We start from the raw sequence: 57,671 nt of genomic DNA, 5'->3' as shown, positions 1-57,671 counted from the left end.
GTTGTTGAAGGTGACGAGCAGGAAGCCTCGGCTCTTGCTGACCTGTACATCTTCGGCACCATCGAACGCCTTCACCGCATGGTAGTTGATGAAGTCGTAGACGAGGTTCGCTCGGGTGCGGTTGCTGATCATGACGCCGAGCTCGCTGTCGTGCTTCAGCAGAGCCAGCCACTGACGCCATCCAAGGTTGATGCTCCCGCCGATCTTTTGCAGATGCGGCGTCAAGATCAACTCTGCCTCTAAGGCGCTGAGGGGTTCGGTCACGGGATGATCCTGGCGGACTTAACTATCTGCTGTCAATTATTCGGCAAACTATTCCTGAGAGGTGTCCGGGCCTCCCATGAGCTCAGAGCATCGCGTTCAGCCCGTGCCGCGGCCAAGATCTCGGCAGCAGCGCGGATGGCCTCCTCGCGCGTCGTCATTTCGCGCCCCCTGCCAATCGTGCCGACTCGGCACGTCGTGCCCGGACGCGTGCCATCGCTGGTGCCAGGATCGGGCGCAGTTCGGCGGTCACTTCAGGCGACGGGGGCGGCGCAGCAGCCACGCGGCGGTGGATTGCCGCGACTGTCTCCGCGCCGAGGATCTTGAGGCGCTCCTCCTGTGTCATTCGGACTCCCAGATCGCGAGTGATTGCCTGCAGGTGAACGACTTTGCCGGGCTGAGGTCACACGATAGGCCGCAGGTGGGAGGCGCCACTATGGTGACCGCCGCGGTGTCGACCGGCGTAGGAGCGGAACGGCGCCCTTGGCGGCAAAGCCGTCGACAAAGACCGCTTTCCTACGCCGAAATAGTCTGACGGTGTCCGGCTGCCCGCCCCATCTGATCCCTCCGCATGGCGGTCAGGGAGAGGTCGGCGAGCCGGGGAAGGAAGCTCACGTCGAGCTGGTCGACTGGATGAAGGAGGCCACGCTCGCAGGTCTCGCTGGTCCAAATCGTGCAGTTGGCGCGTGGGTAGGCCAGGTTGATGCCGATCTCGCCCTTCGGGATGGTGCCGTTGAAGGGTGTCGGGATTCCCTCGGTGTTCCAGAAGGCCCAGGCCTCCAGGGCCTTGGCCTGTTCGAAGGCGAGGTAGAGCTGCGGGTAGCGGTCGATGGCCCGAAGCTCGCGGAAGACGAGCTGTCCCAGCAAGCCTGGCGCTGTTTCGGCGAGAGCGTCGAAGTCCGAGTGGCGGAAAGTGAAGGACGCCGCGTCCTGGTCCGGGGCGAGCCCCAGGGCGGCGAACAGGTGCGACAGGCGGCTCCTGACGTACCGAGTGACGGCGGTGATCAGGCCAGTCTCGATCTGGCCAAGGAGCTCAAGGAGTCGGTCGTGTCCTGGATTGAAGCGGGACAGGTCGAAGAGCTTGTCCATGCCCTGGACGGCGGAGAAGGCGAGCTGCTTGTAGAGGCGGTTGTTCATCTCGCCGACCTGCGCGTACGCCTTGGTCTCGTGGTTGGTGGAGTGGAGCATCAGGTACTCGGAGAGCACCTCGAAGTAGAGGTAGCCGAGGAACGGGAAGGCCGGCACGGAGGCGGCGAGCTGGTCGAGGAAGTCGGCGTCGGGCGTTGGTGTTCCGGTGGCGTTGGCGAGGGCGGTGTCGAGGAAGGGCGCCGCGCCCTGGATGCGCTGCATGACAGTTTGGCGGAGCTGGGTGTCCTCGTGTTCGGTGAGGAAGCTGCGGTGGGTGAGGTAGGTCCGCAGGTGGATGGCGCCGAGGCGGAGGTAGTCGATGCCCTTGGGCGGGACCGGGGCGTCGGGGGTGATCTCGAAGACGAGGGTGCGGGTGTGCTTCTTGGTCTCCAGAAGGTAGGAGCCGAGGTTGTGGGGGCGTAGGCCGGCGGGCTCCGGGGTGAGGGGCGCGCAGTAAAGGGCGGCGACGAGGCAGCCGGTGGAGGCGTAGAGGTGGCCGCTGGCGCGGATGGCGTCGAGGGCGACGGTGGTGTGCATCAGGTGGATGGGGCGGCCGGAGGCGAGCGTCTCGGTCATGGCGTTGCCGCGCAGGAGCCAGCCGTTGGGGGTCTCGTGTTCGAGATGGGATCGCCAGTCGGCTTCGGTCTCGGTGAGGCCGGCGGGTCCGGGGCGGGTGGGGGTGGTGGTGTGGTCGGTGTGGGCGTTGTCCCACTCGGCATGCATGAGGTGGCCTCCTACTACGCGGGGTCGAGGATCTGGCGGGCGTGGATGAGCGCGCTGTAGTTGCTGGCGCCGTCGAGGCTGGCCTGTTCACTGCGGACGACCAGGTCGTGGGCGACGGTATGGAGCCAGGCGGGCGGCACGAGCCGCAGGTGGGACGGGTCGGGCCACCAGCGGGCGAGGGGGAGCCGGTAGCGGTCCAGGCAGTCGGCGGCCTTGAGCAGGTCGATCAGGTGTGGTGCTCGCTGGTAGAGCTGGTTCTGCTGCGGGGTGAAGCGCTCGTACGGCACGTCGTGGAGGCTGATGGCGGTAGCGGCCTGCACGAGGACGTCCTGCGGCAGCTCCCGGCCGACCAGGCTGGTGACGGCGGCGTGATTGCGGGTGAACCAGGCCGCTGCCCGCCGACCGTGACCGGGGTCGTCCCGGTCGTTGTGGCGCTGGCAGTCGTGGACGGCTGCGGCGGCGCACAGCGCGGCTCTGTGGTCGCGGTCGAGTCCGTACTCCTGGGCGAGGATCGAGGAGAACAGCGAGACGCGGGCGTTGTGCCGGACGCCGTGGATCGAGTCGGCGCACCGGAGCTCCGCGAACCAGGTGGCGTCCGGTACCAGCATGAGCGGCGGGTGTGGCAGGGTGGGCGGCGCGGCGGAGACCTCGGGCCGCATCCCGGCGATCCAGTTCAGTGTGGACTGATCCATGACCTGGTGGTCCGGAAGCATCCGGTTCTCGGCGAATTCTCTGAGCGACGCGACGCCCGAGCGGTGCGTTCGTGAGGTCATGTCTGCTTCCTCGAAGGGATGGGTTCGGTGGGCGTCAAGCTGGGCGTGGCGGTCCTGACTATGGGCACGCGGCCGAAGGAACTGGCCGAGCTGCTGGCCTCGGTGGAGATGCAGACCGTCCCGGCCGCGAGGGTCGTGGTGGTTGCCCAGGGTTGCCCCCTGCCGGAGCTACCGGCGTGGGTGGAGGGCGTCGAGCTGGCCGAGAACCTCGGGGTGACCGGCGGCCGGAACGTGGCGCTGGAGCACCTGCGTGACGTGGACGTGGTGATCGACCTGGACGACGACGGCCTGCTGATCGCCGACGACGTGTTCGCGAGGATCGAGGCCCTCTACGAGGCCGACCCCCGGCTGGGCATCGTCTCCTTCCGGATCGCCGACGAGACTGGGCTGACCCAGCGCCGCCACGTCCCTCGGCTGCGGGCCGGCGATCCGATGCGCGGCGGCGAGGTGACCAGCTTCCTCGGAGGCGGCCACGGGCTGTCGACGAAGATGCTGCAGCAGGTCGGAGACTGGCCGGACGCGTTCTTCTTCGCGCACGAGGAGACCGACATGGCCTGGCGGGCACTCGACGACGGCTGGAGGGTGCTGTACGCCCCGGAGCTGCTGCTGCAGCACCCGCGGACGAGCCCGACCCGGCACTCGTTCTTCTACCGGGTGAACGCCCGCAACCGCGTGTACCTCGCGCGTCGGCACCTGCCCGCTGTGCTGGTGCCGGTCTACCTCGGGGTGTGGGTGGCGCTCACCATCGCCTGCACCAGGAACGTCGCTGGGTTGAAGGCGTGGTTCTCGGGCTTCGCCGAGGGCTGGCGCACACCGTGCGGTCGGCGCAAGCCGATGCGCTGGCGCACGGTGTGGACCATGACCCGGCTCGGCCGGCCCCCGATCATCTAGGCCGCAGCGGCTCGGGGCATCCATTCCGGGATCGCACTGGGGTTCGCCCGCAGCCAGGCCACGTACCGGGCGACGCCCTCCTCGATGCCGGTGGTCGGCCGCCAGCCCAGCAGCTCCTCCATCCGCTCGACGGACGCGTACCCGCCTTCGGGGTCACCGGGCGGCATCGGCGTCTCGACGAGCTGCGTGTCGGGGTAGTGGGCACGGACCAGTTCGGCGACCTGCCGGATCGACGTGCCGGTGCCCGTACCGATGTTGACCGTCTCGTTGTGCGCGCGGGGAGCTACCAGCGCGTACAGGGTGCCGGTGGCGATGTCGTCCACGTGGACCAGGTCGCGGATCTGCTGGCCGCCGCCGTTGAGGTGCAGCGGCAGCCCGAGCGCAGCCCGCATGGCGAACCAGGCGACCACCCACGAGTGGCTGTTCTCCTTGACGACCTGCGGCTCGCCGTAGACGGAGAAGTACCGCACTACGGCGTACGAGGTGCCAGCGCCGCCGAGCACGGCGGCGGTCTGGTACTCGCCCCAGACCTTGCTGTTCCCGTACACCGAGACCGGGGAGACGGCCGTGCCTTCGGTGAACTGCGCGGGCACGTAGTTGTGCACGGGCTCCGGCGAGGTGCCGTTGCCGTAGACGCTGGCGGAGGAGACGAACACCATCCGCTGCACCTGGTCCGACGCGGCCACGGCGTCGAGCACGCGCTGGGTGCCGATGATGTTGGTGTCGATGGCATCGAGCGGGCGGCGCGTGCAGGCGGCGACGTCGGCCAGGGCAGCAGCGTGGATCACGTAGTCGCAGCCGGAGATCGCCTCGCTCATCAGCTCCGGGTCGGCGATGTCGCCGACGATGAAGTCCGGCTCGGTGGTGTTGATGCCGAACCGGTCGCGGTAGACCTCCGGCGGGTAAGCGTCGAGCCTGCACACCGAGATGGGGCGGGCGCCGAGTCGGCGGAGCTGGGAAGTGATGCGGCTGCCGATGAGGCCGCCCGCTCCGGTGACCAGCACGGTCTTTCCTGAAAGCTGTTCGAGGGACAAGGAAGCTCCTCTGCTCGGTGGTTGATCAGCCCTCGCGATGCTGCGGGCACTTGCAGATGGGCCAGGTCGCGGATGCGTGGTAGGCCGCCACGTCGGGCTCCGAGTCGACGAGGACGACTCCGGAGTCGTCGTAACGGGTGCCGTCGGCCGCGACCCTGAAAGTCCGGATGTACAAGCCCTGGCGCCGTTCGGCGGGGAGCTTGAAGTCCGGGGAGTTCTCGTTCTTCACGCCGCCGACTCCCGGTACTGCTTGCGACGACGTCGTCCAAGAGCGAGCTGACGCAAGACCTGGGCGCGCCTTCGGGCACGTTCCCGGTCCGGAACGAAGACCGCAGTCCGGTCGCCGGCCTGGATGCAGAGGGCCACGGTGTTCACGTCGTACCCCCGGACCTGATGCTCCTGGTCACGTCGCAGGGCCACGGGCTCGCGCACCGTACGCACTGCCCCTTCTCGCTGCGGTGCTCGTCCAGCAGCATCCGGTTGTTGGTGGCCGTGGTGCTCTCGGCCGTCGAGCTCGTAGACCGGCGCGGGGTCGACGGGTTGGGGTCCACCAGCGTGGAGGGGCCATTGCGGCTCCATGGGTGCTGTGTGCGGTCGGCAGTCGTCATCAGCCTCTCCGGGTTCGCGAACTGGCGCGGCTGCCCGTCGGCGTCGATGGACGCAACGACGGAGCTGCCGCAGACGGCCGCGCCGCGGGCTCCCTGCCGGTGTCGGCTGCACCCTGCGGAGCGGCATGTCAGTTAGTGAACCGCCCAACCGTTACCAGGAGTACGGTGTTGGACACGCAATGCGTTTAAGCGGTTTAACGGCCAGTCAGGTAGGTGGGCGTTGGCGTCGGCAAGGGAACCGAACGAGAAGCTACGGGCGGTCATCAACGAGACGAAGCTCTCGGGTGATGCGATCGCGCGCCTAGTCAAGCGGGTTGCGGCCGAGCACGACGAGTTCCCGGAGACCAACAAGTCGAGCATCACGCACTGGAAGAACGGGGGCCAGCCGTCCGGGAACGTCGGGCTGTTCCTGGCCGAGGCGTTAGGCCGTGCGCTGGGCGGCCGGGTCGTGACCCTGGAAGAGATCGGCCTGATCGCCCCCTTACCTCAAGTTCCCGACTGGGACGCCGATACGCTGAGCGCGCTGGCCGAACTCGGGAGAACCGACGTGGACGTGGAACGCAGGCGGGCGCTGGGGGTGGCGGTCTACTCGGTGGCCGCCCTCTCGCTACCCGGCGAGGACTGGTGGAGCCGCATGTCCGAGCGGGGCAGCGCGCGCAGCTCGGCCGCAACGCGACGGGTCGGCCCCGGAGACCTCGCCGCCGTCCGGGACATGACCACTCTGTTCTCCCAGGTGGACCAACGGCGTGGCGGTGCCCACGCCTGGACGTCCGTGGTGCAGTACCTGACCACCGACGTCACCGCCTACCTGTGCGGCAAGTTCACCGACGAGCGCGTTCGCCGCGACCTCTTCTCCTCAGCCAGCGAACTCGCCTACCTGGCAGGCTGGATGGCGTTCGACAGCGGTCGACACGCGACCGCGGAGCGGTACTTCACCGAGGCCGTGAAACTGGCGGCCGAGGCCGACGATGCACCCATGGCCGGCCATGTGCTGCGGGCGATGGCGCACCAGGCGATCGACCTCGGGCACCACCAGCAAGCGCTGGCCTTGACCGCCGCGTCCGTCGACGGCGACCGGTACGAGCTCGCCTCCCCACGTGAGCGTGCCCTCCTGGGCGTCGTCCACGCCCGGAGCCTGGCCGCTGCCGGGCGCAAGAACTCCGCCGCCAAGGCGTTGCTGCGGGCCGAGGACGATCTGTCCGCCGCCAGCGATGGCATCGAGGAGCCGGACCGGGTGTTCTTCTTCGGCGAGGCCAGCCTGGCTCACAAGACCGCGTGTGCCCTGCGCGACATAGGAGACCTCGACGGCTCCGTCCGCGAGTTCCACCACAGCGTCCGCACCCGCAAGACGGCGAAGTTCACCCGCACCCACGCGGTGACGCTGGGATATCTCGGCTCTGTGTACGCGCAGATGAACAACATCGACCGGGCTTGTGCCACTTGGTCGCAGGCACTCGATGCCATGGAGGCGTACGGTCCGGCCGCACCCGGCAGGCCGCTGCCGACATGCGCGCCCTGCTGTCCCCTTACCGGCGGCGCGGCGCTTCGTCGGTCAGCGAGATCGACGCGCGCGCCGCCGCGTACCTGTCCGAAACAGCCTGATGAGGAGTCACTGATGGCAGACCGTGAGACGTTCGAGGTCGAGGCCCTCGGCCATGTGGTCGGCGGCCGGATCGAACCCACTGACGACTTCTGGGGTGGCACCCGGGCGATCATCCGGCTCGACGGGTCCCTCTTCACGCCCGACGCGACCAAGGGCCTGGAAGACTTCTCGCACCTGGAGGTCGCCTTCCGGTTCCACCTCACCGACCCGACCGATCTGAACCTCGGAGCCCGCCGGCCCCGGGACAACCCGGACTGGCCGGAGGTCGGCATCTTCGGGCACCGCAACATGCGACGCCTGAACTGGCTCGGGGTGTCGCGCTGCCGACTGATCAAGGTCGACGGTCTGGACCTCCACGTCGAAGACCTCGACGCGGTGGACGGTACCCCGGTCCTGGACGTGAAGCCGTGGTTCGCCGAGATGGGGCCGCGCGGAGAGCACCGCCAGGCCGACTGGACCACCATCATGCTCCGCGACTACTTCGCGCCAGCAGTGAGCGACTGACCTGGGGCGAGGTTCACCAAAGCTGCAGGCCGCCACTGCTCAGTGGCGGCCTGCAGCTTTGAGCCGGTCAGGTTGGTAACGAGCACGTATTCCACGGATGCCGCATTCGGGCGGATGGGGCCGTCACGTGGGCGGGCGCCGTGGCTTGATGCCGCTGACCGCCGTTCCGTGTTGACGGCTGGCACGCGTACGGCACCGGGCAGGTGCGCTTCGGCTGGTGGCGGGCCGTCCGCAATTGAGCTTCCCCTGAGCTGAAGTTAGCGATTGCTGACAACTTGTCAGCAGCATGCCGAGCACAGGCCTGCCCGTCCCCCTGACCACCCACGTCGAAGGTGCCCCTCCGCATGCTCATGCGCACCCTCCGGCTGTCCGCGCTCGCCGCATCCGTGGTGCTCGCGCTCAGCGCCTGTGACCCGTCGACGCCGACTGCCCAATCGGCCGGCCCCGCCTCCGCGTCTGTCTTTGCCGTGCCCAGCCCGACCGGCGAGGTCCTGCCCGAGGCCGCAACCGGTAGCCAGAAGGTCACCCTGGTCGCCCCGTCCACAGCGCCGTCGGCCGCGGCGGCCGCTTCTGGCACAGCGAAGGCGTCTGCTGCTGCGTCCCCGTCCACGGTGCCGTCGGCTGCTCCGGCTGCACCGGCTGCTTTGGGCACGGCGAAGGCGTCCGCCGCTTCGTCCCCGTCCCCGTCCGGGACACCCGCCGTGGTGGCGGGTGCTCCCGACCTCAAGCTGGACGCCTACGACAAGGGGACCGGCAAGGCCGTTCTCGCTGTGGCCGACACCGGCAAGGGCACCCCGAGCCCTGCCGCCACGGCGGCGGCCACCGCCGCCGTCCAGGTGGGGCAGGTGATCGACAGCCCTCCGTCGGCCGTCGCGCCGCACGGCGCGCTGCTGGCGATCACCGACGTCAAGCCGGCGGGTGACGGGAAGCTCGCGGTCAGCACCTGGACATCGCTCCGGTCGAACTGCTCTTCCCCCCAGCCCTCGGCGGCTGGATCGACTACCTGCCCGAGATGAGCAGCGACCGCTGGTCGGCCCTCGCCCACTTCACAGGAGAGGCCCGCCACTCGCTCGGGATGTACCGGCTCCGCCTCTACCGGGAGCACGCCCGGATCTGGCAGGAGCTCCAGGAGGAACATCACGACGCGGTCCAGTTGGAGTTCAAGTTGTTCCGGGAGGAATGGCCTCCCGGCTCACAGGAGAAACTCGACGCTTTCATCGCCGCCGTCCGCGAGCGGCTTCAACCCGTCAGGGCACAACTGCGCGAGATCGGCATGGAGGTTCCACACCTCGCCCGGAGTCTCGGCTTTCTCGACGCCGAACTTCCCCCACTGAAGACCGATACCGATCTGGAGGATGAATGAAGGGTTCCACCTACCACCGCTGCTATTGCCGCGACGCCGAGACCGGCAAGCCGCTCGGCAAGGCATGCCCGAAGGCGGGCAGCCGCAAGCACGGCTCCTACTCCATACGCCAGGAGCTGCCCAACGCCGAGGACGGCACCCGCCGTTCGTTCAACCGCGCCGGCTACGAGACGCTCAAGGAGGCGCAGACCGACCTCGACCACGTCCGGGGCCTGCTCGCCCTCGGCAAGGAGGACCCCGACGACCTGCTCCTCGTCGCCGATCTGCTGGTGAAGGTCGCCGACGAGAAGGCGCAGCTGCCCAACATCGAGGAGACCCCCCGCCGTCTGAAGACCGGTCAGAGCCTCTCCACCCGGGTCACCGTGGGCGAGTGGCTCGACACGTGGCTTGGCGGCAAGAAGATCCGCAAGTCCGGGATCACCCGCTACGAATCCGACGTACGGATTCACCTCAAGCCCAGGATCGGGCACGTCCGCGTCGACCGGCTGCGGGTGAGCACGCTCGCCGAGATGTTCACGGCCATCGCCGACGCGAACGAGGAGATCCTGGAGAACAACGCCCTGCGGCACGCGCTGAAGGCCGAGCTCGCCACGGTTCCGATCAAGGGCGTGGAGAACCGTGCCCACCGCAAGGCCCTGCGGGCCGAGCTCGCCGAGATGCCGCCGTTCCGGCGCACAACCGGCGCGGCCACCCGCCAGCGCATCCGCGCCACGCTCCGGACCGCCCTGAACGCCGCCATCCCCGAGGGCCTGATCACCTTCAACCCGGCCGCCCACGTCGAACTCGACCCGGCGACCAAGCCGAAGGGGCTGGTCTGGACGCCCGAGCGGGTCGCCCAGTGGCAAGAAACCGGCGTGAAGCCCTCCCCCGTGATGGTCTGGACGCCGCAGCAGACCGGCGCGTTCCTCGACTCAGTGGCCGACGACCGGCTGTACGCGATGTGGCACGTGATCGCCCTGCGCGGGCTTCGCCGGGGCGAGGCGTGCGGGCAGCCGTGGTCCCAGACCAATCTCGACAACAGCTCGTTGACCGTGACAGCCCAGCTCGTGCAGGACGGCTGGGAGGTCGAGGAGTCCGACCCCAAGACCGACGGGAGCTTCCGGACGGTAGCGCTGGACGACGACACGGTGGCCGTCCTACGGCGCCACCGCGAGCAGCAGCAGAAGGAGCGCGCCGACTGGGGGCCGGCCTGGAAGGACACCGGCCGGGTCTTCACCAACGAGGACGGCTCCTGGCTCCACCCGGGCAAGGTCACCGACATGTTCGAGCGCCTCGTGGCCGCATCCGGCCTGCCACCGATCCGGCTGCATGACCTCCGCCACGGCGCGGCGACGCTCGCGCTCGCGGGCGGGGTCGACATGAAGGTGGTGTCCGAGATGCTCGGCCACTCCTCCATCAAGATCACCTCGGACACCTACACCAGCGTCCTGCCCGAGATCGCCAAGGGCGCGGCCGAGGCCGCCGCGAAGCTCGTCCCCCTCCAGCGGAAGACCGAAGCCGAGGCTCACGCCAAGGCCGCGGCCGAAGCGGAGAAGGCCAAGCGGAAGGCGGCGAAGAAGGCGAAGTCGAAGGCCAAGAAAGCCAAGGGCTAACCCAAGATCAACACCCGCGCTCACGCATCGCTCACGCAAGCGATCTTGTAGCGCGTCGCTGACGCCTGCTCATACGTCAAGGAATGGCAAAAGGCCCAGGTCATGGGCTATATGACCTGGGCCTTTACTGAGCCGCCTGCGGGATTCGAACCCGCGACCTACGCATTACGAGTGCGTTGCTCTGGCCAACTGAGCTAAGGCGGCACCGCTGCCATGTGTCGTGGCAACGCGGGTCAGTCTACACAGGTTCGCAGGTGATCCGTAGCCGAGGGGGGTCGGGGGCCGCGGGGGTGGGGGCCATGGCTTCAGTCGATCATCGGTACGACGTTACGATGAGCGGCCCCTCTTGCCCGCCCTCTTCCCGCACCTCCGGAGCGCATCGTGCTCGGCGTCAATGACCTGGCGACTTACATCCTCGGCGCCCTCGTCATCATCCTGTTGCCCGGCCCCAACTCGCTGTACGTGCTGTCGGTCGCGGCCCGGAAGGGCATCCGGACCGGGTACCGGGCCGCGGCGGGGGTGTTCGTCGGCGACTTCACGCTGATCAGCCTGACCTCGCTGGGCGCCGCGTCGCTGTTGAAGGCCAACCCGGCGGTGTTCGCGGTGGTGAAGTTCGGCGGCGCCGCGTACCTGCTGTGGATCGGCTTCGGGATGCTGCGGGCGGCCCGCCAGCTGTGGCAGGAGCGCCGGGCGGAGGCCGATCCGGCGGCCGAGGCGGCGCCGGAGGCGGTCGAGCGGCCGTTCCGCCGGGCGCTGGTGATCAGCCTGCTGAACCCGAAGGCGATCCTGTTCCTGCTGTCGTTCTTCACGCAGTTCGTCGACCCGTCCTACGGGGAGCCCGTGCTGTCGTTCGGGCTGCTCGGCGGCATCCTGCAGACCTTCAGCCTGCTCTACCTCTCCCTGCTGATCTTCGCCGGCACCACGCTGGCCACCGCCTTCCGCCGTCGCAAGCGCCTCTCCGCGACCCTCACCAGCGGTGTCGCCGTCCTGTTCGCGGGCTTCGCCGCGAAGCTGGCCGTCTCCTCGGCGTGACGGCCCGCGGCGCGGTCAGCGGCCGCAGCGCCTGCCCTGCTCCGGGGCCTCACCGGTCAGCAGGAAGTGGTTGACCGCGCCGTCCACGCAGGCGTTGTGCCGCCCGTACGCGGTGTGGCCGTCCCCGTCGTAGGTGAGCAGCCGGCCGGACTCCAGCTGTCCGGCGAGGGAGCGGGCCCAGTCGTAGGGGGTGGCCGGGTCGCGGGTGGTGCCGATGACGACGATCGGGGCGGCGCCGGCGGCCCGGATGGTGTGCGCCGCGCCGGTCGCCGGGACGGGCCAGTAGGCGCAGGTCAGCGCCATCCAGGCCATGTCGCGGCCGAAGTGCGGTGAGACCTTTTCGAAGTCCGGCAGCGCCCGCCGGACGTCCTCCGGCGAGCGGAACGGGGCGGGCAGGTCCAGGCAGTTGACCGCCGTGTTGGCGAACATCAGGTTGGGGTAGGAGCCGTCCGCCTCGCGCCCGTAGTAGGCGTCGGAGAGCTTCAGCAGCCCGGTGCCGTCGCCGGCCCGGGCGTCCGCGAGCGCGCTGCGCAGCTGGGGCCAGAGGAAGTCGGCGTACATGGCCTGGATGACACCGGTGGTGGCCTGGGAGCCGGTGAGCCGGCGCCCGTGGTCGGTGGTCGGCAGCGGCGCGGCGTGGACGGCCGTGAGCAGCGCGGTGAGTTGCTCGCCGATCTGCTGACCGGTGCGTCCGAGCGGGCAGTCCGCGCGCTCGGCGCAGTCCTCGGCGAAGGCGGCCCAGGCGGTCTCGAAGCCGCCGGCCTGGGTGCGGTTGCCGGCCACCGAGTCGAGCGCCGGGTCCATCGCGCCGTCCAGCACCACCCGGCCGACCCGACTCGGGAAGAGTCCGGCGTAGGTGGCGCCGAGGAAGGTGCCGTAGGACTTGCCGACGAAGTTCAGCCGCTCGTCGCCGAGGAGCGCGCGCAGCACGTCCATGTCGCGGGCGGCTTCGACGGTGCTGAGGTGGCCGAGCGCGGCCCCCGCCTGTCGCCGGCAGCCCTCGGCGAACTCCTGGTCGGCGGCGACCAGCGCGTCGACCGCCCGCTGGTCGCGGGGTTCGAGGTCGACGGCCGTGAAGGCGTCCATCCGCTCGCCGCTCAGGCAGCTGACGGGGTTGCTGCGGCCCACCCCGCGCGGGTCGAGGCCGACCAGGTCGTAGCGGGCCCGCACCGAGCCGTCATACGTCCGGGCGACGGCTTCCAGGTACTCGATCGCCGAGCCGCCGGGCCCGCCCGGGTTGAGCAGCAGCGAGCCCAGCCGCGGGCCGGTGCCCGAGGCGGCGCCGGGACCGGAGCTCGGACCGGCGCCCGGGGTGGTCGCCGGGCCGGAGCCATCGGACACGGCCGCCAGCCGGGCCGCCGAGAGGGTGAGGTCGCCGTCCGCCGGACGGCCGTAGTCCGTCGGCACCCGGAAGGTGGTGCACTCGAACCCGCCGTCGCAGGGCTGCCAGACCGGCCGCTGCGCGTAGTACGGCGCGAGCGCGTCCGGGACGGCGGCAGGCAGCGGCTCCAGCGGGGTGGCGGCGGCTACGGCGGCCGCGCCCGCCGCGGTCGGAGGGCCCGACGCCCCCACGGTGCCCGGGTCGCCCGCCGTCCCCGCGCCGCCGCACCCGCCCGCCGGGACCGTCAGCAGCCCGACCACCAGCGCCGCGGCCGCCGACCGCACCCGCTGCCCGAAGGCCGTCATCCGCTGCCCTTCGTCATCCGATCACTCACCGGCAGGCAGCGTAGCGCCCGCTCCCCCGCCGCTCAGGAGGCCTTCGCCAGCGCCTCGGCCAGGAACTGCGCCGCCTGCCGGACCAGCCGTAGCCGCTCCCGGTCGGGGGTGTAGTCCTGCACGTTGTCCGAGATCCGCACCTCCGCCTTGGCCGCCGCGCCGGGGCCCGCCTTGAGCGCCGCCTGGAGCTTGCGGGCCGCGTCCAGCCCCGGGGCGTCCGCCTTGGCGGCGGCCAGCAGCAGTTTGGCCGCGCTGCCCGCCGGGGCCTCGGCGCCGGTCTGGGTGAGCGCGGCGGCGTCGTACCGGCCGGAGACCGCGGCGGCGGCGCCGTACAGGTCCGGCCGGGCCAGCCCGGCCGCGGCCGCGCACGGTGCGCCGCCCTCCACGCCGAGGGTGCCCCAGGAGGCGGGGCCGGGCGGCAGGGTGCGGAAGGAATTCGAGACGGTGGTGCGCAGCGTCGTGTCGTCGGAGACGGCGGCCGGGGCGGCGGCGACCAGCTCGCAGGGGTGCGCGGTGCCGTTGGGCGCCTCGGGGGCGACCAGGATGAACGGGCGGGCGCGGCCGGCCTGCAGGGCCGCGCCGATGCCCTCGAAGACGTCCGGGACCTCGGCGTCGGCGGTCTTGCTCGGGGTGGCGGCGTGCATCACGACGACGGGGAAGCGCGCGTTCGGTTCCTTGGCGTACTGCGGAGGCAGCCAGACCCGGATGTTGCGCGGCTTGCCGTCGGGGCCGAGCACGGCGGACTGCAGCAGTTCGCCGCCGGCGGGGTGTCCGACGCTGTCGAAGCGGCTGGCCACGGCGGCCGTCGTGGCGGCGGCCGGGGCGGCAGCGGCGGGAGCGGAGCCGGCCGACTCGGCCGGGGGCGTGGGCGGCGCCGCCTGCTGCCGGACCGCCGGACCGGCGCCGGGGTCCGTCCACGCCCCGAGCCCGGCGGTGTCCGCGGCCGACTGGGCCCGGTCCGCGCCCTGCCCGCCCCGGCCGAGGCCGCCGAAGGCCCCGAGCGCGGTGAGCACCGTCAAGGCGGTGACGCACACCCCGCAGACCATCGCCCCCGCCGCCCGCAGCAGCATCGGCCACCGGTCGCCCGCCAGCTCGTAGGTCTCGGCGGCACGCAGGTCCCGCCAGCGCTGGAGCGCGCCGCGCGCCAGCCAGATCCCGCCGACAGCGGCGGCCAGCAGGGGAATGACGAGAAGCGGACGAACCACGGAACGCACCACCTCACAGGAAGGTCGGCGCCGGACCGGACCCGGTGCCGTACGGGAGGCGACCGCTCCGGCGGCGGGCCCCCGACGCGGGGGTCCGGGGTGGGCCGGGGCACAGTCGGCCCCCAGCGTGCACAACGGGCGCACCGTCACACGCGGGTGTGCCCGGCGCGTATCGTCCGTTCACTCGAAGGTGGGACGCCAGACGGACGCCAGGAGGCCTACCGAGGACCGTACGGGGCCGGACGGACGCCGAGGCCTACGGGGGACCGTACGGCGGGCCGGACGAGGCAGGACGAGGCCTCAGCCCGCCCGCAACGCCACCGTCATCGCCTCGACCGCCAGCAGCGGGTCCACGTTGCGGTCCAGCGCCGTACGGCAGGCCAGCACCGCCTCGATCCGGCGCAGCGTGCCCTCCGCCGGACCGGCCTGGGCGACCCGGTTCAGCGCCTGCCGCTGGTCCTCGTTGGCGAGCGCGCCGGTGGAGCCGAGCTGGATCGCCAGCACGTCCCGGTAGAAACCGAGCAGGTCGAGCAGCGCGACACCGAGGGTCTCCCGACGGGTGCGGGTGGCGCGGCTCTTCTGCCGCTTCTCCAGCTCCTTGACCGCCCCGGCCATGCCGCGCGGCGCCTTGCTGCCCTCGGCGGCGCCGTAGGCCGCCTTCAGGTCGTCGGTCTCCTTGGCGTCCTGGGTCTCGGCGAGCGCCTCGGCGTCGGCCTTGGCGGTGTCGACCAGTCGCTGCGCGGCGGCCAGGCAGCCGCCGATGTCCGAGACCTCCAGCGGGATCCGCAGCACCTCGGCTCGGCGGGTGCGGGCCTGCTCGTCCACGGCGAGGCGGCGCGCGCGCTCGATGTCGCCCTGTCCGGCGAGCGCGGCGATCCTGGCGGCCTCCGGCTCCACCCCGTCGCGGCGGACCAGCATGTCGGCGACGGCCTCGGCGGAGGGCGTGCGCAGCACGAGCAGGCGGCAGCGCGAGCGGATGGTCGGCAGAACGTCCTGGACGGACGGGGCGCAGAGCAGCCAGACGGTGCGCGGGGACGGCTCCTCCACACCCTTGAGCAGCGCGTTCGCGGCGGCCTCGGTGAGCCGGTGCGCGGCGTCCACCAGGATCACCGACCAGCGGCCGCCGGTCGGGTAGCTGGAGGCGCGCAGCACCAGCTCGCGCATGTCACCGACGCCGATGGACAGGCCGTCGGTCCGCACGTACTTGACGTCGGCGTGGCTGCCCGCGAGCACGGTGTGGCAGCCGTCGCAGAACCCACAGCCCGGCGTGCCGCCGAGCGCGAGGTCGGGGCTGCTGCACTGCAGGGCGGCGGCGAAGGCCCGCGCGGCGGTGACCTGCCCGGCACCGGGCGGGCCGGTGAACAGCCAGGCGTGCGTCATCAGGGAGGCGTTGCCCCCCTGCGCCAGGGCGGCGCCGCGGCCCGCCTCGACCGCCGCTCCGGCCGCCCGGGCCGCGGCGGTCAGCTGCTCGACCACCCGCTGCTGGCCCACCAGGTCGTCCCAGACGGCCACTGCTGCTCCCAAGCTCCGTACGGCAACGCTCTCCGCGCCGATTCCCCGCCGTCGAGCATACGTCTCCGCCCCGACAGCCACTGCTCCGTCCGGGCCACCCCGGGCACGGGACGGAGCGGCACCAGGTGCGGGAACCGCGTCCGGGCGCGGCGGACGGCGAACAACGGCGGACGGCGGCGAGCGGCAGACGCCAGCGGGCGGCGCCGCCGGGAGCAACCGCCCCGGTGACGCCGCCCGCGCGGTCCTGGTGGGACCGGCTCAGCTCCGACGGCCCCAGCGCCTGGCCTTGCCCTTGCCCTTGCCGTCGTCCTCGCCCGGCCCGCCGTCGCGCGGATCGTGCTGCTCCTGGTCGCCGACCTGCTCCCAGCGCGCCCACTCGTCGCGCGACCCGAGCAGGGTGTCGGTCAGGCTCGGCAGATCGTCCATCGGGGTCTCCTCGGCCCACTCCGGCCGGGACCGCTCCGCCGTGGGCTGCTCGTCGGGCTGCTCGGCCGGCTGACCGCCAGCCTGCCCGGCGACGTGACCGGCAGCGGGTCGCCCCGCACCCGGCCGACCGACGACGGGCCGGACGGCGCCCGCCTGCCGCCCGTCGACCACCGGCAGCTCCCGCGTGCTGTCCACCGGCTCACCAGGCCGCCGGCCCGGGTCGATCCGGGGCAGCACCGCCGTCTCGTCCGCCGCCGGAACCCTGGGCAGCACGGCGGTCTCGTCGACGGCCGGAACCGTCGGCAGCACCGCCGTGTCGTCCGCGGCCGGCACCTTCGGCAGCTTGGCGGTCGCATCGGCCGCGCCCGTATCACCCGCGCTGCCCACGCTGCCCACATCGGCCGACTCCGCAGCACCGGCCGCCTGCCGGTCCCGCAACGACAGCTCCCGCGTCGCCTCGTCGCCGAGCCCGCCCGAGGCCGACCCACCCGAAGCCGAAGCTCCCGAGGCCGAAGCACCCGAAGCCCCCCGCGGCGTCTCCGGCACCGCCCGCAGCTCCGTCGTCGCCGCGTCCCCGGTCTCCGGCCGACCCTCCGGCCGCCCCTCGGCCCGGTCGGCCCGGCCGGCCGCCGTCTCCGCCGCAGCGGCGGCCGCCGCGAGCGCCGCGGCCTGCGCCAGCCGGGCCTCCTCGGCCCGCTGCAGCGCCTCCTCCGCCCGGCGCCGCTGCTCCTCGCGGGCGAGCTCCCGCTGCCGCTGGAGCTCCGCCCGGGCGGCCTCCTCGTCGGCGATCCGCTTGCGCTCGGCGGCCTCCGCGGCGAGCCGGGCCTCCTCCGCCGCCCGCCGGCGGGCCTCCTCCTCGGCGCGGCGCTTCGCTTCCTCCTCCGCCCGGCGGCGGGCCTCCTCCTCGGCCTTGCGCCGGGCCTCGGCGGCGGCCCGCTCGGCCTCCTCCTTGGCCAGCCGCTCCTGCTCGGCCTGCTCGGCCCGCAGCTGAGCCAGCACCTCCTGGCGCTTGCGCTCGGCGGCCTCCTCCTCGGCCTTCTTCCGGGCCTCCTCGGCGGCGCGGCGCTCGGCCTCCTCCTTCGCCAGCCGCTCCTGCTCGGCGCGGGCGGCCTTCTCCTGCTCGGAGAGCGGCAGCTCCCGGTCGAGCCGGTGCCGGATGGCGGTGGTGACGAAGCCGGGAGCCTGGCTGCCGTCCACGACCAGGTAACGCGCCGGGTCGGCGGCCGCGAGGGCGAGGAAGCCGGCCCGGACCCGCTGGTGAAACTCGGTGGGCTCGGACTCCAGCCGGTCCAGCGCCTCGGTGAAGCGCTCGCGGGCCTTGGTCGGGTCGACGTCCAGCACCACGGTCAGGTCGGGCAGCAGCCCGCCGGTCGCCCAGCGCGAGATCCGGGAGACCTCGGTGGCGGCCAGGTCGCGCCCGGCGCCCTGGTAGGCGATCGAGGAGTCCATGTACCGGTCGGTGATCACCACGGCGCCGCGGGCGAGGGCCGGCCGGATGACGTTCTCGACGTGCTCGGCCCGGTCGGCCGCGTAGATCAGCGCCTCGGCGCGGTGCGAGAGACCGGTGTTGCCGACGTCCAGGACCAGGCCGCGCAGCCGCTGCCCGACCGGGCTGCCGCCGGGCTCGCGGGTGAGCACGACCTCATGCCCCTTGCCGCGGATCCACTCGGCGAGCGCCTGGGCCTGGGTGGACTTGCCGGCGCCGTCGCCACCCTCCAGGGCGATGAAGAACCCGGTGCCCGTGCCCCGGTGCGGCACCGGGCCGCTGCCGCCGCGTACCGCGTCCACCAGGTCCCGGGCGAACGGCGCGGTGCCGCGCCGGTCGTCGGTGCGCAGCAGCACGACGGCGGCGAGCACGAGGGTGAGCAGGCCCGCGGTGGCGACGGCGAGGGCCGCGCCGCCGTGGATGAAGGTGAAGGAGCCGGGTTCGACGGAGCCGTACTCGACGTCCCCGTACGCGGCGGCGATCAGCGGGACGGCGACCAGCGCGGCGGTGACCACGGCCCGCAGCACCGCGTACAGGTGCTCGGTGACCTTCGGCAGCCGGGCCTCCTCGACCTCCTGGGCGAGCAGGGTGCGCCCGGCGGAGATCACGATCCCGGCGGCCAGGCCGGCCAGCACGGTGAGCAGCAGGACAAGCACGAAGTCCAGCACCAGCCCGGCCAGGATCAGCGCGACGCCCTCGGTGAGCAGCGCGAGTGCGAGGAGCCGGCGGCGGGAGAGCGAGGGCAGGGTGGCCCGGGTGAGCCGGGCGCCCAGCGCGGGGGCGCCGGCCGCGGCGAGCACGATCAGGCCGTAGCCGATCGGCCCGGCCCGGTGCTCGGCGGCGGTGAGCAGCGCCAGCGCGGCGACGCCCGCCATGGCGGCGAAGGCGGCCGCGACGGAGAAGGTGAAGTACGGGGCACTGCCGGTGCGGCCCTTGCTGAGGGCAGGGCCGGGGGTCGCGTCCGTCGGGGCGCGCAGACCGGTCAGCGGCGAGTGCGGGGCGACGGTCACCGGGCCGCCGGGCAGCTGCTGGAGGTGGTCGCGGACGGCCGCAGCGGCGAACAGGCCGGCCGCGCCGAGCGCCGCGAAGGTCAGCTGGTGGGCGCGCAGCCAGTCCGAGCCGAGCGCCGCGCCGATGTTGTTGACCAGGGTGAAGCCGACCAGTCCGACGGCCGCCAGCGGCACCGTGACCCAGCCGGTGAAGCGGTCGACGCTCCGGACGGTGTCCAGGTTGGCGGCGGCGGGCCGCTGCTCCGCGGCGGGCGCGTAGGGGTTGGCCGGCGGCAGCAGGCCGGGCACGGCGGCGGCCTTGGCGATCCCCCGGACCCGCTCGGCCGCGCCGGTGAGGAACACGGTGGCGAGCAGCGCGTAGGTCGCGGCGCCAGACGGCTCCGGCCCGGAGCTCAGCCAGACCGTCCACCAGGGCGCCAGGCCGATCAGCAGGGCGCACAGCGCGTCGGCGCCGAGCAGCGTCCAGCGCCGGTCGAGCTTCCTGGCGACCAGCTGGTGCACCGGCTCCAGCAGCGCCACGCCGACCAGGCCGGTGGCCGCCACCCGCACGGCGAGGACGGCGGCGGTGGCGAAGGCGAGGCTGCGCGGCAGCTCGCCGAGCTGCCCGCCCTCGGCGGCCGCGATCACGGTGAGCGCGAGCAGCACCAGCAGCCCGAGCCGGTCGGCGGTGCCGCCGATCAGCTGGGTGGTCCACAGGCGCCGGTAGGGCCGGGTCCGCAGCAGTGCCCTGGCGCGGTCCACAGGGGATCCGGCGGGCACGACCTCGGGCAGGTCGGCCACGGTGGCTCTGGCGGCCGGGGCGGCGCTGGGGGTGGGCTGCTCCTCGCTCGTCATACGGTCAGCGTAGCGGGCTGGGCTTTGCCCGATTGAGATGAACGGGGTTCCGGTTCCCGGTCATCACCGGCTTGTGACGATCCCCGCACAGACCGCGGGCCCGCGCCCCGGGTGGGGACGCGGGCCCGTTCGGGCTCCGGCAGGGTGGTCTGTCTCGTCGGCCGTCCGCGGACTGCCGGGGGGATCAGCCCTCGTCGGTCGTGGCGGCCTTGCTCGCCGTGGTCTTCTTCGCGGCCGTTTTCTTCGCCGTCGCCGTCTTGGTGGTGGTCGCCTTCGCGGCCGTCTTCTTGGCGGCGGTCTTGGTCGCGGTCGTCTTGGTGGCGGTGGTGGTCTTCTTGGCCGCCGTCTTCTTCGCCGGGGCCTTCTTCGCCGTCTTCTTCACCGGTCCGCGGGCCCGCTTCTCGGCGAGCAGCTCGTAGCCGCGCTCCGGCGTGATGGTCTCGACGTCGTCGTCCTTGCGCAGCGTGGCGTTGGTCTCGCCGTCGGTCACGTACGGGCCGAAGCGGCCGTCCTTGACCACCACCGGGCGCTCGCTGACCGGGTCGGTGCCCAGCTCCTTGAGCGGCGGGGCGGCGGCGGCCCGACCGCGCTGCTTGGGCTGGGCGTAGATCGCCAGCGCCTCCTCGAGGGTGATCGTGAAGAGCTGGTCCTCGCTGGTGAGCGAGCGCGAGTCGGTGCCGCGCTTGAGGTACGGGCCGTAGCGGCCGTTCTGCGCGGTGATCTCCGCGCCCTCGGGGTCGGTGCCGACCACGCGCGGCAGCGAGAGCAGCCGCAGCGCGTCCTCCAGGGTGACGGTGTCCAGTGACATCGACTTGAACAGCGAGGCGGTGCGCGGCTTGACGGCGTTCTTGCCGGTCTTGGGCGTGCCCTCGGGCAGGATCTCGGTGACGTACGGGCCGTAGCGGCCGTCCTTGGCGACCAGCATGTTGCCGCTGACCGGGTCCGGGCCGAGCTCGAAGTCGCCGCTGGGCTTGGCGAGCAGTTCCTCGGCCAGCTCGACCGTCAGCTCGTCCGGCGGCAGGTCGTCCGGGATGTCGGCGCGCTGGCCGGGCTCGCCCTCCACGGCGGAGGCGCGCTCGACGTACGGGCCGTAGCGGCCGACCCGCAGGGTGATGTCGTCGCTGATCCTGAACGAGCTGATCTCCCGGGCGTCGATCGCACCGAGGTCGGTGACCAGTTCCTTCAGGCCGCCCAGGTGGTCGCCGTCGCCGTTGCCGGCCTCGGCGGCGACGCCCGCGGCGTGGCCGTCGCCCTCACCGAAGTAGAAGCGCTTCAGCCACGGCACGGACTGCGCCTCACCGGCGGCGATCCGGTCGAGGTCGTCCTCCATCTTGGCGGTGAAGTCGTAGTCGACGAGCCGGCCGAAGTGCTTCTCCAGCAGGTTGACCACGGCGAAGGAGAGGAAGGACGGGACGAGCGCGGTGCCCTTCTTGAACACGTACCGGCGCTGGATGATCGTGTCGATGATCGACGCGTAGGTGGAGGGGCGGCCGATCTCCCGGTCCTCCAGCTCCTTGACCAGCGAGGCCTCGGTGTAGCGGGCCGGCGGCTTGGTGGCGTGGCCCTCCGGGGTGATCCGCTCGGCGGCCAGCGGGTCGCCCTGGGCGACCTGCGGCAGCCGGCGCTCGCGGTCGTCGAGCTCGGCGTTCGGGTCGTCGGCGCCCTCGACGTAGGCCTTGAGGAAGCCGTGGAAGGTGATGATCTTGCCGGAGGCGGAGAACTCGACGTCCCGGCCGTCGGCGGAGGCGCCGCCCACCCGGACGGTGACGGACTGGCCGACGGCGTCCTTCATCTGGGAGGCGACGGTGCGCATCCAGATCAGCTCGTACAGCCTGAAGTCGTCACCGGTCAGGCCGGTCTCGGCGGGCGTGCGGAAGCGGTCGCCGGACGGGCGGACGGCCTCGTGCGCCTCCTGGGCGTTCTTGACCTTGCTGGCGTAGGTGCGCGGGGCGTCCGGCAGGTAGTCCGCACCGTAGAGCTGGGTGACCTGCGCCCGGGCCGCGGTGATCGCGGTCTCCGACAGCGTGGTGGAGTCGGTGCGCATATAGGTGATGAAGCCGTTCTCGTACAGCTTCTGGGCCACCTGCATGGTCCGCTTCGCGCCGAAGCCCAGCTTGCGGCTGGCCTCCTGCTGGAGCGTGGTGGTGCGGAACGGCGCGTACGGCGAGCGGCGGTACGGCTTGGACTCGACGCTGCGGACGCTGAAGGCGGTCTGCGCCAGGGCGGCGGCCAGCTGGCGGGCGGCCTGCTCGTCCAGGTGCAGGGTGTTGGTGCTGCCGGCCTTCAGCCGGCCGTCCGAACCGAAGTCGCGGCCGCTGGCGATCCGCTTGCCGTCCACCGAGGCCAGCCGGGCGCCGAAGGTCTCCGGGTTGGCGGCGTCCGCCGGGGTGCGGCCGGTGCCGAAGGTGCCGACCAGGTCCCAGTACGAGGCGGTGCGGAAGGCCATCCGCTCGCGCTCGCGCTCGACCACCAGACGGGTCGCGACGGACTGCACCCGGCCCGCCGACAGCTTCGGCATGACCTTCTTCCACAGCACCGGCGAGACCTCGAAGCCGTACAGGCGGTCGAGGATGCGGCGGGTCTCCTGGGCGTCGACCAGGCGCTGGTTGAGCTCGCGCGGATTGGCCACGGCCTCCTGGATCGCCGACTTGGTGATCTCGTGGAACACCATCCGGTGCACCGGCACCTTGGGCTTGAGCACCTGCTGGAGGTGCCACGCGATGGCCTCGCCCTCGCGGTCCTCATCGGTGGCGAGGAAGAGCTCGTCGGACTCCGCGAGCAACGACTTCAACTTGTTGACCTGGGACTTCTTGTCCGCGTTGACCACGTAGATGGGCGCGAAGTCGTGGTCGACGTCCACCCCGAGGCGGCGCACCTCGCCGGTGTACTTGTCCGGTACCTCGGCTGCGGTGCTGGGCAGGTCGCGGATGTGCCCGACGCTCGCCTCGACGATGTAGCCGGGGCCAAGGTAGCCCTTGATCGTCTTCGCCTTGGCCGGCGACTCGACAATGACGAGTCGCTGTCCGTGCGCGGTCTCGCTGCTCGGGGACACCTTCGCTCTTCTCTCCCGGTCCTTATGTGGCTGGTCGGCGCTGGCAGCACGGGCTGCGCTCCGCCCGACCCCTCCACCGTCCCGGGCTGCCGCTGAACGACACCCCACCAGCGGAGTGTGACCGTACCCCGGCCACCCTTGTCAAACGGACGGTTCCCGCGTTTTCACTTGCCGGGCTCACCGACGCCACTCGAACGGTAACCCGATGACGGAGGTTCGCGCCCCGTGGAGGGCGGCTTCGGCAGGTTCCGGAGGATGGAATGACGGATTTCAAGATCTGTCAACGAGAAATCGCCGTGCTTCCGGGCGGAGCCCTCCGGAGCACTCCGGCGCGCGCCGGAACGCTTGGGCCGTCCGGGCGCCGTCGGCGCGGAGGCCGGACCGCCCCGAGGCCTCCGTACTGCGATGCCCGGCCGCCCCCGAGCCGTCGCGTGCCGTTCCGACCTCAGCGGCCGACCGCGACCAGCAGCGCGGCGCCCGCCGCCAGACAGCACGCCCCCAGGGCGCTCCACAGCAGGTCGGCGGCCGCCGCCCGGCCGATCTCCCCCGCCGCCAGCACCGCCCGGCAGGGGCGGTCCGGGTCGTAGCAGACCCGTACCGAGGCGCCCGGAGCGAAGCGCACCGGACGGCGCAGCGGGGTGTGGCCCCGGGGACGGGTGAGCACCAGCTCCCCGATCCGGCCCCCGCCGGGCCCGCCCGCCGGGGGCAGCACGGAGAAGGAGAGCAGCGGAGCGCTGTCGAGCTGACCGTGCGCGTCGCTCTCGGCGACGACGGTGGCGACGGCCGGTACACCCCGCCGACGCACCCGGTGGCGAAGGCGCACTTCCGCGGCGCACCAGAGCAGCAGCACGCCACCGAAGAGGGCGAGCACCAGCCCGGCCACCGTCGCCGTCGTCGTCTCCACCCCTGGCCCCCGGCTCCCCGACGTCATCCACAGCCTGTGGATGGAGAGCCTCACAGCGCCGGACCAACGCGGCACGGCCGCCCGGGGGCGGCCGCCCGAACCGGAGGGGACGGGCGGGTGAACCAGGGATCGTCCGCGAAGCGTTCTACCGGACGGGCGGACGGACGCCGTGACGGACACCGGGCGGACGCCGGGCCAGCGCCGGGCGGACGCCGGGCCGACGCGTGCGGCGGGTCACCGGAAGGGATCGGGTGGGGCGGGTCACCGGACGGGATCGATGAACCCCTGCTCGGTCAGCAGCCGCAGCGACTCCGGCACCCGATCCCGCAGCACCACCCGGTCCTCGCCCAGCAGCTGCGCGATGGCGTCCACGATCTCCCCCGCCGTCAGCGACCCGTCGCAGACCCCGACGAACCCCGCACCCACGGTGTCCACCTTGGTGGCGCGCCGCATGCCCCGGTTGTGACGCAGGATCACGTGCTCCGGGTCCTCCGCCCCCGGCGCACCGACCTGTTCCTGGACCACCTCGTCGGCCAGCACGTAGCGGGCCGCGAGCAGGCCCGCGTCGTCGTGCGAGCGCAGGAAGTCCTGCCGGTCGAACCACTCCTCGATGTGCGGGCCGAGCGGCTGCTCCACCGGGTGCGGCCACTCCTCCACCCGCACGGTCGGACGCTCTGCGCCGCCCGCCCGCAGGGTGATCCAGCCCATGCCGATGCCCTCGACCCGGCCGGCCTCGAAGGCGTCCAGCCACTCGCCGTACCGGGCCTGGTAGTCGCCGCCGGCGCCGCGGTGGTCGCCCCCGTCGCGCAACCACAACTCGGCGTACTGGGCCACGTCCTGGACCTCGCGCTGGACGATCCAGGCGTCCAGCCCGGTGCCCGCGACCCAGCCGGCCAGCCGCTCGTGCCAGTCCTCGCCCTTGACGTGCTGCCAGTTGGCGAGCAACTGGCAGTAGCCGCCCGGCTCCAGGTGCTCGGCCGCCGAGCGCACCAGGTTGCGGCACAGGTCGTCCCCGGCCATGCCGCCGTCGCGGTAGGTGAACCGGCCGGCCGGCGAGATGACGAACGGCGGGTTGGAGACGATCAGGTCGAACCTCCGCTTCCCGACCGGCTCGAAGAGGCTGCCGGCGGCCACCTCGGTGTTGTCGAAACCGGACAGCGCCAGGGTCAGCTCGGTGAACCGCAGCGCCCTCGGGTTGAGGTCGGTGGCGACGACCCGCTGGGCGTGCCGGGCCGCGTGCAGCGCCTGCACGCCCGAGCCCGAACCGAGGTCCAGCGCGGCCCGGACGGGGCGGCGAACCGTGATGTTGGCCAGTGTCGTGGACGCCCCGCCGACGCCCAGCACCAGGTCCTTGCGGGCCACCCCGTGCGCCGTCCCCCCGGAGCCGATGCCGCCCGCGCCACCCACCGCGCAGCCCAGGTCGGAGACCACCCAGGCATCCGAACTCGGCAGACCGGCCACCTCATTGGCGTACGGCCGGACGTCCACGGTGGCGCGCACCAGGTCCCCGTCGGAGCGCAGCCAGCCGTCCGCCAGGCAGTCCTCCACCGGCAGGGCGGCCGCCGCCGCCCGGTACGGCACCGGCTGCTGCAGCAGGAACAGCCGTACCAGGGTCTCCAGCGGGCTGCCGCCCTGCGTCGCACGCAGGGCGGGGACGGCCTCGCTACGGGCCAGCGCGGCGTATCCGGTGGGGCCCAACAGGTCCAGGCACCCGTCGGCGGTGAACGATGCGGCCAGCAGCGCCTCGCGCAGCTTGGCCAGACGGGTCGGGTCGAGAACGGGGCTACTGATCACCCCGCCATTGTCCCCCGGCCCGGCCGGCCGCCGCCCCGCAGCCCGGCCGTCGACGGACGGGACCGGAGCGGGGGTGGCCCGGGCCCAGGCGCTCCGCTGTGGAGGCGACCGGCGGCAGCCTGACGCGCCCGTCAGCCCCTGATCTCGGCGCTCCGCCGGACCACACCAGAAGCATGCAGCCCGATCCGCGCCCCGGCCCCCTGCCGAGCGCCCCGCGTCACGAACCGGAACGTCGGCCCAGGCCTTTCCGTCTCTCGGTTTCCGTTTCCGTTTCCGTTCCGGTCGCTTGCGCCCTCCGGGCCGCCCTCGATCAGCTCGCGCTGGGGGCGGGAGTGGACGGGCTGGACGCCGGGGTGGTGGTGCCGGCGCTCGCCGAGGGAGCGGCCGCCGGGTTCGCGCTGTCCGTCGCGCCGGGCGTGGGGGCCGCGCCGGGAGCGCTGGACGCGCTGGGGGCGCCGGAAGCGGGGGAGGCACCAGCACTCGGGGTCCCGCTCGTGCCCCCGGCTGCCGGGGAGCCGCCGGCGTTGCCACTCGCCCCCGCACCCGGAGTCACCTGGCTGGGCTTGCAACCCTCCTGCTTGGCCATCGCGGCGCCGAGTTCTCCGTGCTGCAGCTTGCTCTGCGCCTGGGTGGACAGCGACGCCAGCCGCTGCACCTGATCGGCGACGCTGCGCAGCCCGTCGGCGAACTTCGCCTGGTCGTTGTTGGGCAGCGCGTCCAGCTTCTTCTGGACGTCCTGGTAACCGTCGGCCGCCTTCTTCAGCTCGTCGACGGTGTCCTTCTGGAGGGTGGCGCCGTCGTCCACCTTGGGCGCGCCGGCCGCGTCGACGGCGGTGGCGATGTCCTGGTTGGTCTTGGCCAGCTTCCCGATGTCCGTCGAGAGTCGCTTCTGCAGGTCGGCCGGGGCCTCGCCGGTCTTCACTTGGCCAGTGTCCGCGAGCGCGGTCTGGGCCTGGGCGATCGGGTCCTTCGCCGCGCCGCAGACGTTCGACGCCCAGGACTCCAGCTGCTTGCTGTTGCCGTCGCCGCCACAGCCGACGGCGCCGAACGCGAGCAGCACGCCGAGGGCGGGTACGGCCAGCAGTCGCTTGTTCACCGGGAGAAGCCTTTCGGTTCGGTCGTCTTCGGTCGTCGAACCTACACGTGCGCCGTCCGGGTGCCGGTTCCCGGCCGCTCAGCCCCGGGCTGCCCCCGCCACCTGCGCTCCCGCTGTCCGAACTCCCGCCCCCGGCCGCCGCTCAGGCCCGTTCCACCCGGATCGGATCGCCCGGACGGACGGTGCGCAGCACCTGGGAGTCCCCGTCCAGTGCGCCGAGGACATTGCAGGGGCTGGCCAGTCGGCACTCACCGTCATGCGAGATCGGAGTCGGCCCGTACGGCAGCGCGAGGCTGTCGCCGTCGGTCCAGAACGCGACCGTGCCCGGCGCGACGACCTGCTGGGCACTGTCCTCGCGCGGCACGCTGACGGGCGTGCCGAAGTAGACCTCCTCGCCCCAGGTGTTCGCCGTCGAGGCGATCGGCAGCTCGGTCCAGAGCGCCTCGGTGGTCGGTGTGGCCCGCAACGTGGCAGTGGCCTGGCCGGCGGGCCACAGGATGCGAATCCGCATGTGCTTCCTCTTCCGCGACGAGTCCGATCGAGGATCGGACCCGGTCGTGCCGGAAGCAGCGAACCGCCGGTTTCAACACCTTGTCAACGGGATCTCAGAAATCGGGATCCTGGCAGTCGAAACGACGCACGGGCGGCGGCTCGACGATCAGACCGCCACGGAGGCGACCGGCACCGGCCAGCTCATCCGGATCACGCCACCATCGGTGCCGTTGGTGACCTCAAGGTCCTCGACCAGGCCGGTGATCACGGCCAGGCCCAGGGTGTCCTCGTCCGGGTCGCCGCCCTCGGCGCTACCGGAAACCGGGACGGCGGCGGGGCCGGCCTCGTCCTCGACCTCGATGAGGAAACGCTTCTCCTGATCGGTCAACGCGACGCGGATCGTGCCGCCGACGCCACCGCGCTGGTGCAGACCCACGGCGCGCGAGCACGCCTCACCGACCGCGAGCCGTACTTCGTCGAGCACCGACTCGTCGACCCCGGCCCGTCTCGCGACGGCCGCGGCGACCAACCGGGCCGTCCGCACGTGCTCCGGAAGCGCGCTGAATCGAAGTTCGACGGTTGCCATCTCTCCCCTTCGGGGTACTCCGACGGGGGCCTGGACATGCGGCCCCGGTGGGCCGGCCGGACCGGCCCCGGAACGGCCGGGCCGCGCCGGGGCCCATACAGACCCCAGCGCCCCGGACGCGTGGAACGAGCGGGCCGGTCACGGGGACCGGCCCGGGCGCGTCAGTCGGTCGCGGCGACCGCGTCGTCCACCGAGGTGTGGATCGGGAAGACCTTGGTCAGGCCAGTGATCCGGAAAATCTTGAGGATGCGCTCCTGGTTGCAGACGAGGCGGAGCGAACCCTCGTGGGCACGCACCCGCTTCAGACCGCCGACCAGCACACCCAGGCCGGTCGAGTCGAGGAAGTCAACGCCCTCCATGTCGACGACGAGGTGGTACTTACCGTCGTTGACGAGCTCGACCAGCTGCTCCCGCAGCTTCGGGGCGGTGTACACATCGATCTCGCCGCCAACCTCGACGACCGTACGATCGCCGACTGCGCGGGTCGACAGGGACAGGTCCACGGAACCTCCAGCACCTTGCCTTGCTACGTCATGTGCGATCCTCGGCCGGACGGCCGCCACCGCATGGTCGCGAGCCTGGCGCGCCAAGCCAATGCGTGGCAAGCCTCAGCGCTGCGACCCACGGCCGTACGGCCGTCACGGCCACATTCAACCACTTGCGACCATGGCCGCACGATGGCTTACGACGATTCTCCGTCACGCCGGTGACACACTGGGTCCTCATGCCGCCCCGACACAGCCTGCCCGAGGCACTGCTCACGACCCTGGCCACCAGCCGGGGGCGGTCCGACCGGCTCACCCATACGGAGCACCTTCCCGCCCGACCTGCACGTTATGCGCCGTGGCCCGAGTCGATCCGACCGGAGATCGTGTCCTCCGCGCGCGCCGTCGGCGTGGAGCAGCCCTGGGCACACCAGGCAGAAGCGATGAATCTGGCCAAAACCGGCCAGACTGTGGTGATCGCCACAGGCACCGCTTCGGGCAAGTCGCTGGGCTACCTGGCTCCGGTGCTCAGCGACCTGCTGGAGGGCACGGAAGCCCGCAACGGGCGCGGCGCCACCGCGCTCTACCTGGCCCCGACCAAGGCGCTCGCCGCCGACCAGCGCCGCCGCGCCGCCGAACTCGCCCCGCCGAGGGTCCGGGCCGCCCTGTACGACGGCGACACCCCGCCCGAGGAGCGCGAGTGGGTCCGCCAGTACGCGTCCTACGTGCTCACCAACCCGGACATGCTGCACCGGGGCATCCTGCCCGCGCACGCCCGCTGGGCCTCCTTCCTCAAGTCGCTGCGCTACGTGGTCGTCGACGAGTGCCACAGCTACCGGGGCGTGTTCGGTTCGCACGTCGCCCAGGTGCTTCGACGGCTGCGCCGGATCTGTGCCCGGTACGGTTCGTCCCCCACCTTCCTGCTCGCCTCCGCCACCACCGCCGACCCGGCCGCCACCGCCCGGCGCCTGACCGGCCTGCCCGCCGTGGCCGTCACCGAGGACGCCTCGCCGCGCGGGCCGATGGTCTTCGGCCTCTGGGAGCCGCCACTGACCGAGAACGTCGGCGAACACGGCGCGCCGGTGCGCCGCACCGCCACCGCCGAGGCCGCGCACCTGCTGACCGACCTGGTCGAGCGCCAGACCCGGACGGTGGTGTTCGTCCGCTCCCGTCGCGCCGCCGAACTCGTCGCCCTCCAGACCCAGGACCAGCTGGGCCGACCGCTCGCCGACCGGGTGGCCGCCTACCGCGGCGGTTACCTCGCCGACGAACGCCGGGCCCTGGAGCGCGCTCTGCACTCCGGCCGGCTGCTGGGACTCGCCTCCACCTCCGCTCTCGAACTCGGCGTCGACATCTCCGGCCTCGACGCCGTGCTGATGGCCGGCTATCCGGGCACCCGGGCCTCGCTCTGGCAGCAGGCGGGCCGGGCGGGTCGGGAGGCCCAGGGAGCGCTGGCCGTGCTGATCGCCCGGGACGACCCGTTGGACACCTACCTGGTGCACCACCCGGAAGCGCTGTTCGCGGCGCCCGTCGAGGCCACCGTGCTCGACCCCGACAACCCGCACGTACTCGCCCCGCACCTGTGCGCGGCCGCCGCCGAGCTCCCGCTCACCGCCGCCGACCTGGAACTGTTCGGCCCCTCCACCGCACCGCTGCTACCGGTGCTGGAACGGCGCGGCCTGCTGCGCCGACGCGCCGACGGCTCCTGGTACTGGACCCGCCGGGAACGCGCCGCCGACGCCGTCGACCTGCGCGGCAGCGGCGGCAGCCCGGTGCAGGTCGTCGAGGCGGACACCGGCCGACTGCTCGGCACGGTGGACGCCGCGGCCGCTCACACCACCGTCCACACCGGTGCCGTGCACCTCCACCAGGGCCGTACCTACCTGGTCCGGGAACTCGACCTGGAGAACTCGGTCGCCCTGGTCGAACCGGCCGACCCGCCGTACACCACCTCCGCCCGCGACATCACCTCCATCTCCGTCCTGGACACCGACACCACCGTCCCCTGGGGCGAGGGCCGGCTCAGCTTCGGCTCGGTGGAGGTGGTCAACCAGGTGGTCGGCTACCTCCGGAAGCGGATCTCCACCGGGGAGATCATGGGCGAGAGCAAGCTCGACCTGCCGCCCCGCACCCTGCGCACCCGGGCGGTCTGGTGGACCGTCACCGAGGACCAGCTGCTCGACGCGGACCTCCCGCTCGACCAACTGCCCGGCGCCGCCCACGCCGCCGAGCACGCCTCGATCGGCCTGCTGCCACTGTTCGCCACCTGCGACCGGTGGGACATCGGCGGCGTCTCCGTCCCGCTGCACCCCGACACCGGGCTGCCCACCGTGTTCGTCTACGACGGCCATCCGGGCGGGGCGGGCTTCGCCGAACGCGGTTTCCAGCGGGCCGTCGAGTGGCTGACCGCCACCCGGGCGGCGATCGCCTCCTGTGAGTGCGAGCGCGGCTGCCCGTCCTGCGTCCAGTCGCCCAAGTGCGGGAACGGGAACGACCCATTGGACAAGGCGGCCGCCGTCCTGCTGCTGGACGTCCTGCTGGCCGGGGCACCCGAGGCCGGAGTATCCGAGGCCGGGGCACCCGAGGCCGGGACCGGGCCCGGCCCGGAGGGCGGGGCGCCAGCCGATTCATGAGGCCACCGCCGCACCACCCGGGGTGTCCCCCAGGCCGTCCTCGGCGACGGTGACCGGCGCCCTCACCGGTCCGGCCCGGGCCCTGGCCCGCGCCGGACCGACCGGCAACCGCGCCGGGAGCCCCCCGACCGGCACCTCGGCGATCACCTCGACGGCGTCCGCCGACCGGTCCACCGTGCAGGACACCAGGCCGGCGCCCTGCGCGGCAGCGATACCGGCAGCCCGACCACAGCCGCCGTCCGCATCCAGCAGCAGCCGGTCCGCCGCCGCCAAGGCCGCCAGATCGGCGGCGGACTCGGCCCGGTGCCGGGCGGCGACCACCGCACCGACCGCGAGCGTGGCGGCGAACACCGCCACGCCCAGCATCGCCAGCGCGAGCGACCACACCGTCGCCGAACCCGCATCCGACCCACGCCCGCCTCCAGCGGCGGCCCGTGCCGCACGCGCCCGCACCAGCCGCCCTGCCAGCCGCCCCACGGGCCGCCCAGGGCCGCTCAGCAGCGCCATGCACCACCACCTCCTCCTCACGGAACTTCTTCCGGCAGCCCGGCCCACCTGAGGTCCACCCGTAACGCCCGCCGGCCCGCCACCTTCGAGCCATCCGGCCGGGGCGTCGCCGGCCAGTTCACGAGGCTCGCGCAACACCACCTCCCGCCCCGCTTGCCAGCACGTCCTCCCGAGCCGCCACGGCCCGCGCGCCGAGCCGCAGGCTGAGCAGGCCGCTGAGCTTCCCGGGCGCCGCGCACGGCGCGTCCACATCCACCCGCACCGTGTCCGCCGTGACCACGAGCCGGACTTCGGCCCCCGACGGGGCAGCCGCACGGGCGAGTTCGGCGGCGTCCGTCTCACCACGTGCGGCCGCTCGGGCACCGATCCGTGCCGCGTCCACGCAGCGGATCTGTGCGGCCCCCACGAGGACGCCCCAGATCAGCATCGCGGTGAGCAGGACGAGCGCTGGCAGGGCCACCGCCGTCTCCGCCGTGACGAAGCCGCCGTCAGCGCGTCGGCTCGACCACAGCGACCACGGCGGGGCACCGCCGCCCGCCCTCCTACGTGGCATGGAAGGCGCGTTCCAGCATCTCGGTCAGCGCTCCGGTGATGGCCGCGCTGGTCACCACCTTGTACAGCCCGGCGGCGAAGGCGCAGGCGCCCAGCGTGCCGACGGCGTACTCGGCCGTGGTCATCCCGGCGTCCGACCGGCCGCGTCGCCGGGTTTCCAAGCGCGCCCGGCCGTTCGCCCAACGGCTCTTCCGCCGCCACGCCCCCAGCAACTGCCGGAGCGGTCGCCCGGTGCCGGGCCTGATCGCGATCACTGCGGTCATCGATGTCTCCTGTCCGATCTGTTCCGCGGCCCCGGCGGATCCGGAGCCGACGTTCATTCACATCACCTGGGCGAAGCGGCTGGTGAGGCCGATCACCACCGGCACCACTCCGATCAGGACGAAGGCCGGGAGGAAGCAGAGCCCGAGTGGCGCGGTGGCGAGCACCGCGGCCCGGCGGACCCTCGCGTGGGCCGCGCAGGCGGCGGCCGTCCGCTGCGCCTGGGCCAGCCCGATCAGCGGATCGGCCGCTGGCGCCCCGCTGAGGCTCGTCCGGACCAGGCAGCGTCCGAGCGGGGCCAGCGAGGGGTGCTGTTCGCCCAGCCGGTTCCAGCAGAGCTCCGGTGGTGCCCCCAGAGCCAGTTCGGCCCCGATCGCCGCCAGCCGCGGGCCCAGTGGCGCGCCGATGCTCCGGCCCACCGCCGACACCGCCGCCGAGGGCAACGCCGCCGAACCTAGGCAGGCCGCCAACAGTTCGGATCCCAGCGGGAGTTGCCTGGTCAGCAACTCCTCCTCGCGAGCCGCCCGGAGTTCCGTCGACGACCTCGCCCGCGCCGACCACCGGTGGACGCCCACCGCTGCCAGCACCCCGATGACCGCCCCGGCGGGGCCGCCGAGCAGCAGCGCCACCGTCAGCCCGGCGCCGAGCGCCGGCAGCACGCGCCGCCCCGGCCCAACGCGCCGTCCTCGCAAACCGGTTCGCTTCCGCATCTCCTCCCGTTCCCGCGCCCAGGCCAACGCCCGTCGCCTGGTCCGGCCGCGCAACAGCCCCGTCACCAGCGACGCCATCACCACCGCCGCCGTCGCCATGCCCAATCCCGCTGCCGGCATCGGCTCCGGCAGGGCAGCGACCGCCCACGCGTAGACCGGCATCACCCGACCTCCGCTCCGCCACCGAGCGCCCGCACCCACATGCGTCCTCGGTGCACACCACCGGGCTCCCGAACCTCCGCGGCCGGAGAACCGCCGCTGGAGCCCCACTGCGGCTCCAGCGCGCCCCGGGCCGCCGCCCGGACGATGCGAGCCGTCCAGAGCACGCCCAGGCCCTCCAGCACCACCCCCACCGTGAGGCAGCCCAGGCCGGCGGGCGTATGCAGCAGGACGTCCAGCGGACGGGCCCCGATCCCGGCGCCCAGCAGCAGCCCCGCACCCGGCAGGGCGGCCAGCACGGCGATCGTCGTCCGCGGCCCGGCCAGCTCCCCGGTGATCTCCTCCACCAGTGCCCGTTCGGCGCGCAGCGCCTCCGCGACCCGGTCCAGTGCCGCGGCCAACCCCGACCCGCTCTCGGAGGCGACCCGCCAGCAGGCCGCGATGGCCGCCGCTCCACCGCCGCCCGGCAGTTCGGCCAACAGCAGGAGCGCGGCGGGGACATCGCCGCCGTAGCGGCCGGCCGCCAGCCGGGCCACCGGCTCCTCGCCGAGCCGGCGCAGTCCGTCCGCGTCCGCTGCCAGCCGGGCGGTCACCACGTGGAGCGCCTGCTCCGGCGTCGAGCCGCCGCGCAACTCACCGGCCAGCGCGGCGCAGAGCTCCACGACGGCCGCCGCCCGCTGCCCCGCCTCCGCCGTCAGCCGTCGCCGGAGCCGCCACCTTCGCAGCGGGAGCACGGCCACCGCTGCCGCGAGCACCGGCACCGGCGAGGAGGCGACCTGTCCGGCGGCCAAGCCGACCGGCAGGAGCAGCAGTTCCGGCGCCAGCAGCCCCGGGATCCTGCCCCACAGTCGCTCCGTCGGCTCCGGGGCCGGCCCGCGCACCGGAGGACCACTGCCCGCCAGCACCAGCCTGGACCGCCGCCCACCCGGCAGCTGCTCCTGCACGGCCCGCCACGCGGCGGCGGCCACCAGGCACAGCGTCGCCGTCCACCACAGAGCCAGTTGGTCCCGCATCACATCACCACCTCCCATGTCATCGCCTTTTTCCTCGCCATCTCCCCAGCAGCGCCACCGCGGTCAGCGCGCACCCGCCGAGCAGCCCGGCGAACCCGAGTTCCACCCACCGCAGCTCCCGCGCCGCCTCACCTGCCGACACCACCGCTGCCGCGATCGCCACCGCACTCACCCCGGCCCCGATCCGGGCGGCACAGCGGGCGGCATTCCGGATGACGCAGCGAGCGCCACCCCCCGCGCCGCCAGCAACGCGACGAGCCGTTGCCAGCCCACTCCTGGCACCAGGCCGCCGGTCACCGGGAAGGCCACCGCCGGGGTGGTCACAGCCAGCCCGTCACGGTCGCCGGCCAGCGTGTGGACCTCCGCCACCCGGCGCCGCCCCGTGCCCGGATCCCGGACCAGGTGCACCACCACGTCGAGCGCGGCCAGCAGTTGGCTGTGCAGCGCCGGCCGGTCGAGCCCGGCGAGCGAACCCAGCGCCTCCAACCGGACCGGCACGTCCGCCGCCGTGTTGGCATGGACGGTGCCTGCGCCACCTTCGTGCCCGGTGTTGAGCGCGGCCAGCAGGTCGGACACCTCCGCCCCGCGCACCTCGCCGATCACCAGGCGGTCCGGTCGCATCCGCAGCGCCTGCCGGACGAGATCCCGCAGGGTGAACTCCCCCAGGCCCTCCTGGTTCGGCGGCCGGCTCTGCAGCCGCACGACGTGGGGGTGGGCCGGCCGCAGCTCGGCGGAGTCCTCGGCGACCACGATCCGCTCGTCCGACCCGACCAGGCCGAGCAGCGCAGCGAGCAACGTCGTCTTGCCCGATCCCGTCCCGCCGGAGACCAGGAGTGACAGCCGCGCCCGCACGATGCCGGCCAGGAGGTCGGCACCCTCCGGCGGCAGCGCCCCGCCCGCCACCAGTTCGTCGAGGGTGAAGGGCCTGGGCCGGCAGACCCGCAGCGAGATATGCGTGCAGCCGGCCGCGATCGGGGGCAGCACCGCGTGCAGTCTGGTGCCGTCCGGCAGACGGGCGTCCACCCAGGGCCGGGCGTCGTCCAGACGCCGCCCGGCGGCGGTGGCCAGCCGGTGGGCCAGCCGCCGCACCGCCTCGGCGTCGGTGAAGCGGACCCCGGCGGCCCGGTGCAGGCCGCCGCCACGGTCGACCCACACTTCGTCCGGACCGTTCACCAGGACGTCGGTGACGTCCGGCGCCGCCAACAACCGGTCCAGCGGGCCCGCACCCACCAGTTCGGCGCGCAGCGAGCGCACGGTGTCCAGCACCTCGTCCCCGCCGAGCGGCGGCCGGGTGGCCCGCAGCACGGCCGCGACCGAGCCCGCCGTCGGGGCGGCTCCGGACTCGGCCAGCCGCAGCCGTACCGCGTCCACCAGCTCCGCCGTCCGCTCCTCGCGGGCCGTCCGGCCGTACGGGCAGGGCCCGTGCCCGGCCTGGGGCGGCCCGCCGGGCGGCGGCACGCTCCTGAGCGGACGGTGCTCGCGCACACCGTCGCCCGCGCCCGGGGCGCCGCCCCGGGGGCCTGTTCTGCGAAGACGGACCATCAGTACACACCTCCTCCGACCGCCGGCACCGGCGGCAGTACCCGATTCAGGAAGGCCGCGCAGAAGCGCGCGAGCGGGCCGCTCTCCCGCAGGCCGGGCGGTACGCCGTTCTCGACGTCCTCGGCCAGGCCCGGCTCGGGCTCCAACTCCCCGGCCAGCTCCAGTCGCAGCCCGCGGGCGATCCGGTGCGCCGGGAGCCCGCCGGCCCGTACCGGCCGGACCACCGCCCGGACGTCCCCGAGCCGCATCCGGGCAGCCGCCGCGACCCGGTCGGCGGCCGCCACCGCGCGCAGCTCGGCCGGGACCACCAGCAGCGCCAGGTCGGCCTGTTCCAGCGCCTGTCCGGCGGCCGCGTCGAGGTGGCGCGGCACGTCGACCACCACCAGGCCGCCGCGCCGCCGGGAAGCGGCCAGCACGCTGCGCATGGCCTCCGCCGGCACCGTCAGGGTGTCCCCCCGGTCCCAGGAGAGGCAGGACAGCGCGGAGAGCCGTTTGAGGGCCGGAAGGGCCCGGGCCAGCTCGGCCCCGCTGACCCGACCGCGCGAACCGGCCAGGTCGGGCCAGCGCAGTCCGCGGGCCGTCTCGCCGCCGAGCAGGATGTCCAGCCCGCCGCCCAGCGGATCACCGTCGATGAGTATGGTCCGCCGGCCCGTGCGGGCGGCGGCGACCGCGAGGGCGCAGGCCAGCGTCGAGGCCCCGGCCCCGCCCCGGCCGCCGATCACGGCGACGGTGACCGCGGGGGAGCCGACGCCCTCGGCCGCGTCGGCGATCCGGTCGAGCAGCCAGGCTTCGGCGTCGGGCAGGAACAGCACGTGCTCGGCGCCGAGTTGGACGGCTCTGACCCAGACCCCGGGGTCGTCCAGGTCCAGCCCGAGCAGGAGCACCCCACCGCGCCTGCTCAGGCCGGCGCAGCGCTCCGCCTGGTCGTCCCCGACCAGGACCAGCGGGGCGCCCTCCCACAGCTCGCGCGGCGGCGGCTCGCCACGGATCAGGCGGGGTTCGGTACCCGCGGCCGCGCACAGCCGCAGCAGGTGCTCGGCCAGGCCCTCGTCCTCGGTGACGACGAGCGGGCCGGAGGCCGACGGGCCCTCGGCGGTGACGTGGTCGGCGATCGGTGTCGACATCGGTGTTCTCCCCTCTGCGTCGCCGGCCGCATGGGCCGGGGACGCGCGTCGGATGGTGCCGGCGGACGGCCGCCCGACAGACCTCCGGAGAGGAAGGGGATGAGGCTCTGCCCGGCGACCGCCGCCGACCATCACGGTGGGGGGGAGATCCGGATTACGTCATCCACGTTCCGATTGCCTGTGGATAACTCCGGGGTTGTGGATGAAAACGTTCACCCGGGCGGGGGGCTAATCGGCGAAGAATTGACGAATGGGGGTCATGGAGATGAACCGGCCGATCACCGCACCCCCGGCCGAGGACTCTTCCGGCGCGCCCTTCGCGCCTTCCACGCCCCCGTCGCGACGGCCCGGCGGCTCCGGTCGGAAGCGGTCTGCCCGAGCAGCGTCGACATGAGCAACTGGCAACGCAGAGTGACGAAAGGGGATGGACGGACCGAGCCGTGGACACCGCCCGTACACCGTCGGCGGAGCGCTCGCAGAAGCTGCCGCGAAGGGCCTTCGAGCCCTGAAAATGGCCCCGGACGTGCGACGACCCCCGCCGGGGGGGAGAGCGGGGGTCGTCTATCCACAGCCCGACTCGGGGGGGAGGAGCCGGACCGGGTTAGCACGGTCGCGAACGATCCGTGACTTCCATGGTGTACCCGAGCGGCCAGAAACACAAACCCGCACGCCCGCGAGTACACCGAATGGCGGGGTGTTTTGCAGCTCCCTCTATCCTCGGTTCCCGTGGACACCACCGAGAACGCCGACGACCACGCCGACGAGTCCCAGGGCGACACCACCGGGCCCGAGGAACCGGGCGCGCCCGCCCGTCCCCGGCCGAGCGGACCGCGCACGGCCGCCTTCTTCGACCTCGACAAGACCATCATCGCCAAATCGAGCGCATTGGCCTTCAGCCGCCCCTTCTATCAGGGCGGCCTGATCAACCGTCGGGCCGTCCTGCGCAGCGCGTACGCGCAGTTCGTCTTCCTGGTCGGCGGTGCGGATCACGACCAGATGGAGAAGATGCGCGAGTACCTCTCCGCGCTGACCCGGGGCTGGAACGTCCAGCAGGTCCGCGAGATCGTCGCCGAGACCCTGCACAACCTGATCGACCCCATCATCTACGACGAGGCCGCCTCCCTGATCGAGCAGCACCACGCGGCCGGCCGGGACGTGGTGATCGTCAGCAGCTCCGGCTCGGAGGTGGTCGAGCCGATCGGCGAGCTGCTCGGTGCGGACCACGTGATCGCCACCCGGCTCAAGGTCGAGGACGGCTGCTACACCGGCGAGATCGAGTACTACGCCTACGCCGAGAACAAGGCCGCCGCCATCCGGGAGTTGGCCCGGACGGAGGGCTACGACCTGGCCGAGTCGTACGCCTACAGCGATTCGTCGACCGACCTGCCGCTGCTGGAGGCGGTCGGCCACCCCTCGGCCGTCAACCCGGACCGGGCGCTGCGCAAGGAGGCACAGGCACGGGAATGGCCGGTGCTCGTCTTCGACCGGCCGGTGGAACTGCGGCGTCGGCTGCCGGAGTTCTCCGCGCCGAGCGGTTCGGTGCTGACCGCGGTGGCGGTCGGGACGGCGCTGGTGACCGCCGGGGTCATCTGGTACCTGGCCCGCCGGCGCCGCCCCGCCGCCTGAGGCCCCGGATCGACCCGGATCGACCCGAATGCCCCAAAACAGGCAATCGGCACAGACTTCTCGATTCGGGTTCCCCTTTCGGCGGAAACGCGATACAAATGAAGCACGGCCCGCGAGACCCGGTCAGGACCGAAGAGGTCAAACCGACAACGCAGTTCAGGCCCCACGGACCGCGTGTACAGATAGCCGAGCACCCACATGCAGCCGACCCGCTGTCGGGCCGCCGGACCAGGCGAACGGGCAGGATCCCCGCCTGATCGGCACTTCCGGTGCATGCATGGTCACCCGGTATCTGCACCAGCGGCGGCACCCTGCAGGATCAGGTGCCGCCGCATCCTGCTGTCCGGGGCTGCCCCGACCGAGCCGACCCGCGCAGGGCCGCCCGGTCAGACCATCCCGCGCTGCATCGCCTCGCAGACCGCGGTGCTCTCCCGCACGCCGAGCCGCAGCGCCCGCCCGCAGTGGGCGATCCACGCCGCCATGCCCTCGGGCGTGCCCCCCAGGTAACCCGCGAGTGCCCGCCGGTAGGCGTCGGTGCCCAGCTCCGCCAGGCCCACTTCGGCCGGGCAGATCGACTTCGGGTCGAGCCCCTCGGCGATCAGCACGATCCGCTGGGCGGCCCGCGCGATCACGCCGTTGTACGCGCCGAACGGCCGCAGGGCGAGAAGTTCGCCGTGCACTACGGAGGCGACCACCAAGGCGGGCGTCCCCACGCCCTGCCCCTCCGCGCGGGCCACCAGAAGCCGGGAGAGCTGGTCCAGCCGGGCCGCGACCTCGTCCGCGTCCGGCGCGGGCGGCAACTCGGGCAGCGGTCCGACCGGGACGTCGACCTCGACGCTGTCCACCGGCTTGAGCTCCAGCGGGAACAGGTCCTCGGCTCCCTCCCCCGCCCGCCGCGGCCGGCCGGCGGCCGAGTCGGCGTCACCGACCGCGAGCAGGTGCAAGCGGGCCAGCACCTGCAGTGGCGAGTGCCGCCAGACGCTCAGCAGCTGGCCGGCCTCCGCGGTGATCCGCAGGGCCGCCCCGACCGTGCGGGCCTCCTCGTCGGCACCGAAGTCAGTACGCCGCCGGACCTCCTCCAGCGGCCAGTCGGCCCCGGCGACGGCCGCCGACGCACGGGCGCCGCGCAGCGCGGACTCGGAGGTGACCTCGGCCGCGCGGCGGCGCATGACCCGGTGGCCGTAGAGCCGGTCGACGGCCTTGCGCACCTCGGCGACCGCGTCGGGCACCCCGGGGAGCTGGGCCAGCGGGGCGAGGGGATCTGTTCCAGTGCTCACCTACCCGAGAGTAATGAACAAGCCACCCCTCCGGAACAGCAACCCCGCATCACCCGTTCGAGGCAATCCTCACTTCCCTCACCCGCCGGAGCCCAAACCCCGGCTAGCATGGCCACTATCGGAGACGATAACTATTTCCAACTAGGGGCGCCACCGCACCCGCGCCCCCGAGCAGGCGGCCCGTCCAGGGCCCAGAGCGAGAGCCGGAGCCCCAGATGAAGATCGCCTTCGTCGGCAAGGGGGGCAGCGGAAAGACCACGCTGTCCGCACTGTTCATCCGCCACCTGGCGGCCGTCGGCCGGCCGGTCATCGCCGTCGACGCCGACATCAACCAGCACCTCGGCCCCGCCCTCGGCCTGACGGATGCCCAGGCCGCCTCACTGCCCTCGCTCGGCGCACACCTGCCGGAGATCAAGGAGTACCTGCGCGGCAGCAACCCGCTGATCCGCTCCGCCGACGAGATGATCAAGACCACGCCGCCCGGCCGCGGTTCGCGCCTGCTGCGGATCGTCGAGGAGAACCCAATCTACGCCTCCTGCGCCCGCCCGATCGCGCTGGACGAGGGCTCGGTCCGGCTGCTGGCGACCGGCGCCTTCAGCGAGGAGGACCTCGGGGTGGCCTGCTACCACTCCAAGGTCGGTGCGGTGGAGCTGCTGCTCAACCACCTGGTGGACGGCCCGGACGAGTACCTGGTCACCGACATGACCGCGGGCTCCGACTCCTTCGCCTCCGGCCTGTTCACCCGCTTCGACCTCACCTTCCTGGTGGCCGAGCCGACTCGCAAGGGCGTCTCCGTCTACCGCCAGTACCGGGACTACGCCCAGGACTTCGGCGTGCAGCTGCGGGTGATCGGCAACAAGGTCCAGGGCCCCGACGACCTGGCCTTCCTGCGCCGCGAGGTCGGCGACGACCTGCTCACCACCTTCGGACAGTCGGACTGGGTGCGCCGCCTGGAACAGGGCGCCGAACCGCCGCTGAAGTCGCTGGAGCCGGCCAACCGGGCCGTGCTGGAGCAGCTGCAGAGCGAGGCCGAGGCGGCGTACGGGCGGCGCGACGCGCGCCGGTACTCCGAGCAGGCGGCGCTCTTCCACCGGCGCAACGCGGAGAGTTGGGCCAACGCCAAGGTCGGCGTCGACCTGGCGACCCAGGTGGACGAGGACTTCGTGCTGGGTGAGCACGCGGACGGGTTCGCGGCCGACGGCGGGCGGACCGCCCCGGCGGGGGCCAACGCCTGACGCCGCCGCGAACCGAACGGGCCGCCGTCTCCCCTCGCTCCGGGGAGGCGGCGGCCCGTTCACATGTCGGCCGCATGGCGCGCCACCAGCAGATTCCCGCCCGTTCGGACACCACCCAATGGGGTGAATCAGGGGATTTCCGCTTCCCACCCGAAGAACCTCGTGCAAAGCTTTCATTACTCTCGGTTTACCGAGCCTTGACGGTCCGTCCCCATGGCCCTCGGCAAGACATCCCGCACCTCGCCCAGGCCCCTGGCGGGCCTGATGGTCAACGCCGGCCGGTGACACCCGCACTCCCCGCCGCGCCCACGCCATCCCGCCACACCGTCGCGACCCACGACAGCCGATCCGCCCCGGAGCCCCACCCCGGACTCACCGCCGGACCTGACTGCGTTCGTTCCCCCGGACAGACGGGAAGACAATGACCCTCGACATCTCCAGCGCCCCCATCGCCTCCGACACCACCGACCACGCACCACCGGGCCCCGACGCCCGGGGCACCCGGACCCACTGGATCCAGGACCTCTCCGCCTCATTGGTGGTCTTCCTGATCGCCGTGCCGTTCTCGCTCGGCATCGCGCTCGCCACCGGCGCGCCACTCACCGCCGGGCTCGCCGCGGCGGCCGTCGGCGGCATCGTGGTCGGGCTGTTCGGCGGCACCCCGCTCCAGGTCAGCGGCCCCTCGGCCGCGCTGACCGTGATCACCGCCGGGCTGATCGGCCAATACGGCTGGCAGGCCACCTGCGCCGTCACCGTCGCCGCCGGACTGCTCCAATTCCTGCTCGGTGTCCGCCGGGTGGCCAGGACGGCGCTCGCCGTCTCGCCCGCGATCGTGCACGGCATGCTGGCCGGGGTCGGACTCACCATCGCCATCGCCCAGCTGCACGTCGTCCTCGGCGGCTCCCCGCAGAGCTCCGCGATCGCCAACGTCCTCGCCCTGCCGGGGCAGTTGGCCGGGCCGCATCCACCCGCACTGCTCGTCGGCACGGTGACCGTGGCCGTGCTGCTGGGCTGGCCCCGGCTCGGCCGGCTCCCGGGGCGGGCGGGCCCATGGGGCGCCCGACTGACCAAGGTGCCGGGCCCGTTGGCCGCCGTGGCCGTCGCCACCACACTCGCCTTCGCCCTGGGCCTACGGCTGGCCCACATCGAACTGCCCGCCTGGCAGCCGCACTCGCTCGTGCCCGCGCTGCCGCAGGGTTCGCTCTCCGCCGTGCTCGCCGCCGTCCTGACCGTCACCGCCGTCGCGAGCGTGGAGTCGCTGCTGTCCGCCGTCGCGGTCGACCGGATGTCCCAGCGCACCGGAGACCTCGACCGCGAGCTGCGTGGGCAGGGCCTCGCCAACATGGTCAGCGGCCTGGTCGGCGGACTGCCGATCGCCGGCGGAGCCGTGCGCAGCACCGCCAACATCCGGGCCGGCGGGCAGACCAAGTGGTCCTCGGTGCTGCACGGTGTCTGGGTCCTGGCCGCAGCCCTCGCGCTGACCGGCGGACTGCGCCGGATCCCGCTGGCGGCACTGGCCGCGCTGGTGCTGGTGGTCGGACTGCAGATGGTGAGCTTCGCGCACATCCGCAAGGTGCACCGGCACCGCGAATTCCCGGTCTATCTGATCACCCTGCTCGCCGTGGTGGCCTTCGGGGTCCTGTGGGGTGTCGGACTCGGCGCCGGCACCGCCGTCCTGCTCGCGCTCTACCGGCTGACCCGCGCCCACGTGGACGTCGACACCCGCCCCGACGGCTCGGTCACCGTCCGGACCCACGGGCCGCTCACCTTCACGGCCGTCCCCCGGTTGAGCCGGGCGCTGGCTTCGATCCCCTCCGACGCCGAGGTCACCGTGGTGCACGACGGCTCCTTCCTGGACCACGCCGCGTACGAGACGCTGCACAGCTGGCGGATCGGGCGCCAGGCCGCCGGCGGGCGGGTCTCGATGATGACGCGCCGCCAGGAGGACGAGGTGCTCGACCCTGACGGCACGATCCGCGCGGGCAGCTCGCCGGGCCCGCACCGCTGCCGCGCCTGGACGCCCTGGGTCGGCCACCACTGCATCGAGCAGCAGGAGGACCCGCACGGTCGACTGCTGGACGGCGTCCGGGGGTTCCAGCAGCACACCGCCCCGCTGATCCGGCCGGAACTCGCCCGGCTGGCCCGGGAGGGCCAGACGCCCTCGCAGCTCTTCCTGACCTGCGCGGACTCCCGGATGGTCACCAGCATGATCACCAACAGCGGTCCGGGGGACCTGTTCACGGTCCGCAACGTGGGCAATCTGGTGCCGGCCCCGTTCGAGCCAGGTGCGGCCGACGACTCGGTGGCCGCCGCGGTGCAGTACGCGGTCGAGGCACTGGAGGTGCGCTCGATCACGATCTGCGGCCACTCGGGCTGCGGCGCGATGAAGGCCCTGCTGGACGGCGTGCACGAGCGCCCCGGTCCGCCCACCCCGCTGACCCGCTGGCTGCGCAACGGTCGCGGCTCGCTGGACCGGCTCCGGCGGGCGCCGGCCGAGTTCGCCGACCGGCCGGTGGTGGACCTCGCGGAGCAGCTCTGCCTCACCAACGTGGTGCAGCAGCTGGACCAGCTGCTGGCGAACCCGGCGGTGGAGCGCCGGGTCGAGGAGGGCACTCTGCGGCTGGTCGGGATGTACTTCGACTTCGCCACCGCCCAGGCCTACGTCCTGGACCGCGCCGCCGGGACGTTCAGCCCGGTCGAGGCCCGCACCGAGACCCGCGCTGAGACCCGTAGCGAGACCCGCGCCGAGGCCGGTACGGCAGCCCCCGCCGACAGCCGCGCGCCTGACGGGGCTTCGGCCGAACGGGTGAGAAAGGACGGCCGGGTCACGGCCGAGGGCAGCGAGGAGGGCCCCCAGCTGGCCGCGTGAGAGCCGGGCCCGTGTCCCCGCCGGGCGGGCCGGGGCACGGGCCCACCTGCCACTGAGCACTCCTCCGTCCCAGCGCGGCGGAACGCAGAGTCAACCGTTCGGCGATCGGTCAAAGGTCTACACCAATTACCCATAGCCTCTTGTCAACTGCCCCTCTCGCCTGGTGAGCTGTGCGCTGGGACACACGGGACAATCCCCACGCACGGGATCGCCCCAGATCATGACTCGATGAGGAGTGCGCGTTGAGCAACGAGAGCCTGGCCAACCTGCTCAAGGAGGAGCGGCGTTTCGCCCCGCCGGCAGAGCTCGCCGAAGCCGCCAACGTCACCGCGGCCGCGTACGCGCAGGCCTCCGAGGACCGTCTGGGCTTCTGGGCCGAGCAGGCCCGCCGCCTGAGCTGGGCCGTCGAACCGACCGAGACGCTCGACTGGTCCAACCCGCCCTTCGCCAAGTGGTTCGCCGACGGCAAGCTCAACGTGGCCTACAACTGCGTCGACCGCCACGTCGAGAACGGCCTCGGCGACCGGATCGCCATCCACTTCGAGGGCGAGCCCGGCGACAGCCGTTCGATCACCTACGCCCAGCTCAAGGACGAGGTCTCGCAGGCCGCCAACGCGCTGCTGGAGCTCGGCGTCCGCAAGGGTGACCGGGTGGCCGTCTACCTGCCGATGATCGCCGAGGCGGTCGTCGCGATCCTCGCCTGTGCCCGGATCGGCGCCACCCACTCGGTGGTCTTCGGCGGCTTCTCCGCCGACGCCGTCGCCTCCCGCATCCAGGACGCCCAGGCCAAGCTGGTCATCACCGCCGACGGCGGCTACCGCCGTGGCAAGGCCTCCGCCCTCAAGCCGGCCATCGACGAGGCGCTCACCAAGGTCGAGGGCGTCGAGCACGTCCTGGTGATCCGCCGCACCGAGCAGGAGATCGCCTGGACCGAGGGCCGCGACGTCTGGTGGCACGAGATCACGGCGCGCCAGTCCACCGAGCACGCCCCCGAGGCGCACGACGCCGAGCACCCGCTGTTCATCCTCTACACCTCGGGCACCACCGGTAAGCCCAAGGGCATCCTGCACACCTCGGGTGGCTACCTCACCCAGGCCAGCTACACCCACCACGCCGTCTTCGACCTCAAGCCGGAGACCGACGTCTACTGGTGCACCGCCGACATCGGCTGGGTCACCGGCCACTCGTACATCGTCTACGGCCCCCTCTCCAACGGCGCCACCCAGGTCATCTACGAGGGCACGCCGGACACCCCGCACCAGGGCCGGTTCTGGGAGATCGTCCAGAAGTACGGCGTGACGATCCTCTACACCGCGCCCACCGCGATCCGCACCTTCATGAAGTGGGGCGACGACATCCCCGCGAAGTTCGACCTGTCCTCGCTGCGGGTGCTGGGCAGCGTCGGCGAGCCGATCAACCCCGAGGCCTGGATCTGGTACCGCGAGCACATCGGCGGCGGCACGTGCCCGATCGTGGACACCTGGTGGCAGACCGAGACCGGCGCCATCATGATCAGCCCGCTGCCGGGCGTCACCGAGACCAAGCCGGGATCCGCCCAGCGCGCCCTGCCGGGCATCGCGGCCACCGTGGTCGACGACGAGGCCAACGAGGTCCCCAACGGCTCGGGCGGCTACCTGGTGCTCACCGAGCCGTGGCCGTCCATGCTCCGCACCATCTGGGGCGACGACCAGCGCTACATCGACACCTACTGGTCGCGCTTCGCGGGCCGCTACTTCGCCGGTGACGGCGCCAAGAAGGACGAGGACGGCGACATCTGGCTGCTCGGCCGGGTGGACGACGTCATGCTGGTCTCGGGCCACAACATCTCCACCACCGAGGTCGAGTCGGCCCTGGTGGGGCACCCCTCGGTGGCCGAGTCCGCCGTGGTCGGCGCGGCCGACGCCACCACCGGCCAGGCCATCGTCGCCTTCGTGATCCTGCGCGGTGGCGTCACCGAGACCCCCGAGCTGGTCGAGGAGCTGCGGGCGCACGTCGGCCGCACGCTCGGCCCGATCGCCAAGCCGAAGCAGATCAAGGTGGTCGGCGAACTGCCGAAGACCCGCTCCGGCAAGATCATGCGCCGCCTGCTGCGCGACATCGCCGAGGGCCGCGAGGTCGGTGACACCACCACCCTCGCCGACAGCTCGGTGATGAGCCAGATCCAGGCCCAGCTGCCCCGGGCGGGCGGCAACAGCTGAGGCGCTGAGCACCTGCTGCACACGCCGCCGGAGCGGCCGGCAGCCGGGGCCCCGGGCGGACACCACCGCCCGGGGCCCCTTCGTCACGCCCACCGGACGGCCGAGCCCCGACCGGCCCCACCTCGCTCCCCACTCCGTCCCGCCCCCCTCGCTCCCCACTCCGTCCCGCCTCACCTCGCTCCACCCCCGCCCAGCGATCCGAGCCGCGCAGCGATCCGGGCCGCTGGTGACCAAACCGGCCGACGTCCACGATCGACGACAGCGAGACGTTCACCCGACTGCACGCGGCTGAGGCCGTCCGGGTGCCCGGTGACCCTCCCAGGAGTGCAGAACCGGTTCGCAGGGCTTAAGTCCTTGAATAGGACAATCCGGAAGTCAGCCTGGACGTCCCGCTAAGCTGTTAAGGACGCATCTAGATCCTTGAGCAGGAATCGGGCGTCACAGGGCGCGCCGGGAAGTCTGGTCGGCAACTGCACCACCCGTGCATCCGTTGCCGCTCCCAGCCCCTCAGGAGGTCCCGCGTGACCGACCAGCCGCCCGTCCACGAGCCGACGACCCTCCGCCGGCAGCTTTTCGGCCGGCTGCCACTGCCCGAGCGCGCCTTCATCACCGACGCCCTGCGCACCGAGACGGTCGGCGGCGTGCTGCTGCTGGCCGCCGCCGTGGTCGCGTTGATCTGGGCCAACGTCTGGCCGGACGCCTACGAGAGCGTGCTCGAACACACCGTCGGTCCGTCGACCCCGCTCCACCTCGACCTCACCCTGGCTGACTGGGCCAAGGACGGCCTGCTCTCGATCTTCTTCTTCGTGGCCGGCATCGAGCTCAAGCGGGAGTTCGTCGCGGGCGAGCTGCGCACCCCGAGCGCCGCACTGCTGCCGGTGATCGCCGCCGTCTGCGGCGTCGCCCTGCCCGCGATCCTGTTCGCCCTGGTCAATTCCGGCAGTGGCGGCCACCCGGGCGGCTGGGCCATTCCGACCGCCACCGACATCGCCTTCGCACTGGGCGTGCTGGCCGTGGTGGGCAGTCACCTGCCCTCGGCCCTACGTGCCTTCCTGCTCACCCTGGCCGTGGTCGACGACCTGATCGCAATCCTGATCATCGCGGTCTTCTACAGCTCCGGCATCAAGTTCTGGGCGCTCGGCCTGGCCTTCGCCGGGCTGGTGCTGTTCTGGTTCCTGCACCGGCGCGGGGTGACGGGTTGGTACCTGTTCGTCCCGCTGGCCGTGGTGATCTGGGCGCTGATGCACGAGAGCGGCGTGCACGCCACGGTGGCGGGCGTCGCGATGGGCCTGATGCTGCGCTGCCACCGGGAGGGTGACGAGCAGCATTCCCCCGGCGAGCACATCGAGCACCTGGTCCGTCCGCTCTCCGCCGGACTGGCCGTCCCGCTGTTCGCGCTGTTCGCGGCCGGGGTGACGATCTCCGGCTCGACGCTGCACGAGGTGTTCACCCAGGCCACCCCGCTCGGCATCGTGGCCGGCCTGTTGGTCGGCAAGACGGTAGGCATATTCGGCGGCACCTGGCTGGCCGCCAAGTTCACCCGGGCCGAACTGAACCCGCAGCTCAAGTGGGCCGACATGTTCGCCCTCTCGGTGCTCGCCGGCATCGGCTTCACCGTCTCGCTGCTGATCAGCGAACTGGCCTTCCAGGACGACCTCGCGCTCGCCGACCGCTCCAAGACCGCCGTCCTGGTCGGCTCGCTGCTCTGCGCGCTGCTCGCCACCGTGCTGCTCAAACTGCGCAACCGGCACTACCGCGCGCTGTGCGAGGAGGAGGACCGGGACGCGGACGGCGACGGCGTGCCGGACGTCTACCAGGAGGACGATCCGGCCGGGCGGGCTCGGACCGCCGGCTCCTCCCGCCCTCAGCCCGGCGAGGGCTCCGGGGCAGGTGGCCGAGTCACCCCCGAAGCGTGACTCCGCCGCCCCCTCCGAGCGCTTCCGGAGGCACTCGGAACATTCGCCGCAGCCGTGACACGTCCCTCCTGCGGGGCCCCGGAGTGGTGTCCGACTGACCGGTAGGGGCATGATTCTGAGCTGTCGACAACCCACTGACGCCTCCGGGAGCCCCACCGGCACCGGAACCGCACCCGCGACGGCGTCATGCCGCAACAGCAGCAGAGGAGAACCGCTGATGCCCGCAGGAGCCGCAGACCCGTCCAGCAACGGCCGGGCGCCCTACGAGGGCGAGCGTTCGGTGGGGCAGCTGTTCGCGGCGGCCACCGCCGACCTGACCGCACTGGTCCACGACGAGATCGCGCTCGCCAAGGCCGAGATCAAGGCGGACGTCAAGCGCGGTGTTTCCGGCGGCGTCTTCTTCGCCGTCGCCGGAGTGCTCGCCATGGCCGCCGTCCCGATGGTGAGCATCGCGATCGCCTTCTTCTTCCACTGGCTGGGCGTGCCGATGGGCTGGTCGTTCGTGCTCTCGGCCGCCGTCCACCTGATCCTCGCGGCGCTGGTCGGGTTCGTGGCCTGGCGTTTCATCAAGAAGATCCAGAAGCCGGAGCGCACCATCGAGGGCGTCCAGAAGACCGCCGAGGTGCTGAAGAACGCCCGGCCGCGCCCGGCCACCCAGGAGGAGATCGACCGGGGTCTGGGCCGCATCCCGTAACCCACCAGCATCCCGCACGACCCCGCCGGACACGTACCCGGACCCGCCGAGAGCGAGTGCCGGGCACGTGTCCGGCACACGGATGTGACACGCTCTCGGTATGCCGCTTGACCAGAAGCCCGCTGCCGCGCAGCCGTCCGCCGATTCCAGCCCCGCGCCGGTCCCGGAGCAGGAGACCGCCGGGCAGGGGACCACCGGACCGGAGACCGGACCGGAGACCGGATCGCAGACGGGACAGCAGACCGAATCGGAGACCCGGCAGCAGAGCGCCGAGGAGGCCTGGAGCATCCGGCAGTCCGGCCCGTGGACGCACCGCGACCTCGCGGCCAACGGCGCCCGCTTCCACATCGCCGAGCTCGGCGCCGGTCCGCTGGTGCTGCTGGTGCACGGCTGGCCGCAGTACTGGTGGGCCTGGCGCCACCAGTTGACCGCGCTCGCCGAGGCCGGCTACCGCGCGGTGGCCCTCGACCTGCGCGGCATCGGCGGCAGCGACCGCACCCCGCGCGGTTACGACCCGAGCAACCTCGCCCTGGACATCACCGGCGTGATCCGCTCGCTCGGCGAGCGCCGGGCCCACCTGGTCGGGCACGCCTCCGGCGGCACCCTGGCCTGGGTCGCGGCGGTGATGCGCCCGTCGGTGATCCAGAGCCTCACCGTGGTCTCCGCCGCCCATCCGCGCGACCTGCGCCGGGCGCTGCTGACCGACCGCAAGCAGATGGCCGCATTCGAGCACGTGCTGGGCTTCCAGCGCCCCTGGATACCGGAACGCCGGCTGGTGGCCGACGACGCCGCGCAGGTCGGCCGTTACCTGGACGAGTGGGCCGGGCCGACCAAGCTGGACGGGGCATCGGTGCACGCGTACCGGCAGGCGATCCAGATCCCCAGCACGGCGCACTGCTCGATCGAGCCGTACCGCTGGTTGCTGCGCTCGATGGCCCGCCCCGACGGCATCCAGTTCGCGCGCCGGATGAAGAAGCCGATCACCGCGCCGACGCTGCACGTCCAGGGCGCCGCGGACCCGGTCCTGCTGTCGCACACCGCGCTCGGCGGGGGCGAGTACGTGGCGGCGCCGTACCGCTGGCGGCTGATGCCGGGGGTCGGGCACTTCCCGCACGAGGAGGCTCCGGAGGATTTCACCGCCGAGCTGCTGGACTGGGTGGGTCACCACAGGGAGTGACCGTCCGGGGTGGCTCGGCTGGTCACCACGGAGGGGTTGACAGCCCCAACTCCGCGATTATGACGCTCATATGACAAGCGCATAGGCCAACTTCGGCGAAGTCCATGCGGTTACCCCCACCGGCCCAGGGGCATCCATTCCGGTATGACCTGGATGCCCGATCGCGGCGGCGCCCCGCGCGGCCGACGCCACAACAGCCCCCAGCGCTCCACGCCCCGCCCGGACTGGGCCGAGGACCTCGGTTTCGACGGTCTCGACGGCCGTCGGCGCGGGGTGCAACGGCAGCTCGGCATCCCGCGCATCCTCGGCCGGCGCGCCCGGTGGGTGGGCGCACGACTGCGGCGCGAGACCTGAGGCCTCGCGCCGCTTCGACGGGCTGAGCGGTGGAGATCAGTTCACGATGGTCGGCGACAGCGCGGTGAACCAGAGCAGGACGAAGGTCGCCACCGACATGATCGGCACCAGCACCTTGGTCTCGACGTTGTTGCCGCTGCGCTTGATCAGCACGATCTCGTAGCGCTCCTTGTGCGGCCACAGCAGCGGCGCGCCCTTCTTGGTCAGGCAGTCGCCCAACAGGTGCGCCAGCGTGCCCAGGGCGACCGCGTACGGCAGCCAGCCGGGCGAGTTGGGCAGCCAGGTGTTCATCCCGAAGGTGCCGAGCGCGGACAGGCCGATGACGGTGATCCACGCCTCCGGGCCGTTGCTCGGCGGGCAGAGCCGTAGGGCCCGGATGGCGAGCGCCAGCAGGAAGAACGTCAGCCCGAGGGTGAAGTAGCGGCCCAGGTAGGTGATGCCGGCCCAGGTGCCGCCGCCCATCAGCGCGACGAACAGCAGCGAGTGGGTGGCGTGCCGGTGGCCGCCGGAGATCCAGGCCACGAAGCGGCAGAGCACCTTGGAGACCGGGCCGAGGAAGTTGGCGATCGAGCCGTCGTGGTGGTCGAGGTCCGGCAGCAGGGCCGCCCCAGCGCACAGCACCGTGCCCATCAGTATGTCCGCCGGCTCCAGCTTGGTGTGTAGGAGCAGCGGGGGCAGGAACGGAGCGGACGCCGCGTACAGCATCGCCCCGCTCACCGCGTGCGAATGACCCATCATCGGACTGCCACGACCTCCCGGTGAGCTCACTCCGGGACGGCGCCGGATTGAGCCGAACGGGTGAGCGCGGCCGAGGCTATCAGGGCGGGCTGACGGGGCGACGGATCTTGTGCCGACAGCCCTTCAGCGCGTCGGGCCGACCGCGAGTCAGGCCGACCGCGAGTCGGGCCGACCGCGATCCGGCCGCAGCGAGTCGGTTCGGCCAGCAGCGAGTGAGCCGCCCGCAGCGGCCGGCTCGACTCGCAGCGGCCGGCGTCAGAGCGCGCAGCCCTGGGTGTCCACCCGGCTGTTCGCGGTGCTGCCCGCCTGGACGTCGTCGCGCACCTCGGCGGCGGTCAGCACGTACCCGGTGTCGGCGCTGTCCAGGGACTTGGCGAACACCACCCCGTACACCTGGCCGTCCGGTGTGAGCAGCGGGCCGCCGCTGTTGCCCTGGCGGACCAGCGAGCGCACCGAGTAGACGTCGCGCACCACCTGGCCGCGGTGGTAGATGTCCGGGCCGTTGGCCTGGATCCGGCCGCGGATGCGGGCCGGTTGGACGTTGAAGGCGCCGTTCTCGGGGAAGCCCGCGACGATCGCGCTGTCGTTGGTCCTGGCCTCGCCCGCGAAGGTCAGTGGGGGCGCGTTCAGCTTGGGCACGTCCAGGACGGCGATGTCGCGCTGCCAGTCGTAGCGGACCACCGTGGCGTCGTACAGCTGGCCGACGCCACCGATCTGCACGGTCGGCTCGTCGACGCCGCCGACCACGTGGGCGTTGGTCATCACCCGGTGCGGGGCGAAGACGAAGCCGCTGCCCTCCAGCGTCTTGCCGCAGGAGGTCGCGGTGCCGACCACCTTGACGAGGCTCTGCCGGGCCCTGGCCACCGCCGCGCTGCCGGCCAGCGCCGGGTCGGGGGTGTCGACCTGGGTGATCGGCTCGTGCTCGAAGGGGTTGAAGACCTGCGGGAAGCCGTTGCGGGCGAGCACCTTGGAGAAGTCCGAGAACCAGTTCGGCGCGTCGCCGGGCAGCGCGTTCTGGACGCCGCCGAGGATCGCCGAGGAGCGGACCTGCCTGGAGACCGTCGGCAGGGACGTCCCGGCCAGCGCGGAGCCGATCAGCCAGGCGACGAGCAGCATCGAGATCACGTTGACCACCGCGCCGCCGGACGCGTCCAGCACCCGGGCCGGACGGCGGTCGATGTGCCCGCGCAGCTTCCAGCCGAAGTGCGCGGTGACCGCCTGGCCGATCGCCGCGAAGACGATCACCACCACGACGGCCACCACGGAGGACGTGGTGCCGGGACTGAGGTGGTCGAGCAGCAGGGGCAGCAGCTGGACGGCCAGCAGGCCGCCGCCGAGGAAGCCGACGAGCGACAGGACACCCACCACGAAGCCCTGCCGGTAGCCCGAAACGGCGAATCCGACGGCGGCGAGGACCAGCAGCACATCCAGGACGTTCACTCGGACACCCTCCCACGCTTGGCGGACCGGCCGCGCCGACGGACCGTCACGAGGTCCCGGCGTCGCCGCCCGGCAGGGCGCGGGAGTGCTCGAGGTCGCCCTGGACCAGCGCGAGGGCGTCGTCCGAGAGGTCGACGACCCGGGCCGGGTCCCAGGGCAGCTCCAGCCCGCTGTGGTGCAGCACCCGGTCGATCACCCCGGCGGTGAACCCCCAGACCAGTCGCCCGGCGACGGCGAAGGCCGGCCCGATGTGCCCGGACGGGTGCCGCAGCCGGACCCGGTTCGCCGGGTCGACGAGGTCGGCGATCGTCACCCGGAACACCGCGCCGGTCTCGCCCTCGTCCACCGGGTGCACCGGCGACTCCTCGCGCCACCAGCCCAGTACCGGGGTCACCACGAAACGGCTCACCGGGATGTACAGCCGGGGCAGCTCGGCGAAGACCTGCACCCCGGCCGGGTCCAGCCCGGTCTCCTCCCAGGCCTCGCGCAGCGCCGCCGCGATCGGGCCGGGGCCGTCCGGGTCGCCGTCCTCCGGGTCCAGCGCGCCGCCCGGGAAGGACGGCTGGCCGGCGTGCGAGCGCAGTGAGCGGGCCCGTTCGATCAGCAGCAGGTCGGGACCGTCCGGGCCCTCACCGAACAGCATCAGCACCGCCGCCGCCCGACCGCCGTCGGTCGGCGGCAGGAAGCGGCTCAGCTGCTCCGGCAGCACCCGCTCGGCCGCCTCCCGGACGGGCTCCAGCCACTTCGGCAGTCCGTCCCGCTCGATCGCCCCCCGGATCACGCCTCCACCGCCAGGTCCGCGACCCGACCGTGGTGGGCGGCGGCGTCGGCCCGGGCGGCCGCCTCGCCGGGGAAGTCCGACGGCGGCTTCAGCCGCTGGCCGGGCTGGCCCCCCATCTCGTACTTGAGCAGCTTGCGCGCCTTCTCCGGATCGGTCTCGCCCTCCCCGTACGCGGGGCAGAGCGGGGCGATCGGGCAGGCTCCGCAGGCGGGCTTCTGGGAGTGGCAGATCCGGCGGCCGTGGAAGACCACCCGGTGCGAGAGCATCGTCCACTCGGACTTCGGGAAGATCTCGGCGACGGCCAGCTCGATCTTCACCGGATCCTCCTCGGTGGTCCAGCCGAACCGCCGGGCCAGCCGCCCGAAGTGGGTGTCCACGGTGATGCCGGGGACCCCGAAGGCGTTGCCGAGGACGACGTTGGCGGTCTTGCGCCCGACGCCGGGCAGGGTGACCAGGTCGGCCAGCCGGCCCGGGACCTCGCCCCCGAACTCGTCGCGCAGCGCGACGGAGAGGCCGATCAACGACTTCGCCTTGTTCCGGAAGAAGCCGGTCGGACGGATGATCTCCTCCAGCTCCTCCGGATTGGCGGCCGCCATGTCCTCGGGCGACGGGTACCGGGCGAACAGCGCCGGGGTGGTCTGGTTCACCCGCAGGTCGGTGGTCTGCGCCGACAGTACGGTCGCCACCAGCAGCTGGAACGGGTTCTCGAAGTCCAGCTCCGGATGCGCGTACGGGTACAGCTCCGCCAGCTCGCGGTTGATCCGCCGGGCCCGCCGCACCATCGCCAGGTGCGACTCCGGTTTCCTCGGCTTCCCGGCCGGTTTCGCGGGCGCCGCCGCGGGCGCCTTCACGGCTGGTTTCGCCGCCCTCGGCGCGGTCCCCTGCACGGCCGCCGTCACGGTCGGGTCCTGAGCCGCCGCCTTGGTCGCGGTCTCGGTCGCGGTCTTCCGGGCCTTGCTCTCTGCCATGGACGAAGGCTACGCCGAACGGCGCACCGCCCGGGGCCGATCAAGCAACCGAAACGGCTCTGCCGGAGGCGGCCGTCGACCGGAGGGAACGGTCGACCGGAGCGGGACCGGACGATCAGGACCGGTCGGCCGAGGAGCCCGTCGTCCTCACCGCAGGGTGCGGCCGATGGTGCCCTCCAGGGTGTTGAGCAGACCGGCCAGGGCTTCGGCCAGGCGCTCCTGCTCGTCAGGGGTGAGACCGGAGAGCAGCTCGCGGTCGTACGCGACGAGTTCCTGGATCAGGCCGTCGACCAGGTCCCGTCCGGGGTCGGTGAGGGAGAGGTGGGCGACCCGGCGGTCGCGGTCGTCGGTGCGGCGGCTGACCAGGCCGCGTTCCTCCAGCAGCCGCAGGCGCTTGGTCACGGCGGCGCCCGAGGCGAAGCTCTCCCGGGCGAGCTGGGTGGGGGTCAGCTCGCGGTCGAGCCGGCGCAGGGCGCCGAGGAGGTCGAACTCGGCGCGGGTGAGGCCGGCCCGGGTGAGCGGGTCGGGGGTCTGCTGGAGCAGTGCGGCGCAGCGGTTGATCCGGCCGAGGACGGCGATCGGGCCGGTGTCCAGGCCCGGGTAGGCGCGCTCCCACTGGCGTAGCACACCTGCGACGACGTCCTCCACGTGCGCTGCTCCCCTTCCGCGTCCGACCCGTTCGGTCGATCCTAGACGGCGCGCACTCCGGTGCCCCGGTGCTCCAGGAGGGCCGCCAGCAGGTGGTGGGCGTGCTGCTCGGTGTCGGCGGCGCGCTGGTGCGGGAGGTCCGCGCGGCGCCACTCGCCGGTCGCGGTGTCGGCGGCCTCGCGCAGTTCCAGCAGGGCGGCGGCCAGTGCCGCCCGGGCGGCGGCCGATCCGGTCCGGTCGGCGGCCAGGGCGGCCAGTGCGGTCCGGGCCGCGTGGGTGGCGGTCTCGGCTCCGGCCAGGGCCCGGGACAGCCGGGCGGCGGTCCGGCGGTTGGTGACCAGCAGGCAGGCGACGAGGCCGGTGAGCGCGCCGACGCAGGTGTCCAGCCAGCGGTCGGCGACCAGTGTCCGGGCGGCCTGCGGGCCCGCGAACTCGGTCATCAGCAGGGCCATCGGAGTGACGAACACGGTGGCCAACCAGTAGCTGCGGGCGATCACGGCCTCCGCGCCGAACTGGCACAGCAGTCCGAGCGCGATCAGCGCCACCGGGCCGGAGCGGGCGAGGGGCACCGCCGCGGTGAACAGCGCCAGGCCGAGGAGGTTGCCCAGGACCCGCTGCAACGCCCGCTGCCCGGAGAGGGTGCTGTTGGCCTGGAACACCGAGGCCGCGGTGACCACCGCCCAGTACGGACGGCCGACGCCGAGCGCCAGCGAGAGCCAGCCGGCCGCGGCGCAGCCGAGCGCGACCCGCAGGCCGATCGGCAGCAGCGCCGAGCCGGGCCGCAGCGCGGCGCGCAGCGGGGGCCGGGGGCCGGGCCGGTGGGCGCGCAGGTCGGCGGCCTCCGCCTCGGTGAGTTCCGGCGACGGCAGGGGGCGGCCGCGCCGCAGGTCACGGGCCCATGCGGCGTACCGGTCGGCGGCCGCCGGGTCGGCGGGCCCGGCGAGGGCCGCCTCGGCGTGGACGAGCAGCCGCTCGGGCGCGTCGCCGAGGGCGAGCCGCCGGGCCGGGGAGGAGAGCGCGAGGCTGCGCCGGGCCGCGTCGACCGCGCCGACCAGGGCGGTACGGGCGACGGCGTCCGGTGGGCCCGGTTCGGTGCGCAGCAGGCGGGCGGCGGCTTCCAGCGCGCGGGCGGTGGCGATCCGTTCCGGTCCGTACGGGCGCCGCAGCGCCGGGGCCATGCACACCAGCCAGGCCAGTGCGGCGCCGAGCGCGGTGAGTGCCAGGTGCGGGGCGACGTCGGTGAGCCGCTGGGGCGCGAAGGCGCAGCCGGCGGTGGTGAAGGTGATGATCAGGGCGCCGGGCGGGCCGATCCGGGCGGCGTCGCAGAGCAGTTTGTGCAGCGCGGCGAGCGCGGCCGCCACCGCGACCAGGACGACGGCGTCGCGGGTGAGCGCGGCGGCGGTGAGGGCGGCGCCGGTGCTGAGGACCGTACCGAGCAGCACGCCGGCCAGCGTCCGGGCCCGGGCTCGATACGGCAGGCCGTGCCCGTACAGCGCGCCGAGGCCGCCGGCCGAGGTGTAGAGCGCGAGGTCCAGCCGGCCGAGGGCGAGCAGGGTGAGGTTGAGGGTGCCGAGGGTGGCCACGGCGCTGAGCGCGGGCTTGTGCCAGCCGTCTCCGGGCGGGCCGACCCGGAGTGCCTGGCGGAACTGGGCGGGGGTGACCATACGAAAAGGTTAACAGATAATTTACTCGTGAAACATCTCGGCGCGCCTCCCGGTGCCCGCCCCCACCGGTGCCGCCGCAGAACCCCCAGAAAAACTTTCCGGCCCGGGCGATGAGTTCTGCGGCGAGCTCCGGTCTACCCCTCCGACCGACTCGCACGACAGAAGGAGCACCGCCATGACCACCGTGATCTCCGCCGACGGCACCACCCTCGCCTGCACCGTCACCGGCTCAGGCCCGGCCGTCGTCCTCGTGGACGGGGCGATCGGCCACCGCGCCTTCGACCCGGGCGTGGCCCTCGCCGAGCAGCTCTCGGCCCACCACACCGTGTGGGCCTACGACCGGCGCGGCCGCGGCGGCAGCGGGGACACCGCGCCCTTCGCGGTGGAGCGCGAGATCGAGGACCTGGCCGCCGTGATCGCGGCGACCGGCGGCTCGGCCCGCGTGTTCGGCATCTCCTCGGGCGCCGCGCTCGCGCTGCGGGCCGCCGCCGCGGGCGTCGGCATGAGCCGACTCGCCGTCTACGAGCCGCCGTTCAGCACGGAGCAGGCGCAGAGCGAGCGCTTCGTCGGGTACGTCGCCGAACTGGAGGCGGCACTCGCCGAGGGACGGCGCGGCGACGCCGTCGCGGCCTTCATGACCTTCGTCGGGATGCCCGGGGAGATGCTGGCCGGGATGCGCTCCGCCCCGGTGTGGCCGGTGTTCGAGGCGGTCGCGCCGACCCTGGCGTACGACGCGGCGGCGCTCGGCGCGGGCACCGGCGCGACCGTCCCGGTCGACCTCCTCGCCGGGATCGCCGTGCCGACCCTGGTCCTGGACGGCGGCGCCAGCCCGGAGCTGCTGCGGGCGCCCTCCCGGGCGGTGGCGGCGGCCGTGCCGGGCGCCGAGTACCGGACGCTGGCCGACCAGACCCACGAGGTGGCGGCCGAGGCGGTGGTGCCGGAGCTGCTGAAGTTCTACGCCTGAGCCGACGTTCCACGACTGAGGGACGGCGGCCGGGCGGCCCGGGAACGGGCCCGGCGGGAACCGGTGAACCCGTGTTCCGGCCCCCGTCCTAGTCTTCCCGTCATCCGATCATCTTCGGCCGACGACGGAGCAACGAGGCGGCATGGCACAGGACTTCACAGCGGAGCAGGACTTCGCGACCGAGGAGGACTTCGCGGGCTTCCGGGACACCCCCACCGCCCTGGCCGACGGCCTGATCCGGGACCTCGGCGAGGTGCGGGAGATGAGACCCTGGACGACTGGGAGGCCGCCCACCGCGCCAGGATCGAGCGCAGCCTCGCCGAGCTGGGCTTCACCGGCTGACGCCGGCCGTGACCGGGGCGGCCCGTCCAGGTGAGTGCCCACGCCCGGCAGGCCGCTCCCGGTCAGTCGGGCCCCTAGGGCGTTTCTTTCCGATCATCGGATCGTTGGTCCGGATGTGTCGTTGACTGACGCGCAGTGGGCGCGAATAGAGCCGTTGTTGCCGGACCGG

Annotated in this window: 47 protein-coding genes and 1 tRNA gene (1 of these 48 running past the window's edge); 17 read left to right on the top strand and 31 right to left on the bottom strand. The window is 73.0% G+C overall.

All coding sequences use genetic code 11. The features are described from left to right. From ACZ4WV_RS28195 to ACZ4WV_RS28185, 3 genes are all read right to left on the bottom strand, one after another. Window positions 1–264: the 5' portion of a hypothetical protein gene (locus ACZ4WV_RS28195; protein ID WP_465751438.1), read on the bottom strand. The gene continues 348 nt to the left of window position 1, outside the view; 264 of the gene's 612 nt are visible here — the first part of the coding sequence; its start codon is at window positions 262–264; its stop codon lies beyond the left edge, outside the window. A gap of 513 nt (window positions 265–777) precedes the next feature. Continuing rightward, on the bottom strand, window positions 778–2,112 hold the full coding sequence (locus ACZ4WV_RS28190) for a hypothetical protein (protein ID WP_465751437.1): 1,335 nt from the start codon (window positions 2,110–2,112) through the stop codon (window positions 778–780). Window positions 2,113–2,126: 14 nt separating this feature from the next. After that, window positions 2,127–2,885, bottom strand: coding sequence for a hypothetical protein (locus tag ACZ4WV_RS28185; RefSeq protein WP_465751436.1), 759 nt, complete (start codon window positions 2,883–2,885; stop codon window positions 2,127–2,129). 60 nt (window positions 2,886–2,945) lie between these two features. Between ACZ4WV_RS28185 and ACZ4WV_RS28180 the strand changes: the two genes are divergently transcribed. Next, on the top strand, window positions 2,946–3,776 hold the full coding sequence (locus ACZ4WV_RS28180) for a glycosyltransferase family 2 protein (protein ID WP_465751454.1): 831 nt from the start codon (window positions 2,946–2,948) through the stop codon (window positions 3,774–3,776). On the opposite strand, the gene ACZ4WV_RS28175 is transcribed toward ACZ4WV_RS28180, so the two are convergent. Then, complete coding sequence (locus ACZ4WV_RS28175) at window positions 3,773–4,810, bottom strand: NAD-dependent epimerase/dehydratase family protein (protein ID WP_465751435.1); 1,038 nt, start codon at window positions 4,808–4,810, stop codon at window positions 3,773–3,775. The genes ACZ4WV_RS28180 and ACZ4WV_RS28175 overlap by 4 nt on opposite strands. 25 nt (window positions 4,811–4,835) lie before the next feature. After that, window positions 4,836–5,039 (bottom strand): hypothetical protein, encoded by a 204-nt coding sequence (locus ACZ4WV_RS28170; protein WP_355672218.1) that lies wholly within the window; start codon window positions 5,037–5,039, stop codon window positions 4,836–4,838. A gap of 599 nt (window positions 5,040–5,638) precedes the next feature. Between ACZ4WV_RS28170 and ACZ4WV_RS28165 the strand changes: the two genes are divergently transcribed. The 4 genes from ACZ4WV_RS28165 (at window position 5,639) to ACZ4WV_RS28150 (ending at window position 10,480) form a co-directional block, all read left to right on the top strand. Continuing rightward, window positions 5,639–7,525: a TrmO family methyltransferase domain-containing protein gene (locus ACZ4WV_RS28165; protein WP_465751434.1), complete on the top strand. Its 1,887-nt coding sequence runs from the start codon at window positions 5,639–5,641 to the stop codon at window positions 7,523–7,525. 704 nt (window positions 7,526–8,229) lie between these two features. Beyond that, complete coding sequence (locus tag ACZ4WV_RS28160; RefSeq protein WP_465751433.1) at window positions 8,230–8,541, top strand: hypothetical protein; 312 nt, start codon at window positions 8,230–8,232, stop codon at window positions 8,539–8,541. Then, entirely contained in the window at window positions 8,538–8,888 is a 351-nt protein-coding gene (locus ACZ4WV_RS28155; RefSeq protein ID WP_465751432.1) for a hypothetical protein, read from the top strand. The genes ACZ4WV_RS28160 and ACZ4WV_RS28155 overlap by 4 nt, the downstream gene beginning before the upstream one ends. After that, a complete protein-coding gene (locus ACZ4WV_RS28150) occupies window positions 8,885–10,480 on the top strand; it encodes a tyrosine-type recombinase/integrase (protein ID WP_465751431.1) in 1,596 nt (531 codons plus the stop codon). Before ACZ4WV_RS28155 ends, ACZ4WV_RS28150 begins: the two co-directional genes overlap by 4 nt. Before the next feature lie 130 nt (window positions 10,481–10,610). Here the strand turns inward: ACZ4WV_RS28150 and ACZ4WV_RS28145 are convergent. Next, window positions 10,611–10,684, bottom strand: a tRNA-Thr gene (locus tag ACZ4WV_RS28145). Window positions 10,685–10,861: 177 nt separating this feature from the next. On the opposite strand from ACZ4WV_RS28145, the gene leuE reads away from it, so the two are divergent. Further along, window positions 10,862–11,512, top strand: a complete 651-nt coding sequence (gene leuE, locus ACZ4WV_RS28140) for a leucine efflux protein LeuE (protein ID WP_465751430.1) — start codon at window positions 10,862–10,864, stop codon at window positions 11,510–11,512. Between the two features lie 15 nt (window positions 11,513–11,527). Here the strand turns inward: leuE and ACZ4WV_RS28135 are convergent, their stop codons facing one another. The 11 genes from ACZ4WV_RS28135 to bldG all read right to left on the bottom strand — a co-directional run bounded on the left by ACZ4WV_RS28135 (window position 11,528) and on the right by bldG (window position 28,128). Next, complete coding sequence (locus ACZ4WV_RS28135) at window positions 11,528–13,198, bottom strand: alpha/beta hydrolase (protein ID WP_465751429.1); 1,671 nt, start codon at window positions 13,196–13,198, stop codon at window positions 11,528–11,530. Between the two features lie 62 nt (window positions 13,199–13,260). Beyond that, window positions 13,261–14,433, bottom strand: coding sequence for an alpha/beta hydrolase (locus tag ACZ4WV_RS28130; protein WP_465751428.1), 1,173 nt, complete (start codon window positions 14,431–14,433; stop codon window positions 13,261–13,263). A gap of 300 nt (window positions 14,434–14,733) precedes the next feature. Beyond that, window positions 14,734–15,945 (bottom strand): DNA polymerase III subunit delta', encoded by a 1,212-nt coding sequence (locus ACZ4WV_RS28125; protein WP_465751453.1) that lies wholly within the window; start codon window positions 15,943–15,945, stop codon window positions 14,734–14,736. Between the two features lie 258 nt (window positions 15,946–16,203). Then, window positions 16,204–19,701 (bottom strand): dTMP kinase, encoded by a 3,498-nt coding sequence (gene tmk, locus ACZ4WV_RS28120; RefSeq protein WP_465751427.1) that lies wholly within the window; start codon window positions 19,699–19,701, stop codon window positions 16,204–16,206. A gap of 184 nt (window positions 19,702–19,885) precedes the next feature. Further along, window positions 19,886–22,753 carry a type I DNA topoisomerase gene (topA, locus tag ACZ4WV_RS28115; protein ID WP_465751426.1) on the bottom strand — a complete coding sequence of 956 codons (2,868 nt, stop codon included), beginning with the start codon at window positions 22,751–22,753 and terminating at the stop codon, window positions 19,886–19,888. Window positions 22,754–23,198: 445 nt separating this feature from the next. After that, on the bottom strand, window positions 23,199–23,657 hold the full coding sequence (locus tag ACZ4WV_RS28110; protein WP_465751425.1) for a hypothetical protein: 459 nt from the start codon (window positions 23,655–23,657) through the stop codon (window positions 23,199–23,201). A gap of 261 nt (window positions 23,658–23,918) precedes the next feature. Next, window positions 23,919–25,451 carry a DUF7059 domain-containing protein gene (locus ACZ4WV_RS28105; protein ID WP_465751424.1) on the bottom strand — a complete coding sequence of 511 codons (1,533 nt, stop codon included), beginning with the start codon at window positions 25,449–25,451 and terminating at the stop codon, window positions 23,919–23,921. 310 nt (window positions 25,452–25,761) lie between these two features. Beyond that, window positions 25,762–26,547, bottom strand: coding sequence for a small secreted protein (locus ACZ4WV_RS28100; protein ID WP_465751423.1), 786 nt, complete (start codon window positions 26,545–26,547; stop codon window positions 25,762–25,764). A gap of 142 nt (window positions 26,548–26,689) precedes the next feature. Then, complete coding sequence (locus tag ACZ4WV_RS28095) at window positions 26,690–27,058, bottom strand: cyclophilin-like fold protein (protein ID WP_465751422.1); 369 nt, start codon at window positions 27,056–27,058, stop codon at window positions 26,690–26,692. 147 nt (window positions 27,059–27,205) lie between these two features. Next, on the bottom strand, window positions 27,206–27,625 hold the full coding sequence (locus ACZ4WV_RS28090; protein ID WP_465751421.1) for an ATP-binding protein: 420 nt from the start codon (window positions 27,623–27,625) through the stop codon (window positions 27,206–27,208). Window positions 27,626–27,786: 161 nt separating this feature from the next. Then, window positions 27,787–28,128, bottom strand: a complete 342-nt coding sequence (gene bldG / locus ACZ4WV_RS28085) for an anti-sigma factor antagonist BldG (protein WP_188305076.1) — start codon at window positions 28,126–28,128, stop codon at window positions 27,787–27,789. Between the two features lie 221 nt (window positions 28,129–28,349). Here bldG and ACZ4WV_RS28080 point away from each other — a divergent pair, with 221 nt between their 5' ends. Beyond that, on the top strand, window positions 28,350–30,743 hold the full coding sequence (locus ACZ4WV_RS28080; protein WP_465751420.1) for a DEAD/DEAH box helicase: 2,394 nt from the start codon (window positions 28,350–28,352) through the stop codon (window positions 30,741–30,743). On the opposite strand, the gene ACZ4WV_RS28075 is transcribed toward ACZ4WV_RS28080, so the two are convergent. The 7 genes from ACZ4WV_RS28075 to ssd all read right to left on the bottom strand — a co-directional run bounded on the left by ACZ4WV_RS28075 (window position 30,738) and on the right by ssd (window position 36,611). Continuing rightward, a complete protein-coding gene (locus ACZ4WV_RS28075) occupies window positions 30,738–31,196 on the bottom strand; it encodes an Rv3654c family TadE-like protein (RefSeq protein ID WP_465751452.1) in 459 nt (152 codons plus the stop codon). The two genes, ACZ4WV_RS28080 and ACZ4WV_RS28075, sit on opposite strands and share 6 nt — an antisense overlap. Window positions 31,197–31,368: 172 nt before the next feature. Further along, entirely contained in the window at window positions 31,369–31,710 is a 342-nt protein-coding gene (locus tag ACZ4WV_RS28070) for a TadE family type IV pilus minor pilin (RefSeq protein ID WP_465751419.1), read from the bottom strand. 82 nt (window positions 31,711–31,792) lie between these two features. Then, the gene (locus tag ACZ4WV_RS28065; protein WP_465751418.1) at window positions 31,793–32,065 is read right to left on the bottom strand and encodes a DUF4244 domain-containing protein; all 273 of its coding nucleotides are present in this window, start codon (window positions 32,063–32,065) and stop codon (window positions 31,793–31,795) included. Window positions 32,066–32,122: 57 nt separating this feature from the next. Continuing rightward, complete coding sequence (locus ACZ4WV_RS28060; protein WP_465751417.1) at window positions 32,123–32,722, bottom strand: type II secretion system F family protein; 600 nt, start codon at window positions 32,720–32,722, stop codon at window positions 32,123–32,125. 212 nt (window positions 32,723–32,934) lie between these two features. Further along, entirely contained in the window at window positions 32,935–33,945 is a 1,011-nt protein-coding gene (locus tag ACZ4WV_RS28055; protein ID WP_465751416.1) for a type II secretion system F family protein, read from the bottom strand. A gap of 168 nt (window positions 33,946–34,113) precedes the next feature. Next, window positions 34,114–35,487 carry a TadA family conjugal transfer-associated ATPase gene (locus ACZ4WV_RS28050; protein ID WP_465751415.1) on the bottom strand — a complete coding sequence of 458 codons (1,374 nt, stop codon included), beginning with the start codon at window positions 35,485–35,487 and terminating at the stop codon, window positions 34,114–34,116. Further along, window positions 35,487–36,611: a septum site-determining protein Ssd gene (gene ssd, locus ACZ4WV_RS28045; RefSeq protein WP_465751414.1), complete on the bottom strand. Its 1,125-nt coding sequence runs from the start codon at window positions 36,609–36,611 to the stop codon at window positions 35,487–35,489. Before ssd ends, ACZ4WV_RS28050 begins: the two co-directional genes overlap by 1 nt. 726 nt (window positions 36,612–37,337) lie before the next feature. On the opposite strand from ssd, the gene ACZ4WV_RS28040 reads away from it, so the two are divergent. Next, window positions 37,338–38,237, top strand: a complete 900-nt coding sequence (locus ACZ4WV_RS28040) for an HAD family hydrolase (protein WP_465751413.1) — start codon at window positions 37,338–37,340, stop codon at window positions 38,235–38,237. A gap of 386 nt (window positions 38,238–38,623) precedes the next feature. On the opposite strand, the gene ACZ4WV_RS28035 is transcribed toward ACZ4WV_RS28040, so the two are convergent. Beyond that, window positions 38,624–39,514, bottom strand: a complete 891-nt coding sequence (locus ACZ4WV_RS28035) for a Fic family protein (RefSeq protein WP_465751412.1) — start codon at window positions 39,512–39,514, stop codon at window positions 38,624–38,626. A 215-nt stretch (window positions 39,515–39,729) separates the two neighbouring features. Here ACZ4WV_RS28035 and ACZ4WV_RS28030 point away from each other — a divergent pair, with 215 nt between their 5' ends. The 7 genes from ACZ4WV_RS28030 (at window position 39,730) to ACZ4WV_RS28000 (ending at window position 49,957) form a co-directional block, all read left to right on the top strand. Then, window positions 39,730–40,749 carry an ATP-binding protein gene (locus ACZ4WV_RS28030; protein ID WP_465751411.1) on the top strand — a complete coding sequence of 340 codons (1,020 nt, stop codon included), beginning with the start codon at window positions 39,730–39,732 and terminating at the stop codon, window positions 40,747–40,749. Between the two features lie 421 nt (window positions 40,750–41,170). Continuing rightward, window positions 41,171–43,618: a SulP family inorganic anion transporter gene (locus ACZ4WV_RS28025; protein ID WP_465751410.1), complete on the top strand. Its 2,448-nt coding sequence runs from the start codon at window positions 41,171–41,173 to the stop codon at window positions 43,616–43,618. A gap of 242 nt (window positions 43,619–43,860) precedes the next feature. After that, window positions 43,861–45,816, top strand: a complete 1,956-nt coding sequence (acs, locus tag ACZ4WV_RS28020; RefSeq protein WP_465751409.1) for an acetate--CoA ligase — start codon at window positions 43,861–43,863, stop codon at window positions 45,814–45,816. Window positions 45,817–46,337: 521 nt separating this feature from the next. Next, window positions 46,338–47,732: a Na+/H+ antiporter NhaA gene (gene nhaA, locus ACZ4WV_RS28015; RefSeq protein ID WP_465751408.1), complete on the top strand. Its 1,395-nt coding sequence runs from the start codon at window positions 46,338–46,340 to the stop codon at window positions 47,730–47,732. A gap of 217 nt (window positions 47,733–47,949) precedes the next feature. Further along, entirely contained in the window at window positions 47,950–48,426 is a 477-nt protein-coding gene (locus ACZ4WV_RS28010; protein ID WP_465751407.1) for a phage holin family protein, read from the top strand. A 100-nt stretch (window positions 48,427–48,526) separates the two neighbouring features. Further along, window positions 48,527–49,603 carry an alpha/beta fold hydrolase gene (locus ACZ4WV_RS28005; RefSeq protein ID WP_465751406.1) on the top strand — a complete coding sequence of 359 codons (1,077 nt, stop codon included), beginning with the start codon at window positions 48,527–48,529 and terminating at the stop codon, window positions 49,601–49,603. 144 nt (window positions 49,604–49,747) lie between these two features. Then, entirely contained in the window at window positions 49,748–49,957 is a 210-nt protein-coding gene (locus tag ACZ4WV_RS28000) for a hypothetical protein (protein ID WP_465751405.1), read from the top strand. A 36-nt stretch (window positions 49,958–49,993) separates the two neighbouring features. Here ACZ4WV_RS28000 and ACZ4WV_RS27995 read toward each other — a convergent pair whose 3' ends face one another. From ACZ4WV_RS27995 to ACZ4WV_RS27970, 6 genes are all read right to left on the bottom strand, one after another. Beyond that, the gene (locus tag ACZ4WV_RS27995; RefSeq protein WP_465751404.1) at window positions 49,994–50,695 is read right to left on the bottom strand and encodes a metal-dependent hydrolase; all 702 of its coding nucleotides are present in this window, start codon (window positions 50,693–50,695) and stop codon (window positions 49,994–49,996) included. 255 nt (window positions 50,696–50,950) lie between these two features. Beyond that, window positions 50,951–52,135, bottom strand: coding sequence for a MarP family serine protease (locus tag ACZ4WV_RS27990; protein WP_465751403.1), 1,185 nt, complete (start codon window positions 52,133–52,135; stop codon window positions 50,951–50,953). A 46-nt stretch (window positions 52,136–52,181) separates the two neighbouring features. Next, window positions 52,182–52,913, bottom strand: a complete 732-nt coding sequence (locus tag ACZ4WV_RS27985) for an NUDIX hydrolase (RefSeq protein WP_465751451.1) — start codon at window positions 52,911–52,913, stop codon at window positions 52,182–52,184. Beyond that, on the bottom strand, window positions 52,913–53,884 hold the full coding sequence (gene nth / locus ACZ4WV_RS27980; RefSeq protein WP_465751402.1) for an endonuclease III: 972 nt from the start codon (window positions 53,882–53,884) through the stop codon (window positions 52,913–52,915). The genes ACZ4WV_RS27985 and nth overlap by 1 nt, the downstream gene beginning before the upstream one ends. A gap of 147 nt (window positions 53,885–54,031) precedes the next feature. Beyond that, on the bottom strand, window positions 54,032–54,532 hold the full coding sequence (locus ACZ4WV_RS27975; RefSeq protein WP_465751401.1) for a MarR family winged helix-turn-helix transcriptional regulator: 501 nt from the start codon (window positions 54,530–54,532) through the stop codon (window positions 54,032–54,034). Window positions 54,533–54,573: 41 nt separating this feature from the next. Then, the gene (locus ACZ4WV_RS27970; RefSeq protein ID WP_465751400.1) at window positions 54,574–56,196 is read right to left on the bottom strand and encodes an FUSC family protein; all 1,623 of its coding nucleotides are present in this window, start codon (window positions 56,194–56,196) and stop codon (window positions 54,574–54,576) included. Between the two features lie 175 nt (window positions 56,197–56,371). Here ACZ4WV_RS27970 and ACZ4WV_RS27965 point away from each other — a divergent pair, with 175 nt between their 5' ends. Both ACZ4WV_RS27965 and ACZ4WV_RS27960 read left to right on the top strand, forming a co-directional pair. Further along, window positions 56,372–57,160: an alpha/beta fold hydrolase gene (locus ACZ4WV_RS27965; RefSeq protein ID WP_465751399.1), complete on the top strand. Its 789-nt coding sequence runs from the start codon at window positions 56,372–56,374 to the stop codon at window positions 57,158–57,160. 142 nt (window positions 57,161–57,302) lie between these two features. Then, a complete protein-coding gene (locus tag ACZ4WV_RS27960; protein ID WP_465751398.1) occupies window positions 57,303–57,536 on the top strand; it encodes a hypothetical protein in 234 nt (77 codons plus the stop codon). The last annotated feature ends 135 nt before the right edge of the window (window positions 57,537–57,671 follow it).

The organism is Kitasatospora sp. NPDC029312, assembly GCF_055569215.1.
Note: the sequence above shows the minus strand (reverse complement) of the source record. Positions and strands in the feature narration are given on the sequence as shown.

Coding starts and splice junctions, on each gene's coding strand:
- ACZ4WV_RS28185 (WP_465751436.1), bottom strand. CDS start 2,885: ATGACCTCACGAACGCACCGCTCGGGCGTCGCGTCGCTCAGAGAATTC.
- ACZ4WV_RS28090 (WP_465751421.1), bottom strand. CDS start 27,625: ATGGCAACCGTCGAACTTCGATTCAGCGCGCTTCCGGAGCACGTGCGG.
- ssd (WP_465751414.1), bottom strand. CDS start 36,611: ATGTCGACACCGATCGCCGACCACGTCACCGCCGAGGGCCCGTCGGCC.
- ACZ4WV_RS28180 (WP_465751454.1), top strand. CDS start 2,946: ATGGGCACGCGGCCGAAGGAACTGGCCGAGCTGCTGGCCTCGGTGGAG.
- ACZ4WV_RS27965 (WP_465751399.1), top strand. CDS start 56,372: ATGACCACCGTGATCTCCGCCGACGGCACCACCCTCGCCTGCACCGTC.
- ACZ4WV_RS27970 (WP_465751400.1), bottom strand. CDS start 56,196: ATGGTCACCCCCGCCCAGTTCCGCCAGGCACTCCGGGTCGGCCCGCCC.
- ACZ4WV_RS28065 (WP_465751418.1), bottom strand. CDS start 32,065: ATGACCGCAGTGATCGCGATCAGGCCCGGCACCGGGCGACCGCTCCGG.
- ACZ4WV_RS27960 (WP_465751398.1), top strand. CDS start 57,303: ATGGCACAGGACTTCACAGCGGAGCAGGACTTCGCGACCGAGGAGGAC.
- ACZ4WV_RS28155 (WP_465751432.1), top strand. CDS start 8,538: ATGAGCAGCGACCGCTGGTCGGCCCTCGCCCACTTCACAGGAGAGGCC.
- ACZ4WV_RS28055 (WP_465751416.1), bottom strand. CDS start 33,945: ATGCGGGACCAACTGGCTCTGTGGTGGACGGCGACGCTGTGCCTGGTG.
- ACZ4WV_RS28050 (WP_465751415.1), bottom strand. CDS start 35,487: ATGGTCCGTCTTCGCAGAACAGGCCCCCGGGGCGGCGCCCCGGGCGCG.
- ACZ4WV_RS28010 (WP_465751407.1), top strand. CDS start 47,950: ATGCCCGCAGGAGCCGCAGACCCGTCCAGCAACGGCCGGGCGCCCTAC.
- nth (WP_465751402.1), bottom strand. CDS start 53,884: ATGGCAGAGAGCAAGGCCCGGAAGACCGCGACCGAGACCGCGACCAAG.
- ACZ4WV_RS28005 (WP_465751406.1), top strand. CDS start 48,527: ATGCCGCTTGACCAGAAGCCCGCTGCCGCGCAGCCGTCCGCCGATTCC.
- ACZ4WV_RS28095 (WP_465751422.1), bottom strand. CDS start 27,058: ATGCGGATTCGCATCCTGTGGCCCGCCGGCCAGGCCACTGCCACGTTG.
- tmk (WP_465751427.1), bottom strand. CDS start 19,701: ATGACGAGCGAGGAGCAGCCCACCCCCAGCGCCGCCCCGGCCGCCAGA.
- ACZ4WV_RS28080 (WP_465751420.1), top strand. CDS start 28,350: ATGCCGCCCCGACACAGCCTGCCCGAGGCACTGCTCACGACCCTGGCC.
- ACZ4WV_RS28135 (WP_465751429.1), bottom strand. CDS start 13,198: ATGACGGCCTTCGGGCAGCGGGTGCGGTCGGCGGCCGCGGCGCTGGTG.
- ACZ4WV_RS28025 (WP_465751410.1), top strand. CDS start 41,171: ATGACCCTCGACATCTCCAGCGCCCCCATCGCCTCCGACACCACCGAC.
- ACZ4WV_RS27995 (WP_465751404.1), bottom strand. CDS start 50,695: ATGATGGGTCATTCGCACGCGGTGAGCGGGGCGATGCTGTACGCGGCG.
- ACZ4WV_RS28000 (WP_465751405.1), top strand. CDS start 49,748: ATGACCTGGATGCCCGATCGCGGCGGCGCCCCGCGCGGCCGACGCCAC.
- ACZ4WV_RS28150 (WP_465751431.1), top strand. CDS start 8,885: ATGAAGGGTTCCACCTACCACCGCTGCTATTGCCGCGACGCCGAGACC.
- ACZ4WV_RS28190 (WP_465751437.1), bottom strand. CDS start 2,112: ATGCATGCCGAGTGGGACAACGCCCACACCGACCACACCACCACCCCC.
- ACZ4WV_RS28030 (WP_465751411.1), top strand. CDS start 39,730: ATGAAGATCGCCTTCGTCGGCAAGGGGGGCAGCGGAAAGACCACGCTG.